This window comes from Streptomyces sp. NPDC037290, assembly GCF_055603245.1.
The window spans coordinates 50,819-108,489 of record NZ_JBVJVZ010000012.1 but is presented as its reverse complement, the minus strand read 5'-3'; the positions used below and the strand labels follow the sequence as shown (position 1 = coordinate 108,489).

Genomic DNA, 57,671 nt, shown 5'->3' with positions numbered 1-57,671 from the left:
CGTCTCGACGGCCGCGCTGCTCCTGCTGAGGGCGCGTGCGGCCCGGGAGCTGGCCCGGCACCGGGGCGGCGAACTGCTGCGCCGGCTGCTGGACGGCACGGCGGCGGACGCGGCGACGGCCGCCGAGCGCCTGGGCGTCACCGGCCCCGCCCGGGTGGCGGCCTTCGTGCTGGACTCCGCCGCGAGCGTCCCGGACGCCGAGCGGACGGCGTCACGTCTGCTGGACCTCGTACGGCTGCAGGGCGAGGCGCGCTACGGGCGGCACGCGGGCGTGCTGGTGGACGGGGTGGTGTACGCGGTGCTGCCGGGCCCCGGTGAGCGGCACAGGAGGCTCGCCGAGGACATCGTGGCGCGGGCCGGGCAGGCCCTGCGGGTGCCGGTGCGGGCGGCGCTGGGCGAGGTGGTGCCGGACGCGGAGGGCCTCGCCCACTCGCGGGCGGACGCGGACCTGGTGCTGCGGGTGCTGGACGCGGAGCTGCCGGTGGCCACGGTGGACGAGGTCCGGGCGCGCGTGACACTGCTGCGACTGGCCGAAGTGATGGGTGAGCGGCGGGAGTTGAACGCGGGCGCGTGGCGGCGGGTGCTGGCGTACGACGCCGCGCACGGCACCGAGTACGCGCGCACGCTGGTCTGCTGGTTCGACGCGGGCTGCGACATGGCGGGCGCGGCGAAGCTCCTCGCCGTGCACCCCAACACCTGCCGCTACCGCCTCAGACAGCTCCAGCAGCACGCCGGGGTCGACCTGGACGACCCCGACGAACGGCTGGTGCTGTGGCTCCAGTTGCGGACGCTGGCGGGGCTCAGACCAGCCAGGCCCTGAGCCGGTCCTCGCAGGAGTGCAGGTGGTCGACGGGGACGTACTCCCCCGCCGTGTGGGCGAGGGACGGGTCCCCGGGGCCGTAGTTGAGCGCGGGCACGCCCAGTGCGGCGAACCGGGCGACGTCCGTCCAGCCGAGCTTGGGTCTCGGCTCGGCACCGAGCGCGGCGACGAGGGCGCCGACCCGGTCCAGATGCGGCAGGGCACCCGCGACGACCTCGGTGACGCGCACCTCGTACTCCGGGAAGAGCCCGCGCACGTACGCCTCCGCCTCGCCCGCCGAACGGCTGGGTGCAAAGCGGCAGTTGACGGTGACGACACACTCGTCGGGTACGACGTTCCCGGCGACCCCGGCCCGTACGGCGACGGCGCCGAGCCCCTCCCGGTACTCCAGCCCGTCGATCACCACGCGCTCCGGCCGGTGCGCGTCGAGCCGCCGGAGGACCTCGCCGGCCTTGTGGGCGGCGTTGACGCCCTGCCAGGCGCGGGCGGTGTGGGCACGGACGCCCTCGACCACGATGTCGGCGGTGAGGATCCCCTGGCAGCCGGCCTCCACGCCGGCGTCGGAGGGTTCCATGAGAAGGGCGAGTGAGGCGTCGGCGAGCAGGCCGGGCCGCTCGGCACCGATGCGGGCGAGCCCGTTCCTGTCCCCTTCCACCTCCTCGCACTCGTAGAAGACGTAGGTGAGATCACGGGTGGGTGCGGGCACGGTGGCCGCGAGCCGCAGGGCGACGGCGACCCCGCCCTTCATGTCGCAGGCGCCGAGCCCGTACACCCGGCCGTCGGCGAGCCGGGAGGGCAGGTTCCCCGCGGCCGGGACGGTGTCCAGGTGACCGGCGATCAGGGCGCGTTCGGGGCGCCCGAGACCGGTGCGGGCGACGACGGAGTTGCCGACCCGGTCGACGGCGAGGTGGGGCAGCCCGCGCAGGGCGTTCTCGACGGCGTCCGCGATGACGTCCTCCCGCCCGCTCTCGGAGGGCAGGTCGACGAGGGCGCGGGTGAGGCTGACGACGTCGGCGGTGACGTCGAGTCCGGGGACGGTCATGCGAGGTCTTCCTGGGGCCGGCGGAGCTTGGAGTGCCGGATGCCGTAGAGGCCGTAGACGACGAGACCGACCGCCATCCAGGCACCGAACGCGATCCAGGTGCCGGCGCCCAGGCTGCCCAGCATGTAGACGCAGAAGCCGACCCCGAGGAGGGGCGTGACGGGCGAGAACGGCACCCGGAAGGAGCGCGGGACGTCGGGGCTGCGCCGGCGCAGCAGCACGACCGCCAGGTTGACCAGCATGAACGCGAAGAGGGTGCCGATGCTGGTGGCGTCGGCGAGGCTGCCGAGCGGGACGAGGGCGGCGAGGACGGCGATGAACGTCGACACGATCACGGTGTTGGCGCGGGGCACCCCGGTGCGGGGATGCACCTTGGCGAACAGGGGCGGCACGAGACCGTCCCGGGCCATGGCGAACAGGATGCGGATCTGCCCGTACTGCACGGTGAGCACCACGCTGGTGGTGGCGACGACCGCGCCGACGGACAGCAGGACCGGCCACAGGTTCCCGCCGCCGACGGACCGGACGAGCACCTCGCTGAGCGTCGCCTCCGTCCCCGCGAACTGCTTCCACGGCATCGCGCCGAGCGCGGCGACGGCGACGAGCACGTACAGGGCGGTGACCAGGACGAGGGACAGGATGATGGCGCGCGGCAGGTCCCGCTGGGGGTTGCGTGCCTCCTCACCCGCGGTGGAGGCGGCGTCGAACCCGATGTAGGAGAAGAAGAGCGAGGCCGCTCCGGCACTCATGCCGGCGGCGCCGAGCGGGAAGAGGGGGTGGAAGTTCCCGGCGCGGAAGGCGGTGAAGGCGACGGCGCAGAAGAGGACGAGGGCCGCGATCTTGACGCCGACCATGACGGTGTTGGCGACGGCGCTCTCCCTGGCGCCGCGCAGCAGGACGACCATGGCGAGTACGACGATGAGGGCGGCCGGGATGTTCAGGGTGCCCCCGGCCCCGGGCGGCGCGCTGAGCGAGTCGGGGAGGGTGACGCCGAAGGTCAGGTCGAGCAGTTCGTTGACGTACTGCCCCCAGCCCACCGCGACGGCGGCGACGGAGACCCCGTACTCCAGGATCAGACACCATCCGCACACCCAGGCGACGAGTTCGCCGAGGGTGGCGTAGGCGTAGCTGTAGGAGGATCCCGAGCCGGGGATCATGCCGGCCAGCTCGGCGTACGACAGTGCGGAGAACAGGGCGGTGACGCCGGCCAGCACGAAGGAGACGACGATGGCGGGGCCGGCCTCGGGCACGGCCTGGCCCAACACCACGAAGATGCCGGTGCCGAGGGTGGCACCCACGCTGAGCAGCGTGAGCTGGGCCACGCCCATGGTCCGCCTGAGCGGGCTGCCGGCGGCTTCGCCGACGAGGCGTTGCACCGGCTGGCGCCGGGTGAGTGGTGCGGTCCGCGATCTCTGCCGGCCGGCCTCCGGCCGGGTACCCACTGTGTCCACCGCGCTGTTCCCTCCGCCTCGGGGCTGTATGGCCCTTGATGATGCGGAGGGGGACGGGGTGGCGGGGTGGGCGGATCGGCCAAAGGTGCGGGTCGCTCATTGGCCGGATGGGCAAAGGGCCGGCGAGGGTGATCAGCCGGGTGCGGGTCCGCCGTGGCCGGTCGCGCGGTTCCCCGCACCCCTTCGGGTGCTCAGCGCAACGCCTCCGCGACCTCGCGCGCCGCTTCCACCACCCGCGGTCCCACCCGCTCCGGCACGGAGTCCGCCAGCATCACGACGCCCACGCTGCCCTCGACCCCCGTGACCCCGACCAGCGGCGCAGCGGCGCCGCTCGCCCCGGCCTCCAGCTCACCGTGCGTGAGGGTGTACCCGGGATCCACGGCCGGCGACTGCCGGGCCGCCAGGATCGCCCTGCCCGCGGCCCCCCGGTCCAGCGGGTGCCGGAACCCGGCCCGGTACGCCACGTGGTAGTCGGTCCACGTCGGCTCGACCACGGCGACGGCCAGCGCCTCCGTCCCGTCCACCAGCGTCAGGTGCGCCGTCGCGCCGATGTCCTCGGCCAGCGACCGCAGCGCGGGCAACGCGGCCTCCCGCACCAGCGGGTGCACCTGCCGCCCGAGCCGCAGCACCCCGAGCCCCACCCGGGCTCGCCCGCCCAAGTCACGTCGCACGAGGGCGTGTTGTTCCAGCGTGGCGAGCAACCGGTACACGACCGTACGGTTCACACCCAGTTTCGTGGACAGCTCGGTGACGGTCAGCCCGTGGTCCGTGTCGGCCAGCAGCTTGAGGACGCGCAGTCCCCGGTCGAGCGTCTGAGAGGTCTCCGCGGTCACGACGCCCACTCCTTTGGTGGTGAGGCCGGCGGCCCCCGGGCAGCGGATGCGTCGTCGAGTCCCGTCGGCGACGCGCTTCAGAGGCCGCCGATCGGCAGAACGGCCCGGCGGCTCCGGGCCATGTCGCTTCACGGCTGCGCTCCGCGGCGGCGCTGCCACGGGGCGTGTGCGTAGCGGGACAGTAGCGAAGCCGGTTCGCTGAGCGGAAGTCTCAGTCCAGAATCCGGGCAAGAGCAGTTCCGGCCTGCCTGGATTCGTCCGGATACGCACACCGGGCACATGTTCGGCCCTGGCCCTCACTTCATACGTGTGGCCCACTCCTGCACCTTGGCGATCCGCTGCCGCAGCTGCCCCGCCGTGGCCTCCGCGCTGGGCGGCCCCCCGCACACCCGGCGCAGCTCGGTGTGGATCACGCCGTGCGGCTTCCCGCTCTGGTGCACGTACGCGCTGACCATCGTGTTGAGCTGCTTGCGCAGCTCCATCATCTCCTTGTGCGTGACCACCGGTCGCCGCTCGGCGGGCAGCTCCAGCAGGTCGGCCTCGGTGTCCGGCTTCTTCCGGCTGTGCGCGATCTGCCGGGCCTGCCGCTTCTGCAGCAGCAACTGCACCTGCTCGGGTTCGAGAAGGCCCGGGATGCCGAGGTAGTCCTGCTCCTCCTCGCTCCCCGGGTGGGCCTGCATGCCGAACTCCGCGCCGTCGTACAGCACCCGGTCGAAGACGGCGTCGGACTCCAGCGCCTCGAACGGCAGCATGTCCTGCTCGCCGGTGTCCTCGTCCTGCTGCTTGTTCGCCTCCTCCATCTCCTTCTCGGATTCGGCGTACGGGTCCTCCTCGCCCTCCTTCTTCGGCTTGTCGAGGGCGTGGTCGCGCTCGACCTCCATCTCGTTGGCGAAGGTGAGCAGGTCGGGGACGGTCGGCAGGAACACGGAGGCGGTCTCGCCGCGCCGCCGGGACCGTACGAAACGCCCGACGGCCTGGGCGAAGAAGAGCGGGGTGGAGATCGTCGTCGCGTACACGCCGACCGCGAGCCGGGGCACGTCGACGCCCTCGGACACCATCCGCACGGCGACCATCCAGCGGTCGTTGCTCTCGCTGAACTCGTCGATCCTCTTCGAGGCGCCGGCGTCGTCGGAGAGCACGAGCGTCGCCTTCGTGCCCGTGATCTCGCGGATCAGTTTGGCGTACGCGCGCGCCGAGTCCTGGTCGGAGGCGATGACGAGGGCACCGGCGTCCGGGATGGCCTTGCGGACCTCGGTCAGCCGCTGGTCGGCGGCGCGCAGCACGCTCGGCATCCACTCGCCGCGCGGGTCCAGTGCCGTACGCCAGGCCTGGCTGACCGCGTCCTTGGTCATCGGCTCGCCGAGCCGGGCGGCGATCTCGTCACCGGCCTTCGTACGCCAGCGCATGTTGCCGCTGTAGGAGAGGAAGATGACCGGCCGGACGACCCCGTCCGACAGGGCGGACCCGTAGCCGTAGGTGTAGTCGGCGGCGGAGCGCCGGATGCCGGCGTTGTCCTCCTCGTACGTCACGAAGGGGATGGGGTTGGTGTCGGAGCGGAACGGCGTACCGGTCAGCGCGAGCCGGCGCGTGGCGGGCTCGAACGCCTCCAGGCAGGCCTCGCCCCAGGACTTGGAGTCACCGGCGTGGTGGATCTCGTCGAGGATGACGAGCGTCTTGCGCTGCTCGACCCGGTTGCGGTGCAGCATGGGCCGGACACCGACACCGGCGTACGTGACGGCGACGCCGTCGTACTCCCGGCCGAGCGGCCCGGCGCTGTACTCGGGATCGAGCTTGATCCCTATTCTTCCGGCCGCCTCGGCCCACTGCTTCTTCAGGTGCTCGGTCGGCGCGACCACGGTCACCTGCTGCACGACGTGGTGGTGCAGCAGCCAGGAGGCGAGCGTCAGCGCGAAGGTCGTCTTGCCGGCGCCGGGCGTGGCGACGGCGAGGAAGTCACGCGGCTGCTCCTGGACGTACTTCTCCATCGCCCCCTGCTGCCAGGCACGCAGCTTGCTGGCGGTACCCCAGGGCGCGCGGCCCGGGAAGGCGGGCGACAGGTGGTGGGAGTGGGCGGAGGAAGCGGCGGTGGTAGTCACGGTCTCCGTTGGATCGGGGCTCGGGCGGCTCGCTGTCGGGGCCTGGACGGCCCGGCTACGTATGACAACCGGGCCACCCTACCGGCGCCGCCCCACCACCGGCGCCCGTACAGGGCCGGGTCGCCGACGGATGGGATCCACGTCACATCACGGCGATTGCAGGAGCGCCACGGCCTCTTGCCGGCGCCCTCCCCGGTACCACTCAGGCGGGCGGAACGCGCACCCGCGTCGTCACCCAGGCCCCCGCCAACGCCACCACCGCCATCGGCAGGAACACGGCGGCGAAGGCCCCCGGATGGCCGCCGTCGGCCGCAACCGCCGTTCCGGCCAGGCTGCCGCCGCCCAGGGCCGCGAACGCGGCGCCGGTCGCGGCGAGGAGGATGACGTTGGAGAGGGCGTCGGAGATCTGCAGCGCGGCGGAGTTGGCGCCGGCCTCCTGCGGAGCGGACAGCTGGAGCAGGAGCACGCCGGTGGAGGAGATCACCAGGCCCATGCCGAAGCAGCCGAAGCCCCAGGCGACGGCGACGGTCCAGACGGGCACGGAGTGCACCAGCACACTCGGCGCGGTGACGATCGCGGCGGCGACCAGCACCATCCCGGTCAGCATCAGCCGCTGCCGGTACGGCTGCACGCGCGGCCGGGACTGCACCCACGAGCCCAGCGCCCAGGTGCTGCCGCTCGCGGCCAGCGAGAACCCGGCGAGCGTCGGTGACAGTCCGCGCTCGGTGACCAGCATGAGCGGGATGAAGGACTCGGCGGCGACGAAGGAACCGGCGGCCACCCCGCGCAGCAGCACGACGGAGGGCAGTCCGCGGGCCGCCCGGTAGGTGCCGGGCGGGAGCAGTCCGCGGACGGCGGGCACCAGCAGCGCGGCGCCGGCCAGCCCGGGCAGGAGGGAGAGGGGGCGCAGGTCCTGGGCGGCGTACTGCAGGAGCCCGGCGCCGAGCGAGATGCCGAGGGCGAGCCGGATCCGGCGCCGGTCGAAGCCGCCGGCGCCGGCCTCCCCGTCCACCGGGCCCGAGGCCCTGCGCCGTATCTGCGGGAGGGCGAGGGCGAGCGGGAGGACGACGAGGACCGGGATCCCGAGGAAGACCCAGCGCCAGCCGAGGTGCTCGGTCACGGCGCCGGCGGCCAGCGGACCGACGATGGTCGGCAGGATCCATCCCGCCGCGAAGGCAGCCAGGATCGCGGGCTGCAGCCGCTCGGGGTAGGCACGGCCGATGACGACGTACAGGGCGACGATGACGAGCCCGCCGCCCAGCCCCTGCACGGCCCGCCCGAGGATGAACACCCACATGACCTGCGCGGTACCGGCGACCACGAGTCCCGCGGCAAAGGCCCCGATTCCCGTGGTCAGCGCCCCCAGCGGCCCGCGCCGGTCGGACCACTGGCCCGCCAGCACCATGCCGAACAGGCTGGTCGTGAAGTAGCCGGAGAACGCGAACGCGTACAGGGCCACGCCGTGCAGGTCCCGCGCCGCGACCGGCATGGCGGTCCCAACAGCGGTCGCCTCGAAGGCGATCAGCAGCACGACGGAGACCATCCCGACGCTGAGCGCCCGGTAGGCCCGGCCCAGCACGCCTTCGCCCTGCCCCACGGGGTTCACGGCAGTGGCGTCACGGGATTCGAGGGCACTCATGGTCGTCAGAGTAAGGCGCACAGCCCCGTTTGACCCCTGTCGGAGGTCGTGCTGGCACTGCGACCTTGGTCGTACGCCTCCGAGCCGTTCATGAACGCCGTGTGGCAGTCGCATTGCGGCCCCACCGCTCCCCTTGAGCCCCGGCACACCCCCGCCGTAGCTTCGTTTCCACGAACACGGCCGTGTGCCCGAGTGGTTTAGGGGCTCGCCCGCGCTGCATCCATCAGCGAGCTCCGCTCGCGGGGAGTCACGTGGGTCCGATTCCCGCCACGGCTGTGGACGAGTGATTGAACACGGCCGTGTGCCCGAGTGGTTTAGGGGCTCGCCTGCAAAGCGAGTTACGTGGGTTCGATTCCCGCCACGGCCTCTGGCGCCTTGACCAGGCAAGACAGGTGGGCGGCACCTCCCGGGGTGCCGCCCACTCGTTCGTCCGTCTCAGTTGCGGTCTCCGTCGGTGTGCAGGGTGGACGCAGTCACAGCTGACCAGCATGCTGAGCAACTATGCCGAACAGCAGGCCCTTTGCGTCGTCGCCCATGCGGAAGCTTCTCCTGTACACCGCTTCCTCAGTTGCGCTTGGGGTGGTGTTGGGGGTGAGCGAGGTCGCGTTCACCGGGCCCTCCAGCCACTTTGGGAGCCTGCTCATCAAGTGGGGGGTACCACCGGCGTTGTTCCTGCTCGGTCTGGCACTCACCTTCTTGCTGAAGCCCAAAGAGAACCGAGCCCAGTCCGAGACTCGCGCACGAGTACGGGAAGCCGAACAAGTTCTGGAAGACGCCCTCCGTGGCACTGTCCCAACATCGCCGGCTGCTCTCACGACTGACGAAAAATCTTCCGGAGCGCAGGGAATAACAGCACCGGGCGACGCGCAGTCCCGTCTCACACTTTCGGAATTATGGGCAGTCACGCACCGGCGCCTCGACCACTATCACGGCATTGCCCTTGGCCAGGCCAAGCAGTCCTTCCGCAACGCTCAGCTCGCAATGGGACTCGGATTCACCCTGCTTGTCGTGTTCGTCGTCGTTGCTCTCGACGCCACTACAATGGCGGGCAGCATCGTCGCGGGCGCCCTTGGCGCCGTGTCTGCGACGCTGTCCGGTTATATCAGCCGGACGTTCATCCGGTCACAGGAGACTGCGGCGGGGCATCTCCGCGCATATTTTGACCAGCCCTTGGAGTTCTCCCGTTATCTGGCGGCTGAGAGACTGCTGGCCGATGCCGGACTCAGTGACGAGAAGCGGGCGGAGATCTTAGGCCTACTTGTAGAGAAAATGATCGCCGGACAGGCAGAAGTTACACGGTCCAGCGCTGCCGAGGAGCGGTCAGGCCAGTCGTCCTGACCGCGCACGCATTCGCATCACCACATGCGAGAGGGGGCGGCCGGTCCGTCACTTCGCCAAACGCGCCTACGTCGTCCACGGGCCTGCCCGGCGAGGGGATGCCCTCACGTCTCGGCGCGGCGGAACTTACGGTTTGTGGGTTACCCAGAGCAGTTCCGCCGGCCAGCGGTGCGCCCAGTCGGGTGGGTCGGTTTCGTTGTAGCCGTTGGGTGTTCCGAGTTCGGGCCGCGGCTCGATGAGGTCGTCGATGATGAGACCCGCGCCGCGCAGGACCTTGACCCAGTCGCCGTAGGTGAGCTGATAGCTGGTCGCGCCGCCGTCTTCGGCGATGGTGTTCAGCCCGAAGTAGTCCTGCTGCAGCGTCGTGGTCACGCGGCTGGCGGCTTCGTCGTAGCAAGCTTCGAACCATGGGCTGGCGACGTTGAACACCAGGCGCCCGCCTCGGCGCAAGACGCGTGCGGCCTGTGGGACGGCCAGGTGCGGGGGCGCCCAGCTGAGCCCGCCGAAGTCGCAGAACACCAGGTCGAAGCTGTCGGCGGCGAAGGGGAGTTGTTCGGCGGCGCCTTGCACCAGCGGGTAGCGGGCCGCTCCCATCACGCCGGCCGCCGCGGCGAGTTGGGCTTCGGACAGGTCGAGCCCGACCACGGCGGCTCCCTCGGCGGCGAGCGCCCTGGACCACTGGCCGGCGCCGCAGCCGAGTTCGAGGACACGCTTGCCGGTGACGTCGCCCAGGGCGTGCAGGTGCGCGTCGGGGATGGAGTACATGCCCCACAACCGGGGTGTGGCGCCGATTCGCGGGTCGTGCTCGTGCTGGTAGGCGCTGCTGATCCGGTTCCAGAATCGCCGGTTGGCGGGGATGCTGTCCACGTGCCGACTCAAGCGCTGCCTGCCGGGGGCGGTCAACACGATTAGGGCATGGGCCGGCCCTCGCCTCGGTCCGGCCCTGGCTCGGCCCGTGATCCGCCGGGCGCGCCCTGGCCGGGTAAGGAGCCTGGCGGACCCTATCAGTTAAGAGTGGCGAACCCAGGCGATCGATGGCTCTTGGCCTCGCTGCAGCGGGCGTGCAGGTAGGTTGCCAAAGTCCGACGCCGTCTCTCCTTGAACGCCTGCCTGTACCGGCAGGTCCCAACCCCGTTGGGAATGCAGAGAGATGGGAGGTCGGGCGACATGGAGCGATCGACTCGGCGAAGAAGGCACCGCAGACAACGCCAACGGCTGGACTGGGTGGAGTTAGCGGCTCTCTTCCTCACGGCGATCACTGCCATTGCGGGATGCGTTGAGCATTTCCTGTGACGCATGAGGGGTGTACCGGACGGCTGGTCAGGGTGAGTGAACCCGACCGACGCGTGCTCGGCCGGGCCCACCCTGCCCCGCGCACCGGCCTGGCTTTGGGCGGCATCCCGAAGCCAGGCCGTTCGTGTGCACAGGGACGTGTCAAGTGTTCACTGAACAGCACCCGACCTCCTGACTTGCACTGAAGGAGGTGACCCGCACGGTACCGCACGCATGATGGGCATGAGCACGCCAATCGCGGCCATGAGGAGACTTTGTCGACTTTTCTCGTGGCGAATAAGCCCTTGCGGAAGACTGGCGCAGGGGTGGCGAAAGCGAATAGCCAGCCAGCCTGCCTGCGGGGGGTGGCGAAACCTGGCGTATCTGTCCATCAGGCAGCGCATCCCAGAAGAGGTCCCGGCTCCCGAGCGCGGGGTGCCTGCCGGTCGTCGGGTGAAGGCACGTCCGCGGCGTGCGTGCTGTCGGTGAGCCGGGCCGGGTCAGCCTGTCAGGCGGGCGAGGGCCAGCGCGTGCGCCTTGTCGAGGGCGTCAGCAGCGGCGCAAGGGACGTCCGGCTGCACACCGGCGCCCTCCCAGTTCGTGCCGGAGACGGGGTTGATGGCCCGGCCGACGGGGACGGTGGCTTCCAGGTGGGGGTGCACGGTCCAGCCGTTGCACGGGTGTGCGCCGCCGCGGGTGCTCTCACCGACGACCACGGCGCGGCCGAGCTGCTGGAGGTCGTACGCCAGCTCCTCAGCGGCAGAGAAGGTGCTCTCGCTGGACAGCACGTACAACGGCTTGCTGCCACCGAAGCGCGCGCCGGGAACGTACGGCAGGCTCCAGGACTGCTCGCTGCGGTCGCCGCCGTTCCAGGACATGGTGTTGAGGTGGGTGCGCTCGTCGAGTAGGTAGCTGCAGGCGAAGGCGACCGTGTCCGGGTCGCCGCCCCGGTTGGAGCGGAGGTCCACGATGAGCGCCTGCGCGCGGGAGGCCAGGGTGAGCGCGGCGCTCAGCGGTTCGGCGGCCCACTCCAGCGGAAACAGCATCGGGGCCAGCTCCACCACGGCGACCCCGCCGCTGAGCAACTCCACCCGGGGCGCACCGCCCAGCGAGGTGTCGAAGTCCCGGCGCATGGCGTCCCGGGTGGCCGCCCCCTCCTTCGGGGACACCGGCTCGGCGTGGTGCTTGAGTCTCAGGTGCCGGTCGCCGTTGACGGACTGCAGGTCCGCGGTGACCAGACGGGCGAGCTCCTCGGCACCGTCGACGTCGTAGGCCCCCTCGGCGAGGCGCCGTTGCAGCAGGCCGGCGAGCTGCTCGGCCGTCTCGGGGAACACGTAGTGCTCGGTCAGCAGTCGGACCGTCTCGTCGATGACAGGGGCGGGCTGAAACTTCGTCAGAGTCGTCATGGAAGGGAGTAGAGCACTGCCCTTGCCAAAGCGTCAAAGGGTTTAGACACTTTAGGTATGCGAGATCAGTCTTCCCACCTGCCGCCCCCCGAGGACGTCCTGGAGATCGGCGCGCCTGAGCAGTTCGCGGCGCTCGCCCACCCGTTGCGCCAGCGGTTGCTCTTCGCCCTGGGGCAACGGCCCGCCACCCTCAGCCGGCTCGCGGCGCAGCTCGACGCGAAGAAGGGCAACGTGGCCCACCACCTCAAAGTGCTCCGCGAAGCCGGGCTGGTCCACATCGCCGAGACCCGCCAGGTCCGCGGCGGCACCGAGCAGTACTACCAGCGCACGGCCCGCCACATGGTCGTCGCCGAACCCCAGGCGGCAGGCACCGCCGCGATGCTCGCCGCGATCGCCCAGGAGCTGGACCGCTCACCCGCCGAGACCCACCTGACACTGCGCCACCTGCGTCTCAGCCCTGCGAAGGCGAGAGAACTCGGCGAGACTCTCACCAAACTGGTCGACGAGGCCGAGGAAGGCACAGAGGAGCAGCCCGTGCACGGCGCGCTGGTGGCGCTCTATCAGCAGGCCCCGCCGGCCGGCAGGACGACGGCGACATGAAGAAGGCGCGAACCTCCGAGGCCAGCACCACCGGCACCATTGCCCGGACGTCCTCTCATCCCGGCCGGCCGTGGGAGCCCGCCTCGAGGGTCGCGCGAAGGGTGGCCAGGGCCGAGGCGATGCGGGCCAGGTCGTCGGAGGGAACCGCCGCGGTCAGTGAGATGAGCTCGCTTTCGACAAGGGGGCGGGAAGCGGACAACCGCTCCTCACCCGCGGGTGTGAGGCGGAGGACGGACGAGCGGCGGTCCTGGGGGTGCGCGACCCGCAGGCACCAGCCCGCAGCCACCAGCCGGTCGACCGCCTTGCTGACGGCCCCCACGGTGATCGCCAGTTCGCCGACGATGTCGAGCACGCGGCACCCCGGCACGCGGTCGATGATCTCCAAGAGCTCGAACTGCCCCAGTCCCAGCCCTTGTTCGGCGCGCAGCCGGGCGCTCACCGCGTTGTAGAGGCGGGTCTCGACGCGGACCAGATCGGTGAAGATCGGGGTGATGTGGCTCACATTGGCTCCAGTAGATTCCTGGGAATCATCTTCCTCGGAATCCGGTTGGGGTCGGACAGGTGGATTCCCAGGAATCCATCCTCGCACCCGACCCCTGGAGGCCCGCATGTTCCGACAGCAGCGCGACGCCCTGGACGCCCTGCTCCGTTCCGCCCCTCGCAGCGAGGTGCGGCCCACTCCCGAGGAGCAGCGCAGCGGTTTCGCCGCGGCCATCACCCGCCCCGCGCCGGAGGGTGTGGTCACCCGCAGGACCGTCCTGGGCGGGCGGCCGGCCCTGGAGCTGGAGCCGGCCGAAGCCTCCGGCCGCGGCCGACTGCTCTACCTGCACGGCGGCGGCTACGTCATCGGCTCACCGGACACCCACGCGGGGCTGGTCGGTGAACTGTCCCGCCGCGCCGGGCTGCGCGCGACGTCCGTGGATTACCGGCTGGCCCCCGAGCACCCCTTCCCCGCGGCTGTCGACGACGGGCTCGCGGCCTACCGCGAACTGCTGGCGTCGGGCACCGACCCGCGGGACCTCGTCATGGCCGGTGACTCAGCCGGTGGCGGACTGAGCATCGCCACGCTGCTCGCCGCCCGGGAGGCCGGGCTGCCGCAGCCAGCAGCCGTGGTCGTCTTCTCCCCCTGGGCCGACCTCACCCTCGCCGGGGAAAGCATCCGCTCCAAGGAGAGCGCCGACCCCATCTTCACCGAGGCCGACCTGCGCGAATACGCCGATCTCTACGTCGGCGCGGGCGACAGGGCGCATCCCCTGGCCAGTCCGGTGTTCGCCGACCTCACCGGACTGCCCCCACTCCTCGTGCAGGCCGGGGCGAACGAGGTGCTCCTCGACGACGCGGTCCGGCTGGCCGGCCGCGCGGGCGCCGACGACGTCGAGGTCACGCTCGAAGTGGGCCCCGGCCTCCCCCACGTCTTCCAGCACCACTACGGCCGCCTCGACGAGGCGGACGCCGCACTCGACCGCGCCGCCCGCTTCCTCACCGCCCACCTGGGCGCCGGGCGCCCGGCCTCCGCCTGCTGAGGGGCGGGCCGGTCACAGGACCCCGCCCGCCTCGTCCTGGAACAGTTCCGTCCAGTAGTGCCAGTCGGTGCCGGGCGCCGTGCCCGTGGGGTCGACGGCCGACAGGGTGTGGATCATCGCCGCGGCCAGCTGGTCGTACGCCACCGTCGTCAGTTCGTTGCCGAGGTGTTCGTCGATGGTGCGCTCGTGGTGCAGGAGCCAGAGCGTGAAGGCGAGAGTGGAGACGTCGGTGTTGAGGGGGTGGAGCGTCGCCTCCGGGCCGCTGCAGGTCAGAACCCCGCCCGTTCTGCCGTCGACCACCAGGCTGTGGTCGCCGACCAGCCGGCCGAGTCGGATCAAGTGATCGGCGTGGGCCGGGAGTTCGTCCACGGCGCCGTCGCCCGGGTGCTCCTCGGTGGCGTACTCCCGCAGGGTCGGCAGGGGGACGTCCGTGTCGGCGTGGAAGAGGACCGCCTCCTCCGGCAGCCCGGTCTCGCGCAGGAAGCGCCGGGTCGGCTCGTGCGTGAGCGTCGGGGGGAAGTCGACCTCCTCGAAGCGGACCACCCGGCCGTGCCCGAACTGCTGGTCCAGCAGGCGGGCGGGGACGTCCAGGGTGAGTCCGGAGGTGGTGCCGGGGCCCGCGGCGAGGGCGAGGGGGCGGATCAGGGCCGCCGCCTTCCAGTACGGCGGGGCCTCGCCGCCCGCGCCCTCCTCGAAGAGGGCGAGCAGCCGGCGGGTCGCCTCGGCGGCCGTCCCGGGGCCGAACCGACCGGCCAGGGAGGCGAAACGGCCGCGCAGGCCCGCCAGTTCCTCCGTGACCGCGGCGAAGCGCAGCAAGGTGTCCAGGGAGGACGCGAAGGGGCGGGGGTCGGACGGGGCGAAGAGGTACGCCGTCGTCAGCTCGCCGGTGCCGCCGTCGAGCAGGATGGACTCGCGCTCCATGCCCGCCGGGTTGAGCAGTTCGCCGATCACCAGCCGGTCCCGCAGTTCGTCCGCCACGCGGAACGGGCCCTCCGCGGCGTCGGCAAGCGTGCGCAGGCCGTGCGTGCGCAGCGGGGAGAAGGTGAGCAGGTCGGTGGCCGCGGGCAGGCCGGCGCCGGTCAGCAGGCCGCGCGTCGGCGCGTGCGTGACATGGCGCTCCAGCTCCGCCTCGGTCAGCGTGATCGCCGTAAGACCGGCGTCGGTCGTGCTCATCGCTCCCCCGCGATCTTCCCCGTACAGTGCGCCGTCACAGTGCGCCGTCGCATGGGCGAGTGCCGCTGCCCCCACCACTCAGCACACTACGCCGCCCCACTGACAACGGCCCTCGCCGGCAAGGACGCCGGGCGACCCGAGCCCGTTGCGCGCCGGCGCGGATCGCCGCGCTTCGCCGTGCCCCGTCTTGGCGTGGCCGGCCCGGCGGCCCGCACCCGGCCCGAAGCGATCATGCGGCGGAACGCGTCACCCCGGTGACGAGGACGGCCCGCGCGTCAGGTGAAGTAGACGCCACCCACGACGACGGCCAAGGCCGCCACGATGAACAGCAGGATCCAGAAGAACAGCTTGCCGATGCTCGGCGGCGGTTCGTAGCGCGGCTCGTCCGGGGGCGTGGGGCTGCTCACCGGTCCGTCACCACCGCTGCCTGCGGGCGGATCGGGAGGCGGTTGACCGGGCGGCCGGTGGCCGCGCGGACGGCGGAGGCGATCGCCGCCGGTGCCGTCACGACCGGGACGGCGCTGACGGACTTGGCCCCGAAGGGGGCCACCACGTCCCGTTCCTCGACCAGTTTGACGATCCGGATGTCCGGCACGTCCAGCGCGGTCGGCAGGGCGTAGCCGGTCAGGTCGGGGTGGCGGATCAGACCGCGGGGCGTACGGAGGTTCTCCGTCAGGGCGATGCCCACGCCCTGCGTGACGCCCGCCTCGACACGGGCGGCCAGCTGGGTCGGGTTGAGGACCCGGCCCACGTCCTGGGCGACCGCCAGCTCCACCACCCGGACCGAGCCCAGCTCGATGTCGACGTCCACCACCGCGCGGATCGCGCAGAACGCGAGGCCCACGAAGGCGTCGCCCTGGCCGGATGCGTTCAGCGGCTCGGTGGGGTGCGGGCGGCACTGGGCGGTGGCCCACAGTTCCTTGCCGTCCAACGCCTCCGTGACGGTGGTCGACAGGACGCCGTCGTACGAGGTGATCTTGCCGTCGGTGATCTGGAGCAGTTCCGTCGACATGCCGAACTTGTGGGCGAGCGGCTGCAGGAGCTGTGTGCGGACCATCTTCGCCGCGCGCTCCACCGCGCCGCCCGACACCCAGGTGTGCCGGCCGCGGCAGCCGCCGCCCGCCGGGGGCTGGTCGGTGTCGACCGGCGCCACGTGGACTTCCTCGATGCCGAGGGTCTCCTGGACGATCTGCCGGGCGAGGGTGGTGAAGCCCTGGCCGGTCTCCACGGCCGCGCACAGCACCGTCGCGACGCCGTCGTGGACCTTGACCGTCGCCGTGGACACCTCGTCGGCGCCCTCCGCGCCGAGCATGTGGACCATGCCTAGGCCGTAGCCGACGCCCCGGCGCACCGCGCCCGGTTCGCCCGCGCCCTCCGGGCCGCCGGGCAGCAGCCACTCCTCCTCGGGCGTGTCCTTGGGCAGGGCGGGGAGCGGGAAGTCCCGTACCGCCTGCAGGAGTTCGGCCACCGGGGCGGGGCAGGTCACCGTCTGGCCGATCGGGAGGACGTCTCCCGTCGCCAGGACGTTGCGCAGGCGCACCTCGGCCGGGTCCAGGCCCAGCTTCTTGGCCAGCTTGTCCATCTGCGCCTCGTAGGCGGCGCACACCTGCATCGCGCCCTCGCCGCGCACATGGCCGGAGGGCGGGTTGTTGGTGCGTACGGCCCAGCCCTCGATGAAGGCGTTCGGGACGACGTACGGGCCGCAGGCGAAGGACACCGCGGCGGCCAGCGCGTCGGAGGAGGTGTCGGCGTAGGCGCCCGCGTCCAGCAGGATCTGCGCCTCGACCTTCACCAGCTTGCCCTCGGCGTCGGCATGGTGGCGGTAGCGGAGAAGCGTCGGGTGGCGGTGGGCGTGGCCGAGGAAGGACTCCTCGCGGGTCGCCGTGAGCTTCACCGGGCAGCCGGTCTTCAGGGCGAGCAGACCGAGTGGGAGCTGGAAGCCCTGGTCCTCGCGGTCGGCGGTGGCGCCCGGCACCCCGGTGACCACGATCTTCACCCGATCCGGGGACAGGCCGTAGCAGGCCGCCGCGGTGTTGCGGTCGGTGTGCGGGTCGGTGGAGGCCAGGTACAGTTCCACGCCGCCGTCGGGACGCGGCACGGCGAGGCCGGCCTCGGCGCCGATCGGGGCCGGGTCCTGGCGCCCGATGCGGTACTGGCCCTCCACGACGACCTCGCCGACCGCCGACGGGTCGCCGTGGTGCAGCGGGATGTGCCGGATCAGGTTGCCGTCCGGGTGCAGCGGCTCGGCCTCGAAGGCCTGCTCGGGGTCGGTGACCGGGTCGAGTACCTCGTACTCGACGATGACCGCCGCCGCGGCCATCCGCGCGGTGTCCGGATGGTCGGCGGCCACGGCCGCGATTGGCTCGCCGTGGTGGCGTACGACCTCGGAGGCGAACACCGGCCGGTCGGGCGTGCCCCGGCCGTGGCGGGGTGTGCCGGGTACGTCCTCGTGGGTGACGACGGCCCGGACACCGGGCATCTCGCGCGCGTGGCTGGTGTCGACGGACACGATGCGCGCGTGCGCGTGCGGCGAGCGCAGGACGGCCGCCCACAGCAGGCCCTCGGCCCACAGGTCGGCCGCGTACGGGAAGGTGCCCTCGGTCTTGGCGCGGGCGTCGGCGTGCGGCAGGGAGGCGCCCAGACCGTGCGGCAGCGCCTCGGCCTCGGGGGTCGCTTCCGCGGCGGTCGTCGCCGTGGCGGCTTCGTTGCTCACGCCTGGCCTCCGTCCTGGCCGTAGTGCTGGTCGTGCGCCCCCGGGGTGCCGTGCGGCGGGGTGCCGTACGGGTCGGGCGAGCCGTACGGGTCCGGCGCGTCGGCGTAGCCGGGAGCGGCCTGCGGCGTGTCGAACGCGCCCGGCGCCTCGAACGCCGACGGGTTGACGCCCCCGGCGCCGGGGCCCGCCTGATGGGGAATACGGGCCTCGCCCGCGTCCGTCTCGGTGTCACCGGCGTGCGACGCCTCGCGTTCGGCGACGACCTCCTCGACGGCCTGGAGGACGCCCCGGTAGCCGGAGCAGCGGCACAGGTTGCCGCACAGCGCCTGCCGGGTCTCCAGCTCGGTGGGCGCGGGGTTGCCCTCCAGCAGGTCGTGCAGGGTCATCGCCATGCCGGGTACGCAGAAGCCGCACTGCACGGCACCGCACCGGGCGAGCGCGCGCTGCACGTCGGAGGGGTGCCCGTCGACGGCCAGGCCCTCGACCGTACGCACCTCGCTGCCGGCCGCGGTGACCGCCGGGACCAGGCAGGAGGCCACCAGACGGCCGTCGACCTGCACGTTGCAGGCCCCGCACTCGCCCTGCGAGCAGCCGTCCTTGGCGCCCGCGAGACCGAGCCGTTCCCGCAGGACGTACAGCAGCGACTCGCCGATCCAGGCGTCGGTGACGGGCCGGTCGGCGCCGTTGACGCGCAGGACGTAGGACGCGAGCGGGTGGTCGTCGTTCGGCGGGAGGGGCGCGGTGTGCTCCTCGGCCGCGCCGGGGGCGGGGGCTTCCTCGCCGGCCCTGGTGGCGCCTTCGGGGGTGTCGTCCGCTTCCGGCACGGCCGCGTCGGCCGGTTCCGCCGTGGCGGCCGTGTCGACGGGGGCTTCCGGTGCCGACGGGTCGGCGGTCGCGGGGGTGGCCGGCGCGGGGGGCGTGGCGGCGGCTGTGGCGGCCTGCGGGGCGTCGACCGGGGTCTCGGCCGGGCCGTGGGCCGTTGGGCTGCCAGTGGGGCCCTCAGAGGCTTCCACGGGGGCGTCTTCGTGCGCCGCCGGCGTCGCCACCGGTTCGGTCCGCGGTCGCGGGGGCTCGAACGCGCCGGGGTGACCGGCCTGGACCTGCGGGGCGGAGTCACTCGGGCGGCCGGTCGCCGGCCGGCCGGCGCTCTCGTGGTCGGCCGGACCGTGCCCGTAGCGCTCGTCGGGCGCGTACCCCTGCTGGTCGTCGGGCTCGTACGCCTGGTGTTCGTCGGGCTCGTACGCCTGCTGCTCGTCCGGCGCGTACCCCCGCGCCGGGGCGCCGTCCGGTGCGGGGCCGGCCGGCCCGCCCGCCGGGTGCGCGTCGGTGTGGTCGGGCAGGGCGGTGTGGCCGGTGTCCGCGGGCCCGTCCCAGGGGCGGCCCGGGTCCTGCGTCGCCCACGGCGCGGGCGCGCCGCCGGGCAGGGTGGCCGGCGGGGTGCCGCCCCACTGCTCGACCAGGGAGGACGTGGTGAACTCGCCCGACTCGTCCGGCAGATCGCCGCCGGCGACCGGGATGGACCACTGTCCGGTGACGTCGTGCCCGGGCGCGGCCGGGGCCGAGGTCTCCTCGAAGGTCCAGTGCTGGGTAGCGCCCGGCTGGTAGGTGAACCGGTCGTCCGCGTGCGGCGTCTGGGGCGTGGCGTTCGGGTCCGGCCACTGGGCGCCGCCGGCGGGCGCGGTCCAGGTGCCGGTCACAGCGGGGTCCTCGGGGGCGGCCGTTATCCGCGGCGGCACATAGCCGTGACCCGGCGCGGCCAGCGGGCTGTCGCCGGACAGCAGGGCGTCGATACCGCCCTCGGGGAGCTTGACGAAGGCGGTGGCGCCGTCGTCGTAGTCGCCCTGGGGCAGCGGGTCCCAGCGTCCGCCGCCCTGGGGCGTGCCCTCTCCGTGCTGGTCGTCGGTCACGACAGCGCCCTCCCCAGTGCTCGTCGGGCCAGTGCGGCGACGGTGCGCCGCAGGTGCAGTACGGCGGGCGGAAGCGGGGCCACCGAGCCGTCGGGCTCGGGTGCCGGGTCCGGGATGCAGGCCGCGGCGACGTACTCGCCGAAGGCGTTCAGGGCCTCCGGGACGAGCGCGCGGTCGTTGTCCCAGTCGATCAGCTGGGCGACCCACTGCTCGGCTTCCAGAGGCCGCAGCGGCATCGGCGCTATGGCGCCGACGGCGCACCGCACTCCGCGCCGGGCGGGGTCGAGGACGAGGGCCACGGAGGCCAGCGCGCGACCCGGGCCGGTGCGTCCGGTGGCCTTCAGGAAGACCTGCGGGGCGTGCAGCAGCGGCACGCGCACGTAGCCGATGAGTTCACCGCCGCGCAGCATCTCCATGCCGGCCAGCAGGTGCGACACCGGGACCTCTCGGCGGGCTCCGCCCGGGCCCGCGATGATCAGTGTCGCCTCCAGGGCGGCCAGCACCGGCAGCGCGTCCCCGGTGGGGGCGGCCGAGGCGATGTTGCCGCCGAGAGTGCCCGCGTTGCGGATGTGCGGCGGGCCCGCGGCGCGCGCGGCGGCGGCGAGCGCCGGGATCAGGGCCGCGAAGTCGGGGCGGCCCATGCGCGCGTGCGTGAGGCCCGCGCCGAGCAGCGCGTGGCCGTCCTGGTACTGCCAGCCGCGGATCTCGCTGATCCGCCCGAGACCCACCAGGGCGGCGGGCCTGAGCTGGCCGGAGTTGACGGCCGTCATCAGATCGGTGCCGCCCGCGACGGGCACGGCGGTGGGCATGGCCCCGAGGGCCGCCACCGCCTCGTCCAGCGTCGTGGGCAGCGTGACGGCCTGCGCCGCCTGCGGTGCGTGCGTGGTCAAACCGGCTGCCCCTTCCCGCTGCCCCACCTGGTCCCACCTGTGTGGCCGTACGGTACGTGCTCACAGGGCGGACGTGGCAACTCTGGCACATCTTCGCAACGACTGAACGCGGGGGTCCGCTAGGAGGCATTCGCCCACCTCACCACGGAGATGGTCCGTTTTCGCACGGCATCACCCGTGCGCACCGATTGACACTCTTCGGTGACCCTTGACGTGGTTTTCCATTACTTGTTCGCAACGGTCACGTGTTCGGGGCGGTCACTTGTCCGGCGGCGGCCCCTCGACCGGGCGGCCGAGGACTCCGGGGCGCTTCTGCCACGGCCGGGGTCCGGTGGGCGGCCGGTAGGCGACCCCGAGGGCGTCGAGCCGCGCGTAGTGGGCGGCCATACGGCGTTCGAAACCGGCGAAGTCCCGCTCCGCCGGGGCGGGAAGACGGCTCCAGGCCACCTCCGCGAAGGCCGCGAGCCGGGGGAAGGTCTGGTAGTCCACGCGCGCGGCGTCCTCCATCACCTCGGTCCAGACGTTGGCCTGAGTGCCCAGCACATGCCGGGCCTCCTGCTCGGTGAGCCCGGGCGGAACGGGTTCGAACCGGTAGACGTCCTCCAGGGTGCGCACGAACCCGATCGGCACCGGCTCGTCCTCGCCCGGGGCCTGACGGTGGTCCAGATACACGTACTGCTCCGGGCACATGACGACGTCGTGACCGGCCCGGGCGGCCGCGATCCCGCCGCCGTAACCGCGCCAGGAGGACACCGCGGCCCCCTCGGCGAGCCCGCCCTCCAGGATCTCGTCCCAGCCGATGAGCCGCCGCCCGCGCGCGGACAGCCACGCCCCGAAGTGCCCGATGAACCACGACTGCAGCTCGTCCTCGTCGGCGAGGCCGAGGTCCGCGATCCGGCTCTTCGCGGTGACCGACTCGCTCCACTGCTCCTTGCGGCACTCGTCGCCGCCGATGTGGACGAACTGCGAGGGGAACAGTTCCAGGACCTCCTCGAACACTCCCTCGTAGAAGCGCAGGGTGTTGTCGGTGGGGGCCAGTACGTTGGAGGAGATCCCCCAGGTGTCCCACACGGAGAGGGCGGTGGTGTCGATGACGTCGGTGTTGCCGAGTTCCGGGTACGCGGCGACGGCGGCCTGCGAGTGGCCGGGTACGTCGATTTCCGGGACGACGGTGATATGCCGCTCGGCGGCGTAGGCGACGATCTCCCGGATGTCGTCCTGGGTGTAGTAACCCCCGTGCGGCTTCTCCTCCCACAGTGGCGAGGCCCGGTGTCCGAATTTCGTCCGCGGCCGCCAGGAGGCGATCTCTGTCAGCTTCGGATGGCGTTTGATCTCCAGCCGCCAGCCCTGGTCGTCCGTCAGATGGAAGTGGAAGACGTTGAGTTTGTGCGCGGCCATCAGGTCCAGGTAGCGCAGCACGCCATCCTTGGGCATGAAGTGCCGGGCCACGTCGAGCATGAGGCCGCGCCAGCGGAAGCGGGGGGAGTCCTCGATGACCTGCTGCGGGACGGCGAGGGGGCGGCCCGGGCGTACGGGGGCGCGGCGGAAGGCTTCGGGGCCGAGGAGCTGGCGCAGTGTCTGCGCACCCCAGAAGACGCCGGCCGGATCACCACCGCGGATCTCCACGCCCCGGTCGGCGACCACGCTCAGGCGGTACGCCTCCGCCCCTAGCGAGTCCTCCAGGAGCAGGCGTACGCAGCCGCGGGCGTCCTCGGGGCCGGGCCGCAGCGGCAGCCCCAGGGCCGCGCCGAGCGTGGCGCGCAGCCAGCGCTCGGTGGTCTCCGTGCCGGGGGCCGCCCACAGGCTGGTGTCGTGGTCCAGGAAGAAGCCGCGGCGCATCGGTCCCTCTACGGCGCGCGGCGCCGGAATCAGATCGGCCATGCCAGTCCTTTACCGCTCCGCCCGGCCCGGAGACCAGACGGCGCGAGTCGTTCGCGGGAGGAAGGAAAAACACGCTCGTCGCCACCGGAAACAGGATCGGAGGGTGGTCCGGAAGCGGTCGGAGGCGGCTCTGACGCGTCGGTCACGGGACCCGACACAGCGTTGCGGCATACGCAACAGCCGTTTCGATCTACACAACAGGCACGAGGCTAAGGCCCACAGGAAGGCGCTGACAACAGGTCTCCACCACTCTGTGGCCGGAAAACGCGAAGACCCCCGGGAACGCACGTCTCGCACGCGCGTTCCCGGGGGCCCTGCGAAAACTCGGGCCGACGGGCAGGCCGTCAGGTGTCTACTTCTTGTCGCCGCCCTTGTCCTCGCCGCCACTGCCCATGGACTCGTAGATCTCCTTGCACATGGGGCACACGGGGTACTTCTTCGGGTCGCGGCCCGGCACCCAGACCTTGCCGCACAGCGCCACGACGGGGGTGCCGTCGAGGGCGCTCGCCATGATCTTGTCCTTCTGGACGTAATGGGCGAAGCGCTCGTGATCGCCGTCGCCGTGGGACACCTGTGGCGTCGGCTCTACGAGGGTTCCCGTACCAGTCCCGCGCTCGGGCTCGAGAGTGCTCATAACAGACAGGGTACTGAAGCGCATGCGCATCAGTTGAGCGATGGGTCGTCGGGATACGTGGCCACCATCGCCAGCTCGTTGCGCTGGCGGCGCAGGACCTCGCGCCAGAGCCTCTCCGGAGCCGGCGAGGAGACGTCCCCGGGCTCCGACTCGACCACGTACCAGGCGCCCTCGACCAGCTCGTCCTCCAGCTGGCCGGGCCCCCAGCCGGAGTATCCGGCGAAGATCCTCAGGGAGCCGAGGGCCGAGGCGAGCAGTTCCGGCGGGGCCTCCAGGTCGACCAGACCGATCGCGCCGTGCACCCGGCGCCAGCCGAGCGGGGCGAGGTCGCCGTTCGCACCGCCCGGGATGACCGCGACGCCGAGCGCCGAGTCCAGCGAGACGGGGCCGCCCTGGAAGACCACTCCGGGCTCGCCGGCGAGGTCGGCCCAGCCCTCCAGGATGTCACCCACGTCCACCGGGGTGGGGCGATTCAGGACGACACCGAGGGAACCCTCCTCGTCGTGGTCGAGAAGGAGCACCACCGCGCGGTCGAAGTTCGGGTCCGCCAGGGCGGGAGTGGCCACGAGCAGCCGCCCTGTGAGCGAGGACACCTCGGTCATGCCAGACATGATCCCGCATCTTCCCCTTCGGTGGGGAGCCAATCGGCGTCCGGGAGTGAACGCAGCTCAGGGAGCACAGGAACGCCCCGGGCGCACGCCCGGGGCCAGTGACCCCATGTGCCCGAAAGGGAACGGTTCGTGTTGTGACACAGCTATGACGTGACTGGGCGGTCCATGGACTTACGGACGGGGGGTAATCGGCGATTACGCTGTCTCCCCGGCCCCTGCGCACAGTGATCGGCCGCAGCCACCCCCTGTCCAACTCATCGGAACGCGAGATACATGACCGTCAACGACGATGTCCTGCTTGTCCACGGCGGAACCCCGCTGGAGGGCGAGATCCGTGTCCGCGGTGCGAAGAACCTCGTACCGAAGGCCATGGTCGCCGCCCTGCTGGGCAGCGCGCCGAGCCGACTGCGCAACGTTCCCGACATCCGTGACGTGCGGGTCGTCCGCGGTCTGCTGCAGCTGCACGGGGTGACGGTCCGCCCGGGCGAGGAGCCCGGCGAGCTGGTGATGGACCCGACGCACGTCGAGAGCGCCAATGTGGCTGACATCGATGCCCATGCGGGCTCCAGCCGTATCCCGATCCTGTTCTGCGGCCCCCTCCTGCACCGTCTCGGGCACGCCTTCATCCCCGGCCTCGGCGGCTGTGACATCGGCGGCCGGCCCATCGACTTCCACTTCGACGTGCTGCGCCAGTTCGGCGCGACCATCGAGAAGCGTGCGGACGGCCAGTACCTGGAGGCCCCGAAGGGCCTGCGGGGCACGAAGATCAGGCTGCCGTACCCGTCGGTCGGCGCGACGGAGCAGGTGCTGCTGACGGCCGTACTGGCCGAGGGCGTGACCGAGTTGTCCAACGCGGCCGTCGAGCCGGAGATCGAGGACCTCATCTGCGTACTGCAGAAGATGGGCGCGATCATCGCGATGGACACCGACCGCACGATCCGCATCACCGGTGTGGACAAGCTCGGCGGCTACACCCACCGCGCCCTGTCGGACCGTCTGGAAGCGGCGTCCTGGGCGTCCGCGGCCCTCGCGACCAACGGCAACATCTACGTCCGCGGCGCCCAGCAGCGCTCGATGATGACGTTCCTGAACACCTACCGGAAGGTGGGCGGTGCCTTCGAGATCGACGACGAGGGCATCCGCTTCTGGCACCCCGGCGGCCAGTTGAAGTCCATCGCGCTGGAGACGGACGTGCACCCCGGCTTCCAGACCGACTGGCAGCAGCCGCTGGTCGTGGCCCTCACGCAGGCCACGGGCCTGTCCATCATCCACGAGACGGTCTACGAGTCCCGGCTCGGCTTCACCTCGGCCCTCAACCAGATGGGCGCCCACATCCAGCTCTACCGCGAGTGCCTGGGCAGCTCCGACTGCCGCTTCGGCCAGCGCAACTTCCTGCACTCCGCGGTCGTCTCGGGGCCCACCAAGCTGCAGGGCGCCGACCTGGTCATCCCCGACCTGCGCGGCGGCTTCTCGTACCTGATCGCGGCCCTGGCCGCCGAGGGCACCTCCCGCGTCCACGGCATCGACCTCATCAACCGCGGCTACGAGAACTTCATGGAGAAGCTCGTGGAGCTGGGCGCGAAGGTTGAACTGCCGGGCAAGGCGCTCGGCTGACCTCGGACAAGCAACCACGATGGGGCGGCACCCGGAAGTCCGGATGCCGCCCCATCGGCGTTACTCAAAGCGTCCCCACACCGTCCCGTTGGCACAGAGACGGCAAGGTCACTTGCCCTTGGCCGCTTCCTTGAGCTTGGAGCCCGCGGTGACCTTCACGCTGTAGCCGGCGGGGATGTTGATGGGCTCGCCGGTCTGCGGGTTGCGCGCGGTGCGAGCGGCACGGTGGGTGCGCTCGAAGGTCAGGAAGCCCGGGATGGTGACCTTCTCGTCGCCCTTGGCGACGATCTCGCCGACGGTCTCGGCGAACGCGGCCAGCACGGCGTCGGCGTCCTTGCGGGTCACCTCGGCGCGGTCGGCCAGCGCGGCCACCAGCTCACTGCGGTTCATGTTGTTACTCCCGTGTTTTTCTTGCCGTTGGGGTGTGCCACGCGGCGGATCCGCCCGAGGCACTGCGATGCCGATGCGCTCGCGCCCAGGGACGCATCCTGCCCCTACCTGCGGCGGTAAAGCCAATCCGGCACCCGTAGGAGTCGTGAGAACACCCTGGGGAGTCACACGAAAGGCGCCCGCTCGGCGTCACCCTAGAGCGCGCCCGGCATCGGCTGGTTCCCCGACGCGCCGGTGCGGGGGGCTGCCGTGGTGATCCTCACAGCCCTCACACACAGTACAGGGCGGGCAAATCAGCCCGTCCGCGGCAGCGGCTCGTGCCTGCTCGCTCGTGCCTACTCGGCCGACGCCGACGCGCCCACGGCCTTCGCGGCCTCGCGGACCGCTCCGGCGACCGCGCCCGCGACCTTGTCGTTGAAGACGCTCGGAATGATGTAGTTCGGGTTCAGCTCGTCCAGGCTGACCACGTCGGCGAGGGCCTGCGCGGCGGCGAGCATCATCTCTGTGTTGACCGTGCGGGACTGGGCGTCCAGCAGGCCGCGGAAGACGCCCGGGAAGACCAGCACGTTGTTGATCTGGTTCGGGAAGTCGGAGCGGCCGGTGGCCACAACGGCCGCCGTCTGACGGGCGATTGCCGGTTCCACCTCGGGGTCGGGGTTCGCGAGCGCGAAGACGATGGCGCCTTCGGCCATGGCGGCCACGTCGTCGCCGTCGAGGACGTTCGGGGCGGAGACGCCGATGAACACGTCGGCGCCGCGCACGGCCTCCTTCAGGGTGCCGGTGAGGCCCTCGGGGTTGGTGTTGTCGGCGATCCAGCGCAGCGGCGAGTCGGCCGGGGCGTTCACCAGGTCCTCGCGGCCGGAGTGGACGACACCGTGGATGTCGGCGACGACCGCGTTCTTCACGCCGGAGGCGAGCAGCAGCTTGAGGATGGCCGTACCGGCCGCGCCGGCGCCGGACATGACGACCCGGATGTTCTCGATCGCCTTGTCCGTGACGCGCAGGGCGTTGGTCAGGGCGGCGAGGACGACGATGGCGGTGCCGTGCTGGTCGTCGTGGAAGACGGGGATGTCGAGGGCCTCGCGCAGGCGGGCCTCGATCTCGAAGCAGCGGGGCGCGGAGATGTCCTCGAGGTTGATGCCGGCGAACCCGGGGGCGATCGCCTTGACGATCTCCACGATCGCGTCGCTGTCCTGGGTGTCCAGGCAGATCGGCCAGGCGTCGATGCCGGCGAAGCGCTTGAAGAGGGCCGCCTTGCCCTCCATGACGGGCAGGGCCGCCTTGGGGCCGATGTTGCCGAGGCCGAGCACGGCGGAGCCGTCCGTCACGACCGCAACGGAGTTGCGCTTGATGGTGAGGCGGCGGGCGTCCTCGGGGTTCTCGGCGATCGCCATGCAGACGCGGGCCACACCCGGCGTGTAGACCATGGAGAGGTCGTCACGGTTGCGGATGGGGTGCTTCGAGGCCATCTCGATCTTGCCGCCGAGGTGCATCAGGAACGTACGGTCGGAGACCTTGCCCAGCGTGACGCCCTCGATGCCGCGGAGCTTCTCGACGATCTCCTCGGCGTGGGCCGTGGAGGTGGCCGCGATGGTGACGTCGATACGGAGCTTCTCGTGCCCGGAGGCGGTGACGTCGAGGCCGGTCACCGAGCCTCCGGAGGATTCCACCGCGTTGGTGAGCTGCGAGACGGCGGTTCCGCTCGCGGGCACCTCCAGCCGGATGGTCATCGAGTAGGAGACGCTGGGCGCCGTTGCCATGGCCGACTTCCTCTGCTTTCACCGTGTCGCGAGTTGTGCCGTCCGATCGTCGCACCTACCCGTGAGTACGTGATAGTCGCCCGGCATTGCGGACGTTTTGTTCACAGTGGCGCACGATCAGGCGCGCAGTTTCGGAAAACCACTTCCACCATACGAGAAACGATCAGGTGGTGGAAGGGTCGCGCACGGCAAAGAAAGAGGCCCACGTCACATGCGTGACGTGGGCCTCCCACGTTTGTGACACCGACCCGCCATGCTCGCCTCGCGGCAAGTGGTCCCTCGCAGGGACGAAGGTTGGGCCCGGGGGCTTGGATCGAGCCGGTGCCGTACCCAGGCTAACAAACCGATGCCGAGGACCATTCCCCCCGCGGGGAGTTCACAGGAAACTCAGTCCCGCAGCAGATCCGGCACACCCGCCGCGTCCGGCTCGTCCCGCTCCGCCGACACCACCGTCAGCTGCTGGGTGGCCCGGGTCAGCGCCACGTACAGCACGCGCAGGCCCGCCGGGGACTCGTCGGCGATCTCGGCGGGTGAGACGACCACGGTCGCGTCGTACTCCAGGCCCTTGGCCTCCAGGCTGCCGAGCGCGACGACCCGGTCGCCCAGCCCGGCCAGCCAGCGCCGGGCCTCCGCACGCCGGTTCATGGCGACGACCACCCCGACCGTGCCGTCCACCAGGTCCAGCAGCCGTTCGGCCTCCGCGCGCACGGTCCGCTCCAGGCCCTGACGTACGACACGGAAGCGCGGCTCGACCCCGGTGGACCGCACGGCGCTGGGCGCCTCGGAGCCGGGCATGGCGAGCGCGAGCACCTTGGCGGCCAGCTCGGCGATCTCCGCCGGGTTGCGGTAGTTCACGGTGAGCTGGAAGCGGCGCCGCGGGCGGGTGCCCAGAGCCTCGTCGCGGGCCTCGGCCGCCTCGTCCGGGTCGGACCAGGAGGACTGGGCCGGGTCGCCGACGACCGTCCAGGTGGCGTGCCGGCCGCGGCGGCCGACCATGCGCCACTGCATCGGCGTGAGGTCCTGCGCCTCGTCGACGATCACGTGTGCGTACTCGGTGCGTTCCTGCGCGAGCCGCTCGGCCCGCTCCCACTGGGTCTCCTCGCGCACCGGCATCAGCTCCTCCAGGCCGGTGAGCTGCTCCAGCGGGTCCAGCTCGCGCCGCTTCTTCGGGCGGGCCGGGGCGCCGAGGATCGCCTGCAGTTCGTCCAGCATGGCGATGTCGTGCACGGAGTGGCCGTCCCGCTGGAGCGACCGGGCCACCTTGCGCACCTCGCCGGGATTGAGGATCCGGCGGGCCCAGCGGCCGAGCCGCCTCTCGTCGGCCATGGCGGCGAGCACCACCTTCGGCGTCAGCTCGGGCCACCACGCGTCCAGGAAGGCGATGAAGGAGTCCTCGCTCGTGACGTCCTCGTCGAAGGAGGAGCGCAGCTCGGCGGCCAGCTCGGGGTCGGTGTGCCGGCCGGCCGCGCCGGACCTGGCCCACAGGGCGTCCAGGAGCAGCTTGCGGGCGCGGGGGCGGAGCAGGTTGACGGGCGCCGTGCCACCGAGGGCGGTACGGCGGACACGCTCCAGCTCCTGCGCCTCCAGTTCCAGACGGCGCCCAAAGGCGACGACCCGGAGGCGGGACGGGGGGCCGGTGACCGGCTGCCGTTCGGTGTCCTCGTCCCGCGCCGGAGCGGCGGGCCCCAGTTCCAGCGCGCCCCGGGCGGCCTTCCGCAGCACCTTCAGCATGCGGTACGAACCCTTGGCGCGGGCCACGGACGGGGAGTCGTACAGGGTGGCCTCGGCGCCGTCGACGAGCGAGCCGATGGCGCGGATCGCGACCTGGCCCTCCTCGCCGAGCGAGGGCAGCACACCCTCGGTGTAGGCCACGAGCAGCGGGGTCGGGGAGACGATCAGGATGCCGCCCGCGTAGCGTCTGCGGTCCTGGTAGAGCAGGTAGGCGGCGCGGTGCAGGGCGACGGCGGTCTTGCCGGTGCCCGGGCCGCCCTCCACGTAGGTGATGGAGGCGGCGGGGGCGCGGATCACGAGGTCCTGCTCTGCCTGGATGGAGGAGACGATGTCCCGCATGGTGTGGCTGCGGGCCTGGCCGAGGGCGGCCATGAGGGCGCCGTCACCGATGACGGCCAGCTCGCGGCCGTCGAGGTGGGCGGTCAGCTCGGGCCGCATCAGGTCGTCCTCGACGCCGAGGACCCGGCGTCCCTTGGACCGGATGACCCGGCGCCGTACGACCCGGCCCGGGTCGACCGGCGTGGCCCGGTAGAAGGGCGCGGCGGCGGGCGCCCGCCAGTCGATGACCAGCGGCGCGTAGTCCGCGTCGAGGACACCGATGCGCCCGATGTGCAGGGTCTCGGCGACGTCGGCGGTGTTGTCGTCCCGCACGGCGCCTTCGGCCGGTTCGACGGCGGTGTAGGCCCCGTCGGGTCCCTTCTTCCCGTCCTTGCCGAGCAGCAGGTCGATCCGCCCGAAGAGGAAGTCCTCGAACTCGTTGTTGAGCCGGTTCAGGTGGATGCCGGCCCGGAAGACCTGGGCGTCCCGCTCGGCCAGCGCGCCCGGGGTGCCGACCTGGCCGCGCTTGGCCGCGTCGTTCATCAGGAACTCGGCCTCGTGGATCTTCTCTTCCAGCCGCCGGTACACCCGGTCCAGATGTTCCTGTTCGACGCTGATCTCCCGGTCACGGACGGAATCGTGTACGCCGTGTACCGAGCCGACCGCGGACTGCTGAACCTGAGCGGCCACCGGGCCCCCTTCTGACGTGCTGGGCAGCCGTCAACCGTACGCGAAGGGGGCCCGTCGAAGCTACGCCGACTACGCGTCCACCTGCACGAGCTTCTTGCCTTCGAAGGTCACCACCTCGAAGTGGTCGATCTCGTTCGGCTGGAAGGCGGCTGCGCCACCGATGTAGAGCGGCTTCTTGGACTCCGGCGTCTTGCCGTCCGGGATGCCGTAGCCCCACTTCGGCACGGACCAGGAGGACATGGTCACCCGCTGGCCGTTCTTCGCGACGAGCACCAGGGAGCACTTGAGCGGGCCCTTGGCGTTCTTCAGTTCCAGAACCGCTTGCGTGCCCCAGTCCTTCTGCGCCATGGCGACGGTGGCACTGATCTGCGACGACGGGTCCGTGGCCGACTTCTTGTCGGGCATGGCGTTGAACGTGGTCTGCGCGGCCGAGGCCGTCACCTGCCCGCCGTTCCCGCCGGACCCGCTGTTCACCGCGACCGCGGCCAGCGGCCCGGCGATGATCAGCGCGGCCGCCGCCGCGATCATGTAGAAGCTGCGCCGGCGCTTCTGGGCGCGCTTCTCCGCGACCTCGTCGACCAGCCTCTCCACGATCCGCGGACTGGGCTTGGCGGACAGCGACTCGCCGATCGCCGGGGTGCTGCCGGAGCCCGGCAGGTCCGCGAGCGCGGCCAGCATCGGCTCCATCCCGGCCAGCTCGTCGAGCTGCTGGGCGCACCACTCGCAGCCGGCGAGGTGTGCCTCGAAAGCGGTTGCCTCGGCGTCGTCGAGGATCCCGAGGGCGTAGGCGCCGACGGTCTCGTGCTCGCTCGGCACGGAAGATCCCGATGGGGGGCTCATAGGCCCAGACATACCCGGACCACCCGCACCGAATCCCTGCATTCCCCCGTAACCACTGCTCATCACGCCGTCACCCCCCGCTCCTCCAGTGCCAGCTTCATCGACCGCAGGGCGTAGAACACCCGGGAGCGCACCGTGCCGCTGGGGATACCCAGCGTCTCGGCCGCCTCATTGACCGTACGCCCCTTGAAGTACGTCTCGACGAGCACCTCCCGGTGGGCCGGGGTCAGGTCGTCGAGCGCGTCCGACAGCGTCATCAGCCACAGCGCCTTGTCGATCTCGTCCTCCGCGGGGATGACCTCCAGCGGCGACGGATCGACCTCCTGCGGCCGGGCCTGCCGGCTGCGGTGGCCGTCGATGACGATGCGGCGCGCGACCGTCACCAGCCAGGGGCGTACCGATCCGGTCGCCCGATTGAGCTGACCGGCGTTCTTCCAGGCACGGATGAGCGTTTCCTGTACGACGTCCTCGGCGCGCTGCCGGTCTCCGGCGACCAGCCGCAGGACATACGCGAGCAGAGGTCCGGCGTGCTCTCGATACAGCGCACGCATCAGCTCCTCATCTGGTTCCGAGGGCTGCGAGGACATGCGATGTCGGGCCCTCGATCCACGTTCATTGGCCACGGCCGCATCCTTGCGCACGCCCACCTCCGGTGTCCGGGGGTTCCCCCAGTCGGTCGCTCGCCCATCCGTACGGAAGGGGGCGGCGCGATGTTCAAACGGAGGTGACAGATTTCTTCCGGGTGACGTGACGAGCGGGACATGCGCGCACATTCCCACCGTGTGATCTTTACATTTCCGACACATCGCCGGACGTGCCGAGAGAGGCCCGTGTACGGGCCACCGAACATCCGCTGTAACGGAAATCACGCTCGCGCGAGCGCGGCGCGCCGCCGGTGCCGGGCCACTCGCTCCCGGTTCCCGCAGACCTCACTGGAACACCACCGCCGGCGCCGGCCCCGGGATGTGTCCAGGTACACGAGCGGGCAGTTGTCCCCCTCACACTCTCGCACGGCCGCCCGCGCGACGGGGTCGGTGAGCAGCTCCACGGTGTCCCGCGCGACGAGCGCGAGCAGCCCCGCGCACCCGGGTGGCTCCGCCAGTTCCCGGACCAGGCCGCCGCCTTCGCCGCGCACGGCACGCGGGGCGGGAGGCGCGACTCGGGCGGCCCCGTTGACCCGGCCGAGTGCCCGCGCGTACGAGGGGGTGTCCGGCACGCCCGCGTTGCGCACCAACTGCCCGATGTGCGCCCGCAGTTCCCGGAACTCCACGAGCCAGCGGGTGTCGGCGTGCCCGAGCGCCGTGCCCTTTGGCACCAGGCCCGCCCCGGCGATCCACGCGCACAACGCCTCGACGCCGTCCAGCCGTTCGGCCGGATGCGTGGTCGCGAGGAGGTCGAGGCAGATCCGTCCGGCGTCGAACCGCAGCTCGTACGGGGGCGTGGCCGTACCCAGTGCCATGTGCCTGTCACCGCCTAGGCAGGAAGCGGGGGTCTCCCCCTCACAGTGCCTGCCCGGGGCTCCGGCCGGAACCCCTCGTACCGGCGGGCCTGGACGCGTACGTATGCGGGCGCGCGTCTCGGCCATGTCCGCCGGCACGGGGGCCGGGTTGGCTGGAGCCATGACGAACACGGCACACACCAGGTACGGGGCCGCCGTTCTGATCGCGGCCACGGTCGCCATGGGGCTGAGCGCGGGGGTCTTCTACATCTTCGCCTGCGCGGTGATGCCGGCCCTGGCGCGCAGCGACGACCGGACGTACGTCGAGGTCATGCGGAACATCAACACCGTGATCCAGAACCCGGTGTTCTTCCTGAGCTTCATGGGCGCGCTGTTGCTGACGACCCTGTCGGCCTGGCACCTCCGCGGCACCCCCTGCGCCCGCTGGCTCCGGGCCGCCCTGCTGTCGTACGCCGTGGTCTTCCTGATCACGCTGACGTTCAACATCCCCCTGAACAAACGCCCTGGCGGCGAAGGGCGACCCGGCCGTCCTGCGCGCGCACTTCGAGGGTCCGTGGGTGGCGTGGAACGTGATGCGGGCGCTGGGCTCGACGCTGGCGCTGGGACTCCTGACCCGAGCGCTGATGCTGTACGGCCGCGCCCGCCGCCGCGCGTGAGTACAGTCGGGCGATGCCCGAGCTGCAACGGCTGCGCGCCGACCACGCCCCCGCGGTCCTGGCCTTCGAGCTGGCGAACCGCGCCTACTTCGCGGCCTCGGTCTCCGACCGGGGCGACGCCTACTTCGAGCAGTTCACCGCCCGGTACGACGGTCTGCTGGCCGAACAGGAAGCCGGCGTCTGCGCCTTCCACGTGCTCGTCGCCGAGGACGGCGTGGTGCTCGGCAGGTTCAACCTGGTCGACATCGCCGACGGCACCGCCGAACTCGGTTACCGGGTCGCCGAGCACGCCACTGGCCGCGGCGTGGCGACGGCGGCCGTCCGGGAGCTGTGCCGGCTGGCGGCACAGCGGTATCGACTGCACACGGTCACGGCGGCCGTGGCGCTGGACAACACCGCGTCCCGGAGGGTGCTGGCCAAGGCCGGCTTCACCCCGGCGGGTCCGGCCGACCCGTCCGCCGTCGGCGGCAGGCCGGGCACCTGGTACCGGCTCAGCATGCCGCTCCCACCGCCAACGCCAGGAACTCCGGCGTAGCCGCCGGCCCACCACCCCTACGCGTCCGCGTACTTCGCGTCCGTCGCCGGGTCCAACGCCAGCCGGTAGCCGCGCTTGACCACCGTCTGGATCAGCTTCGGCACCCCGAGCGCCGTACGCAGCCGGGCCATCGCCGTCTCCACGGCGTGTTCGTCACGGCCCGCGCCGGGCAGTGCGCGCAGGAGGTCCGCTCGGGGTACGACCCAGCCGGGGCGCCGGGACAGCGCTCGCAGCAACGACATGCCTGCCGGCGGGACCGGCTTGAGGGCGCCGTCCACCAGGACCGCGTGGCCGCGGATCTCCACCCGGTGGCCGGCGATCGGCAACGCGCGGGCGCGGCCCGGGAGTTCCTGGCAGAGGAGTTGGACGAGGGGGCCGAGGCGGAAGCGTTCCGGCTGGATCGTGTCCACGCCGTGCGCCTGGAGGGGAAGGGCGGTCACCGGGCCGACGCAGGCCGCCAGGACGTCGTGGACCAGCGCGGACAGCAGATCGGGCAGCAGACCGCGCTCCTCGGCGCGGTTCAGGAGGGACGCGGCCGCGGGGGCGCTGGTGAAGGTGAGGGCGTCCAGGGACCGGGAGACGGCCGCGTCCAGGAGGCGGTCCAGCGGGGTGATGTCCTCCGGGGGCATCCAGCGGTACACCGGGACCGGGACGACCTCCGCTCCCCCGGCCCGCAGGGACTCCACGAACCCCGGGAGCGGCTCCCCGTGCAGCTGTACGGCGACACGGCGGCCGTCGACGCCCTCCTCGAGGAGGCGGTCCAGCACCTCCGCCATGGACTCGGAGGACGGGGACCACTCCTCGGTCAGGCCGGCCGCCCGTATGGCGCCCTTGACCTTGGGACCGCGGGCGAGCAGCTCCACCCCGCGCAGCCGGCCGAGCAGTGCGTCGCCGAGGCCCCAGCCGTCCGCGGCCTCCACCCAGCCCCGGAAGCCGATCGCCGTGGTGGCCACGACCACGTCCGGCCTTTGGCCGATGATCTCCTTCGTGGCGGCGAGCAGCTCACCGTCGTCGGCGAGCGGCACGATGCGCAGGGCGGGGGCGTGCAGGACGGCGGCGCCGCGCCGCTGGAGCAGGGCGCCGAGCTCGTCGGCCCGGCGCGCGGCGGTGACGCCCACGGTGAATCCCGCGAGCGGACCGTGTTGGGGGGCTCCGGGCTGCTGCTCTTCGTCGTACATGGGCTCTCCTAGCTGACCGGCGCGCGAATCGAGCCTGTCAACGGCGCGTGACAGGCTCGGTTCGGGTTGATGTCACCGGTGTTACGTCACACTTTGGCATAGCTGAGCTGCGGCTTCGTCTCCGCCGCTGCCGCTTGCGCGGCCTGTGCCGCCGGGCGGCGAAGGTATACGGCCCACGTCACCGCGAAGCAGACGGCGTAGAAGGCGAGGAAGGCGACGAACGCGCCGGTGCCGGAGCCGTAGGAGAGGAAGGACTGGCGGAAGGCGAGGTTGATGCCGACGCCGCCCAGCGCGCCGACCGCGCCGATCAGGCCCATCGAGGCGCCGGAGAGACGGCGGCCGTGGGCCACGGCCTCCTCACCGGTCAGCCCCTTGGCCAGCGCCTTGTTCTGGAAGATGCCCGGGATCATCTTGTACGTCGAGCCGTTGCCGAGCCCGCTGAGCACGAACAGGACGACGAAGACGGACACGAACAGCGGCAGCGACTTCTGCTCGCTGGCGACGATCAGGACGGCGGTGGCCGCGGCCATGCCCACGTAGTTCCACAGGGTGATGCGGGCGCCGCCGTAGCGGTCGGCGAGCCAGCCGCCGAGGGGGCGGATCAGGGAGCCGAGCAGCGGGCCGATGAAGGTGAGGTAGGCCGCCTGGAGCGGGGTGCGGCCGAACTGGTTCGTCAGGACCTGGCCGAAGGCGAAGCTGTAGCCGATGAAGGAGCCGAAGGTGCCGACGTAGAGGAACGACATGATCCAGGTGTGGCCGTCCCTGGCGGCGTCCTTGGCCGCGCCGGTGTCGTTCCTGACCGTCGCCAGGTTGTCCATGAAGGACGCGGCGAGGATCGCGGCCACGACGATCAGCGGGATGTAGATGCCCAGCAGCACGCGCGGGCCGCCGCTCGCGCCGATGACGGCGAGGGCGGCGAGCTGGATGACGGGCACGCCGATGTTGCCGCCGCCCGCGTTCAGGCCGAGTGCCCAGCCCTTCTTCCTCAGCGGGAAGAAGGCGTTGATGTTGGTCATGGAGGAGGCGAAGTTGCCGCCGCCGATGCCGGCCAGCAGACCGACCAGGAGGAAGGTGGTGAAGGAGGTGCCCGGCGTCATCACCGTGAACGCGGCCACGGTCGGCACGAGCAGCAGGCTCGCCGAGATGATCGTCCAGTTCCGGCCGCCGAAGACGGCCACGGCGAAGGTGTAGGGGACGCGGACGACCGCGCCCACGAGCGTGACCATCGAGGTCAGCAGGAACTTGTCGGCGGGGGTGAGGCCGTACTCGGGGCCCATGAAGAGCACGAGGACGGACCACAGGGTCCAGACCGAGAAGCCGATGTGCTCGGACAGGACGGAGAACCAGAGGTTCCGGTTGGCGATCCGCTGCCCGGTCGCCTTCCAGAATCCCTCGTCCTCCGGATCCCAGTGATCGATCCAGCGGCCACTGCGACGGGTTGGGGCTGGGGCTGTCATCACGCCTCCACGGGGGCTCCGGCTGCTCGGTCTGCCATACGAGTGGCTCAGCCCGAAGGTAGGGAGGGCGCGTTTCCGGCCTGTGGCTGTGAGTGACCGGAAGGGAACGTTGCTCTCACGGGGCCGCGGACCGGTCGGTGAGGCCCGCGCTCACGGACGGGCGTCGTCGACGTCGACGGCCGGAATCCATGCCCCGGCAGGCCGCCGCAGCCACCCCTGCGCGCTCGCCAGCTCGGCCGCCGCCCGGCGCAGCGCGTCCAGGGCGGGATGGGCCGCCCCCTTCCGCCACACCAGGGAGACCGGCGACAGCGGGACGGGGTCGACGAGGGGCCGGCGCACCGCGCCGGGCATGTCCGGGAAGTCCACCACGGCCAGCACCGGATGGCGCGTCTTGGCCATGATCCGCTCGAACTCCTCCTCCCCGACGGCCGGCGGGAGGGGCTCCGCGACCCGGATGCCGCGGCCCTCGAACAGCCGGCACGCCAGGTCGGTCCACTCCCGGGTGCGCGGGTTGCCGGCACCGGCGTACACCGTCTCGCCGGCCAGCGCGGCCAGCGGCACCTCGGGGAGGGCGGCCAGCGGATGGTCCTCGGGCAGCACGACCGCCATCGGCTCGTAGCGCACCGGCTGCTGCTCCAGCGCGGACCGCAGCGCGGGGTCCAGGCCGGCGAAACGGCCGAAGGAGGCGTCCAGCCGGCCCGCCAGCAGATCGGCGGCGGCTCCGGTGAGACCGCTCTCGTAGCGGGCCATCAGCTCGCAGTCGGGGGCGAGTTCACGGGCCCGGTGCAGCACCCGGCGGCCGGTGACCAGGCCCGGCGAGTTGAGGTCCACCAGCAGCGGGCGGGACCGGCCGGGGGCGAAGGCGGCGAGCAGGTCGTCCTGGGCGGCAAGGACCCGCCGGGCGTGCGGCAGCAGACGGGTACCGTCCGCGGTCAGCGTCACCTGCCGGGTCGTCCGCACGAACAGCTCCGCGCCCAGCTCCCGCTCCAGTCGCCGCACATCCCGGCTGAGTGCCTGCTGGGCGACGTACAGGCGGGCCGCGGCGCGGGTGAAGTGCAGTTCCTCGGCCACGGCGACGAAGGCGCGCAGGAGACGGGGGTCCAGGTCGGCGGGCATGACGGCGAACTTACAACACAGGTGCGTCAATCGGCGTCGAGAAGGTGTTGGACCCCTTGATCCACCCCGGGCGAGAGTGGCTCACATGCCCTCCTTCATATCCGCCACCAGCGGCTACCGCCGCCTCTTCGCCCTCCCGGGCACCCGCGCCTTCACCACCGGCAACCTCCTCGCCCGGCTGCCCATGGGCATGTTCAGCGTGAGCGCCGTGGTGATGATCGCCGGTGCGCGGGGCTCGTACGCCCTGGCCGGTGCCGTCACCGCGACCGGACTCGTGGCGACCGCGCTGGCCGGGCCCTGGATCGCCCGGCTCGTCGACCGGCACGGGCAGGCCCGGGTCGCCGTGCCGGCCACGTTCGCGGCCGTGCTGGGCAGCCTCGCGTTGCTGCTGTGCGTGCGCTACGGCGCCCCCGACTGGACCCTCTTCGCCGCGTACGCCCTCACCGCGGCCACCCCGAACATCGGTGGCCTGTCCCGCGCCCGCTGGGCCCATCTGCTGTGCGACGACCCCGGCGCGCTGCACACCGCGAACTCCTTCGAGCAGGCCGCCGACGAGTTGTGCTTCATGCTCGGGCCGGTGCTGGCCTCCTTCCTCACCGGCACGTTCTTCCCGGAGGCGGGCACGCTCACGGGCTCGGGGCTGCTGCTCGCCGGCATGCTCCTCTTCACCGCCCAGCGGGCCACCGAGCCGCCGCCGCGGGCCCGTTCACAGGCGCCCTCGCCGCTGCGCAGCCCGGGCATACCGCCGCTGCTGGCCTGTTTCCTCGCGACCGGCGCGGTGTTCGGCTCGATGGAGGTCGTCACGATCGCCTGCGCCGACGCGCAGGGACACCGCGCGGCGGCCGGTGCCGTACTCGCGCTCCAGGCGGCGGGGTCGTGCGCGGCGGGCCTGGTGTACGGCGCCCGGAAGCCGGCGGGCGTTCGGCTGGGCCGCTGTCTGGCCGCGATGGCCGCGCTGATGACTCTGCCGTGGGCGGCGGCCGGCGTCACCGGTTCCCTGTGGGTGCTCGCGGGTGCGCTGCTGGTGGCGGGCATGGCGACGGCGCCGACGATGGTGACGGCCATGACCCTGGTGCAGCGACGCACCCCCGCCGACCGCCTGAACGAGGGAATGAGCCTGGTGGTGACCGCCCTGCTCACGGGGATCGCGTGCGGCTCGGCCACCGGAGGCTGGGCGGCCGATCATCTGTCCCCCACGCTCGGGTACGCCGTCCCGGCGGGCGCCGCGACACTCGCTCTGGCGTTGGCTTCGCTCACCCGCGCGAGCGGGGTGCGATGAGCCCCGGAAGGGGCGCGGGGAACGGCAAAGGCCCCGCCGCTCGAAAGCGACGGGGCCTTGCCCACATGGGGTGAACCCCCGGAGGGGTTTTGTGGAGATGGCGGGAATCGAACCCGCGTCCAACGGTGCGGAATCAGGGCTTCTCCGTGTGCAGTTCGCTGTGATTTTCTCAGCCCCGGCGATCACGCGAACAAGTCGCCGACGGGCTCAGTCACTGTTTGGTTTCCCTTTTCACCCCGTGACCGGGATCAAGGTTTAGTTCCCTAGCTGATGCCAGGATCCGGGTCGGGAACAGCCCCGGGCTGACACTTCGCAAGTCGCTACTTAGGCAGCGAGGGCGAAGGAATCGCGCTTGGTGTTGGCGATTATTTTTTGCGACATATGGTTTACGAGATCATTGCCGCTTCCTCGACACGCTTCCCCTGCTTCGACAGCCGCTGTCGAAACCGATCATCCCCATGTTGATTTTTCAATCCCCTCCGTGGAGGGGGCGCGCACCCGCTGTGGAGTGCGGTGCCATCGTACGTGACCAACGCACGACGATGCCAGCCTATTCCCGGCGGGCGGCCGGCTAGAGGCCGCGCTGCCTGCGCTTCGCCGCCGCGATCGCCCGGTCCGACTCCCGCCGGTCCTGCTTCTCCCGCAGCGTCTGCCGCTTGTCGTACTCCTTCTTGCCCCGCGCGAGAGCGATCTCGGCCTTCGCCCGGCCGTCCTTGAAGTAGATGGCGAGGGGCACGATCGTGTGACCCGTCTCCTGGGACTTCGACTCCAGCTTGTCGATCTCCTCGCGGTGCAGGAGCAGCTTGCGCTTGCGGCGCGCGGAGTGGTTGGTCCAGCTGCCCTGGTGATACTCGGGGATGTGGGCGTTGTGCAGCCAGGCCTCACCGCGGTCGATCTGGACGAAGCCGTCGGTCAGCGAGGTCCGTCCCTCGCGCAGCGACTTGACCTCGGTGCCCATGAGCACGAGCCCGGCCTCGTAGGTGTCGATGATCGCGTAGTCGTGCCGGGCCTTCTTGTTCTGGGCGACGATCTTGCGCTTGCCGCCCTTCTCGCCGTCCCTGGCCTTGGCGGCCCCGCCGCCCTGCTTGGGCTGGGACTCCTTCGGTACGTACATTCCCTTGCTCATAGTGCCGACCATTTTCGCACTACGGAGGGGCCGTGCGTACAGCCGTTTAACACGGGGCTACGACGGGTCGCCCAGGCCGGTGAGGACCGTTTCGGCCCGCGGCAGGGCCTCCCGCGGTGCCGCCTCCAGGTCGGGGGTGATGCCCCGGCCGTCCACGGCGTGGCCCGAGGGCGTGCGGTAGTGGCCGACGGTCAGCTCGGCCACCGAGCCGTCGGGGAGTTTCGTCGGCATCTGAATGGAGCCCTTGCCGAAGGTCCGCGAGCCGATCACCACCGCGCGGCCCCGGTCCTGCAGGGCGCCGGTGAGCATCTCGGCCGCGCTCATCGTGCCCCCGTCGACCAGGGCGACCAGGGGCCGGGTGGTGTCGCCGCCGGGGTCGGCGTGCAAGGAGCGCTGGGCGCCGTCGACGTCGTAGGTGGCGACCAGACCGCCGTCCAGGAAGGCAGAGGAGGTCTCCACCGCCTCCGTGACCAGGCCGCCGGAGTTGCCGCGCAGGTCGAGGACGATCCCGCCGTCGGCCGGGGCCTGCCGCACCGAGGTACGGACGGCGTCCCCCGAGCCCTTGGTGAACGCGGCGATCTTGATGACGGTGACCCCGCCGGGCAGTCTGCGCACGGTCACGGAGTCGGTGGACAGGCTGGCCCGCCGCAGTTTCTCGGTCCACGCGCGCGTGCCGCGCTCGAGGCCGAGGGTGACGGTCGTACCCGCTGCCGCGTCGTGCGTGTCGCCGCGCAGTAAAGAGACCACCTCGGTGACCGGCCGCCCGTCGACCTCGCTGCCGTCGACGCTGCGCAGCCGGTCGCCCGTGCGGACCCCGGCCTCGGCGGCGGGCGAGCCCGGCTGCACCCGGGTCACCTCGATCCGGCCGTCCGGTGCGCTGCGCGCCCACAGCCCGACGCCGGTGTACCGGCCGTCGAGGGCGTCCTGGAACTCCTGGTACTCGCCTTCGGAGTAGACGGCGCCCCAGCGGTCCCCGCTGCGGCTGACGGCCCGCTCGGCGGCCTCCATCGGGGACTTGCCGTCGGCCATCGCCTCGGCGGCGGCCTTCTGGACGTCCTCGTGCCGGGTGGGCGAAGGCACGGGCCCGGATGCGGCCCTGCGCGCGGGGGCACCGGTCTGAGGGAAGGAGCCGGTGGCGGCGCCGGTGACCAGGACGCCGGCGAAGACCAATGTCAGGGCGGCCCCGCGGCGGAAGCGACGGGGCTGACAGAACAGGTCTCGGCCTGACATGGCGGTGAGTCTAGGACAAGGCGAAGGGCCGTACGGCCGGATGTCCGTACGGCCCTCTTGGCATGCGTCACACCTTCAGGTACTTGCGCAGCGCGAAGAACGCCGCCAGGGACGGCATCACCACGCTCGTGGCGAGGATCAGCGGCAGCTTGGTCAACACCGCGTCCCAGCCGACGAAGTTGATGAGCGTGAGCTTGGCGGACAGGGCCATGCCGTGGTCGATCGTGAAGTACCGGCCGACCACCAGGGCCACGCAGGCGAGTCCGCCGCCGATGAGCCCGGCGACCGCGGCCTCGGCGATGAACGGCGCCTGGATGTAGAAGCCCGATGCACCGACCAGACGCATGATCCCGGTCTCACGCCGGCGGCTGAACGCCGACACGCGCACGGTGTTGACGATCAGCAGCAGCGCGACGACCAGCATCAGCGCCATCACGCCGAGCGCGCCCCGGTTCATCAGGTTCAGCAGCGTGAAGAGGTTGTCCAGGATGCCCTTCTGGTCCTGCACGGACTGCACACCGGCGCGCCCGTTGAAGGCCGACGCGATGACCTGGTACTTCTGCGGGTCCTTGAGCTTGATCCGGTACGACTCCTGCATCTGGTCCGGCGTCAGCGAACTGGCCAGCGGAGAGTTGCCGAACTGCTCCTTGTAGTGCTTGTAGGCCTCGTCCTGCGACTCGTACGCGACCTTCTCGACGATCGGCATGTTGTGCAGGTCGGAGAGGATCTGCTTCTTCTGGTCCTCGGTTACCGCGCCCTTGGCGCAGTTGACGTCCGAGTCCGCGTCGTGCTTGTTGCACAGGAAGATCGAGACGTTGACCTTGTCGTACCAGTAGCCCTTCATGGTGCTCACCTGGTCGCTCATCAGCAGCGAGCCGCCGAAGAGCGCCAGGGACAGGGCGACCGAGACGATGACGGCGAAGGTCATCGTCAGATTGCGGCGGAGACCGACACCGATCTCCGACAGGACGAACTGGGCGCGCATGGCGTCTGGTCGAGCCTTTCCGTCGTGAACTTGCTTAGTGCTGGTAGCCGTAGACGCCGCGGGCCTGGTCGCGGACGAGGCGGCCCTTCTCCAGCTCGATGACGCGCTTGCGCATCTGGTCCACGATGTTCTGATCGTGTGTCGCCATGATGACCGTGGTGCCCGTCCGGTTGATCCGGTCGAGCAGCTTCATGATGCCGACGGAGGTCTGCGGGTCGAGGTTGCCGGTGGGCTCGTCGGCGATGAGCAGCTTGGGCCGGTTGACGAAGGCCCGCGCGATGGCCACGCGCTGCTGCTCACCGCCGGACAGCTCGCCGGGCATCCGGTCCTCCTTGCCGCCGAGCCCGACGAGGTCGAGCACCTGCGGCACGGACTTGCGGATCTCGCCGCGGGACTTGCCGATGACCTCCTGGGCGAAGGCCACGTTCTCCGCGACGGTCTTGTTCGGCAGGAGCCGGAAGTCCTGGAACACGGTTCCCAGCTGGCGGCGCATCTGCGGCACCTTCCAGTTGGAGAGGCGGGCGAGGTCCTTGCCCAGGACGTGCACCTGGCCGTGGCTGCACCGCTCCTCGCGGAGGACGAGCCGCAGGAAGGTGGACTTTCCGGAGCCGGAGGACCCCACGAGGAACACGAACTCGCCCTTCTCCACCTCCAGGGAGACATCCCTGAGTGCGGGGCGGGTCTGCTTGGGGTAGACCTTGGAGACGTTGTCGAATCGGATCACGGATGCACCACGGGTCGCCGGGGGTAGATGAGCGTGACCATACGCGAAGCGGGTGTGCAAGTGCAGTCGCAGGTCGAGGTTGGGTAAGGCTTGTACGTTTTTGTCCTGGCCGCCGTTCTCTCCGCTCTCTTCAGGGGCCCGCGCACGCTCCCCGGGAACCTGGCACAGTGGAGGGGGAACGTTCTCGTTCCCCCAAGCGTTGATACATGTGACTGCCGGTGCAAGGAGGGCGAGCGCATGACGTACGACCGGTTGGTGTGCGCGAACTGCGCGGCGCCCGTGAGCGAGGGCCGGTGCCCGGTGTGCCGTGCCAATCGCGAGCGACTGCAGCAAGAGGGCTTTCTGGGCGGGGTGAACCCGATGGCGCTGATCGCCCTGCTGGCGGTGCTGATCGCCGCGGTGGCGCTGCTGGCGCACCAGACCGCGTGAGAAAAGTCTGAAAAAGCCTCAGGGCCCGGAGCCGAGCTCCGGGCCCTTCAGCATGCGCGTCGCGTGCGCAGCGTGACCGTGGGGTTACGCTCAGGCCGCAGCGCCGCCACGGCCGTTCACCAGACGCGGCAGGACACGGAAGCCGACGCCACCGGCGATCATGGTCGCGGCGCCGATGACCAGGAACGCGGTCTGGCCGGCACCGGTCTCGGCGAGCTGCTTGCCGTTGCCCTTGCCCTGGGCCTGGGTGTCGGAGCCGGTGTCGGTGAGCTGCGAGGAGCCCTCCTCCTGCGAGGCGTTGTTGTTGCCACCCTGCGGAGTGTCGTTGTTGCCGCCGGTGCTGGAGGAGCCATCGGTGCTGCTGCCGCCACCCGTGTTGCCGGAGCCACCGTTGGTGCCGCCACCATTGGTGCCGCCACCGTTGGTCGTGCCGCCGTTGGTCGTGCCACCGTTGGTCGTGCCACCGTTGGTGCCGCCGCCATTGGTGCCGCCACCGTTGGTCGTGCCGCCGTTGGTCGTGCCACCGTTCGTGGTGCCGCCGTTGGTCGTGCCACCGTCCGTGGTGCCACCGTCGGTCGTGCCACCGTCCGTGGTGCCACCGTCGGTCGTGCCGCCGTCGGTCGTGCCGCCGATGGTGACGGTGCCGCCGACGCCACCGTCGGTGGTGCCACCGTCCGTGGTGCCACCGTCGGTCGTGCCGCCGTCGGTCGTGCCACCGTCCGTGGTGCCGCCGTCGGTGGTGCCACCGTCCGTGGTGCCACCGTCGGTCGTGCCACCGTCCGTGGTGCAGACGGCGATCGGGCAGCCGCCGTCGGTGCCGCCGTCGTCACCCTCGCCGCCTGCGTGCGCACCCAGGCTGATCGGGCCCGCCTGGACGTTGAGGTCCAGGGCGGAGGCCGCGCCGGCGGCGGTCAGTGACGCACCGGCCGCGATCACGGCGCCGGCGGCTATCCGCGCGACCCGGATCCGCGTCTTCTTCGTCATGTGGTTGCTACCCCCAGTAGCTGTTCGTCAATGAGGCGGCGCGTGGGGCGTGCCGTGATCGACGGAGGCAGCCGGCGACGAAGTGCGCGTCTCGATCCCCCGGTTCACATGCGCCCCAGACGTACGCATGCCGAGCCTCACCCTTCCGATTTTTCAAAGCAACGTCAAGGGCGTTGCGGGCGCAATGTCCGCTGGAACGCTGTTTGAGGGGAGTTGGAGGCTGTGAGTGTGATGTAAAACCCAGACAAAAGACAACTGCCGCCTCTCGGGCGGCAGTTGTCATGTCGACAAAGTTACTTCTCCTGCTGCTTGCGCCAGCGAATACCGGCCTCCAGGAAGCCGTCGATCTCACCGTTGAACACGGCCTCCGGGTTGCCGACCTCGTGCTCGGTGCGCAGGTCCTTGACCATCTGGTACGGGTGCAGCACGTACGAACGCATCTGGTTGCCCCAGGAGTTGCCGCCGTCGCCCTTGAGGGCGTCCATCTTGGCCTGCTCCTCCTGGCGGCGCCGCTCCAGCAGCTTGGCCTGCAGGACGTTCATCGCCGTGGCCTTGTTCTGGATCTGCGAGCGCTCGTTCTGGCAGGAGACCACGATGCCGGTCGGGAGGTGCGTGATGCGGACCGCGGAGTCGGTCGTGTTGACGCCCTGGCCGCCGGGGCCGGAGGAGCGGTAGACGTCGATCCGCAGGTCGGACTCGTCGATCTCGACGTGGTCGGACTGCTCGACGACGGGGAGCACCTCGACACCCGCGAAGGAGGTCTGACGGCGGCCCTGGTTGTCGAAGGGCGAGATGCGCACGAGGCGGTGCGTGCCCTGCTCGACGGAGAGGGTGCCGTAGGCGTACGGCGCCTGGACGGAGAAGGTGGTCGACTTGATGCCGGCCTCTTCCGCGTACGAGGTCTCGATCAGCTCGGTCTTGTAGCCGCGCTGCTCGGCCCAGCGCAGGTACATGCGCTGGAGCTTCTCGGCGAAGTCGGCGGCGTCGACGCCACCGGCCTCGGCGCGGATGTTGACGAGCGCCTCACGGGAGTCGTACTCACCGGACAGGAGGGTGCGGACCTCCATCTCGTCCAGCGCCTTGCGCACCGAGGCCAGCTCGGACTCGGCCTCGGCGCGGGTGTCCGGGTCGTCCTCCTCCTCGGCCATCTCGAAGAGGACGGCGAGATCGTCGATCCGGCCGCGCAGCGCCTCCGCCTTCCTGACCTCGGCCTGGAGGTGGGAGAGCTTGCTGGTGATCTTCTGCGCCTCGTCCGGGTTGTCCCAGAGGGACGGCGCGGCCGCCTGCTCCTCGAGCACGGCGACGTCTGCCCTCATCTTGTCGAGGTCCAGGACGGCCTCGATCGACTCCATGGTCGAGGAGAGGGACTTCAGCTCTTCGGATACATCGACGACTGCCACGCATCCAGCGTAACGGCTGCCGCAAGCACTCTCTGCCGAGCTCTCCGGCCGACCGGGACAGGCGCGGGCAGGCGGGCAGGCGGGCAGGCGGGCAGGCGGGGGAAAGATCGGTGACCGCTGCGCCTACGGTGCCGACGTGCTGTGGGTGGCCGGGGCCGGCCGGTCGTCCCCGTCGGTGGACGCCAGCCACGCGCCGACGCCCACGACGGCCGCGAGGACCGCCCCGGCCACCCCCAGCGTCACCCTGCGCCGCCGCACCGCCGCGCGGTGGCGGGCCGAGCCGGGCCTGGGCGCGCCGGACGCGCGAGGAGCACGAGCCGTGCCGTGCGCGCCGCCCGCCAGCTCGTCCGGCGCCGGCACCCTCATCGAGGTGTGCGTGTCCCGGTTGGAGTCCGGCTTGGCGCCGGGGACGAGGGACACCGCCCCCCGCCGCCGTACCGGCTCACCGTGCGGGGCCGGCGGCGGGGGCTCCTCGGCCGCCTCCTCGGAGAGGTCCGGCTCGTCCACGTCCAGCGGGGACATGCCCGCCAGTGTCGGCAGCTGCTCGCGCAGCCGCGCCGCCAGCTCCGAGGCGCGCAGCCGGGACGCGGGCGCCTTGGCCAGGCACTGCACGATCAGCTGCCACAGCTCTTCGGGGATGCCGGGCAGCGGTACGACGGTCTCGGTGACGTGGCGTCGCAGCACCGCGCCGGGGTGCCCGCCGCCGAAGGGGGTGAAGCCGGCCAGCAGCTCGTACAGGACGGTCGCGAGGGCGTAGATGTCCACGGCCGCGCGCGGCGGCAGGCCCTCGACGATCTCCGGGGCCAGGTAGTCCGGCGTACCGATGATCTTCGTGGCCCGGGTGCGCCTGGGCGTGTCGATCAGCTTGGCGACGCCGAAGTCGGTGAGCAGTGCCGGGTGGGCACCGCCGGGGCCGAGCGGGCCCTGCATGTCGAGGAGCACGTTCTCCGGCTTGACGTCCCGGTGCACGACACCGGCCGCGTGGGCCGCGGCCAGCGCGTCGGCGACGTCGGCGACGATCGCCACGGCCGCCTCGGGGGCGAGCCGCCGCTCGCGCTCCAGGCGGGTGCGCAGGTCGGTGCCGCGTACGAGGTCCATGACCAGGGCCAGGTCGTTGCCGTCGACCACCAGGTCGCGCACGGTGACGATGTGCGGGTGCTCCAGGCCGAGCAGGGCGGTGCGCTCCTGGACGAAGCGTCCGACGAGCTCCTGGTCGGAGGCGAGGTCCTCGCGCAGCAGCTTGACGGCGACGGGACCCTCCGGCCCCTCGCCCAGCCACACCGTGCCGGCGCTGCCCCGCCCCAGGATCTGGTTCGCGGTGTACCGGCTGCCGATCTTCCGTGCCAAGACTGCTCCTACAGACGCGTGTTGTCGTTAAAACTACGCGTCGAACGAGCCAACCTTCACCGCGGAGACGGAAATCACCCGCCAGATGTCGACAAATCCGCAAACTCGCGGCCGGTTCTCACCGGTTCCGGCGGTCAGTTGCCCCCGCCGGAGGAGCCGCCCAGATCCTTGATCCACTTGCTCGCCTGGCCGGCCCAGTGACTCACCTCGTGCCAGTAGCTCCTGCCCTGGCCGATCCAGGTGTGCAGCGGGGTCAGCTCATAGATCAGCCAGCTCGCCACGACCAGGATGACGATCGTGAACAGGCAGCCCTTCAGGCAGCCGAGCCCCGGGATCTTCATCGGGTTGGCGCTGCGCTGCCTCGGCGGGCGGGGCTCCCGCGCGGGCCGCTGCGGTTCCGGCGCGGGCGGCGCGTAGCGCTGCGGCTGCTGCGGCGGGGCGTACTGCTGAGGCTGCTGCGCCTGCTGGGGCGCGTAGCCGTAGCCCTGCTGGTACCCCTGCTGCCGGCCGCGCGGCTGCGGCTGCTGGGGGCGGCCCTGCGGCGCCTGGCGCGGCTGCTGCTGCTGGGGCCGGGCGACCTGCCGCTGGGGCCGGTGGCGCAGCGGGTCGTCCTCCGGGGACAGGTACTGGATCTGCGTCTGCTCGTTGCGGTCGCGGGCCGCGCGCAGCTGGGTCTGCCAGGGGTGCGGCTGGTCGGGCTGCTGCCCCTGCGGGCCGGTGTTCGGCAGCACCGCCGTCGGGTCCGCCGCGCCCGTGTTCGGCAGTACGGCGGTGGGGTCGGCGGCGCCGAGCGGGCCGCCGGTGTGCGGCAGCACGCTGGTCGCGGCGTTCGGGTCGTACGCCCCCCGCGGGCCGGTGTTCGGCAGGACCTGGGTGGGGTCGGCGGCGCCGGGCACACCCGGGACGGCGGTCGGGGCCGGGTCCGGCGCGAGCAGCGCGCCGACACCCTCGGCGGCGGCGATCTGCGCGGCGTTCGCGTGCACACCGATGCCCTCGGCGACGACCCTGAGGCCGCGCGCGAGGTTCTCGGCGCTCGGCCGCTCCTCGGGGTTCTTGCGCAGGCACCGCTCTATGACCGTCCACAGCGGGTCCGGGACGGTGGAGGGGCGGCGCGGCTCGGCGCTCAGGTGCTGGTGCAGGACCTCGAGGGCGGTGCCGCCGGAGAACGGCGGACGGCCGGTGACCAGCTCGTACAGCAGGATGCCGGCGCCGTAGATGTCCACGGCGGAGGTCTGCGGGCGGCCCTCGGCGGACTCCGGCGCCACGTACGCGGGCGTGCCGACGAATTCCTGGGTGCGGGTCAGGCCCGGGGAGTCGGCCAGGCGGGCGATGCCGAAGTCGGTCAGCATCGGGTGCATCTGGCCGTCGTTCTGCGCGAGCAGCACGTTGGCGGGCTTCAGGTCGCGGTGGACGACGCCGTCGGCATGGCTCGCGGCCAGCGCGTCGGCGATCTGCGCGGTCATCAGCGCGGCGGCGACCGGGGTGAGGGGGCCGTTCTCGCGCAGGTAGCGGTGCAGGTCGGGGCCGTCGACGAGGTCCATGACCAGCGCCAGCAGATCGCCCTCGACGACCAGGTCGCGGACCCGGACGACGTTCGGGTGGGTGAGCCGGAGCAGCACGGAGCGCTCGCGCAGGAAGCGCATCACGATGTCCGGGTCGCTCGCCAGCTCCTCCTTGAGGACCTTGATCGCGACCGTCTCGCCGGGCTGCCCGGCCACGGCCGCCTCGGCGCCCGCGGTCTCGCGCTGGCGGGCACGCCAGACGGTGCCTGTGGCGCCGCGTCCGAGCGGCTCCTCAAGCAGGTACTTGCTGCCGACTGGCCGCACGTCACGCGCTCCCTGCTGCTTGCTGATGCTTGCTTGCCTGCATTCCGTGTTCCGCCCCACTGTAGTGCCGCCCTTCAGAGCACTACGCAAGCGTTCCCGACCGTGTTCGAGATGTTCGATCAGTTCGACACGCCGGGGGTGGAACGAGGAGTTCATCGGAAAGACGCTCGTCCCGGTCCACTGGTTGCCGAAGTCGGACGTGACCGATCTCAAGTGATCGCCGGTACGGCACTGGTCAGGCACTTTTGGGGGCACAGCCGACCAATCAAGATCACTTGTCACCGGGTCCCGGGCGCGCTGTCAGTGGCGGGTGCGAGGATGCCTTCAAGTACTGGCCGACGTGCTCGTGTGGGGTGGGGATGCAGATCCGGCTGACCGTCGTAGACCCGCTGGGCCCTGCCCCGCAGCGGGGCCGCGCCGCGAGCCGCGACGTGCTGGTCACGGCGCCCACGGGCACGGACCTGGCCGCGGTCGCCTCGGCGCTGGCCGCGGCGGTCACCGGGGAGGGCCGCGACACCTCCAACACCACCGTCGTGCTGTACGCCGGCACCGAACGGCTCGACCCGCGCCGCTGCGCCCTCGGCGAGCCTCCGCTGGTCGACGGCGCCGTGCTGTCCCTGGGCGCTCCGGCCGCCGCCGAGCCGCACCCCGAGCCGGGTGACGCGCCGACCCAGCTGCATGTCGTCGCCGGCCCGGACGCGGGCGGGGTCCATCTGCTGCACGGCGGCCGGATCACCGTGGGCCGCTCGGCCGACGCGGACGTACCGCTGGACGACCCCGACGTGTCCCGGCTGCACTGCGCGGTGACCGTGGACGCGGACGGGCGCGTCTCGGTCGCCGACCTCGGCTCCACGAACGGTACGACGCTGGACGGGACGCGGGTGGACGCGCGTCCGGTGCGGTTCCCTGCCGGGGGCCTGCTGCGGATCGGGGAGTCGGCGCTCCGGGTCACTCCTGTCGCTCCCGCCGGGGGGACGGGGGCGCGGACGGTCTCCGACGGCGAGGGGTGCCTCCGGGTCGTCCGGGAAGCGGGGGCGGGTGCGCCGGGGGACCTCCGGCCCTCGGCCGGGTCCGGTTTCCCACCCGCGGCACCCGTGCGGGCGGCGTCGCCGGGTGCGGGTGGGACCGGCGGGCGTGCCGTGGGGGCGGTTCAGCACGGCTATGGCTCTGCCGGCTGGGGGACGTCCGGCAGTGGGGGCCAGGAACACCGGCGGGGGGACGCCACGGTGGTGCCGGGGCAGGCCGGGGCACCGTGGGTCGAACAGCGGGGCGCGCGGACCACGCCGGCCGGCGCGGCTCCCGGTGTCCCTTCCGGCGGGGACACGCACGCGGGGCGCTTCGGCGTCGGCGCGGCGGGCGAGGCGCCGCTGGGCAGTGGCCGCAAGGGCACTCCCGTCCGGGGCATCGACACCCCCCAGGCCGTGCGACGGCGCGGGCTCGGCGCCTGGGCGCGCAAGCTTGCCGGTGGACGCGGGGAACACTCCGCCGGCCTCGAGGAGTACGACGGCGCCACGGCCCCCGCTCCGACCGCCCCGGCGGCCGGAGCCCCCCGGCAGCAGCCCGAGACCTGGCCCGATCCCGCCGCTCTGCTGCTGACGGCGCTCGGTCCCGGCCCCCGGCTGTGGGAGCGCGGCCCCGACCACGCGGAGGCGCTGACCGTGCGGCTCGGTACGGCCGACCGGAGCACGCCGGACGGCTCCGGTGTGCTGCCCGCGGTGCCCGTGACGGCGGCACTGCGCGAGGCGGGCGCCCTCGGCCTGGCCGGTCCGCGTCCCCGGCTGTCCGGGCTGGCCCGCGCGGTGCTGGCGCAGCTGGCCGCGCTGCACTCCCCCGACCTGCTGGAGATCGTGCTGATCAGCGCCGACCGGGCGCGTCCCGTGGAGGAGCGCACGGCGGAGTGGTCCTGGCTGGGCTGGCTCCCGCACGTCCGGCCGGGCCACGGCCAGGACTGCCGGCTGCTGCTCGCCTACGACCGCGAACAGGCGGCGGCCCGCACGGACGAACTGCTGCGCCGGATGGAGGACCACGCGGCGACCGGCAGAAGCGCGGCCCACCCCGGCGCCGCGCGGGTCCCCGGTACGACGCCGGTCGCCGCCGCACCCGTCGAGCCCTCCGGCACGACCCCGGCCGACGGCGCCCCCGGCACTTTCGGACACGGCGATCCGTCCGGCACGGCCGCGTCCGGACCGGGCGCCGGTCTCCCCGGGGCCACACCCGCTCCGGCCGGCCGGCCGGAGACCGCCACCGAGCGTTTCAGCACGGCCGGCATCCCGGCCGAAGGGCCCGTTTCCGGCGGCCCCGCCCCCGCGGCCCACACCCCCGGCACCCCCGCCCACGAGTCCCTTTCCGGCCACCCCGGCTCCCCCACCCGTCGGCCCTCCTGGGCCAAGGAGGACAGGGACGTCGGGGGAGGCGGTGGGTTCCCCGGGCCCTACACCGTTGTCATCGTGGACGGGGATCCCGGAGGGACCGCGCTGCGGGACGCCGTCGCGCGGCTGGCCGTGGCCGGGCCGCGGGCCGGGATCCATGTCGTGTGTCTCGCCGAGACCGAGCCCACCTCGCCGGCCTCCCCCGTGGCCGTGACGTACGAGGCCGCGTGCGCGGTGACGCCGACGTTCCGGCACTGCGGTGCCGTGGCGCTGCTCAGCGGGGACGTCGCGGCGGCGCTGCATCTGATGCGGGTGGCGCCGAGCGGGCCCGTCGGCGCGGGCGCCCTTGCGGCCGTGGACGCCGTCTCCCCCGCCTGGGCGGAGCGGTTCGCGCGGGCGCTGGCCCCGCTGCGTCCGGACGGCCCGGCCGGCGAGCGGGACACCCGGGTGGCCACCCCGTTGCCCCAGTCGGCGCGGCTGCTGGACGAGTTGGGGCTGGCCCGGGCCACCCCGGCGTCGCTGATGGCGCGCTGGGCGGACGCGGCGGACGACACCCAGGCCCTCGGCGGCCGGGCGCGAGCCGTGCTCGGTGCCGGGCCGCGCGGGCCGGTCGGTGTCGACCTCGTCGCCGACGGGCCGCAGCTGCTGGTCGAGGGGCCGGCCGGCAGCGGTCGGACGGAGTTGCTGCGGGCCGTGGTGGCCTCGCTGGCCGCGGCCGAGCGGCCGGACCGGCTGGGCGTGGTGCTGATCGACGGACGGGACGGGGTCGGGGCGGGCGCGGCGCGCGGTGAAGGGCTGCGGGTGTGCACCGACATACCGCACGTCACCACCCATCTCATCGCCAACGACCCCGTGCGCATGCGGGAGTTCGCCCAGTCGCTGACCGCCGAGCTGAAGCGGCGGGCGGAGTTGCTGGGCCGGACGGACTTCGCGCAGTGGCACACGGGGCGTGAGGTGTCGGGCCGGATCGTGGCGCAGCGCACGCCGTCGAGCGGTGACATAGAGACGCCGCCCAGTTCCACCCTGCGGCTGCGGCCGGGAGCGGCGGCGCGGCGGCAGGCCGAGGCCGCACCGCCGTTGCCGCGGCTCGTGGTCGTCGTCGACGACCTGGACGCCCTGATCGCGCCCCCGCTCGGCTCGCCGGGCCGGCCCGCCGCCGGGTCGGTGATACGCGCGCTGGAGGCAGTGGCCCGGGAGGGCGAGCGGCTGGGTGTGCATCTGGTGGCGACGGCCGGGCCGGGTGGCCGTACGGCGGAGACGGACCCGGCGCGCCGGGCCACGCTGCGGGTCGTCCTGGACGCCCCGGGCCAGGGGCCGGACGAACCGGCGCCGGGGCGTGGGCGGTTGACGTACCCGGACGGGCGGGTCGTCGGTTTCCAGGGCGGCCGGGTGACGGGCCGTATCCCGCGGACCGCGACCCAGCGGCCCACGGTCGTGCCGCTGGACTGGCAGCGCATGGGCGACCCCCCGGCCCGCCGGCCCGTGCGGGAGCTGGGCAACGGCCCCACCGACCTGGCCCTGCTGGCGAGTGCGGTGCAGCGCGCGGCGCGGGAGGTGTCCGCAGCGGAGGTGCCCTCGCTGCTCTGACCGGAAACAGCCGGAACCGACACGCATACCTCCCTGATCACGAGCCGGTCACGATGAGCCGCCGGACGGCGCAGGCGCTCTTGCCGCCCTTGTGCGGCGCGGCGTACACCGGAGCGCACGGACAGAGTTCTGACGTTCAACGAAGAACGACGAACGGGGAAGTGATGCGCAGCATGAGCAGCACCATCCGGACACGCAGGACCGTCACCACACTCGCCGCACTGCTCACGGGAGCCCTCGCGCTCAGCGCCTGCTCCAGCAGTGACAGCGGCAAGAAGGGCAGCGGGGACGGGACGGAGCCCGCCCCGGCCGGCTCCACCGTCACCCTGCCGAAACTGAACGGCGCGAACCTGGAGATCGCCGCCGTCTGGACCGGCCAGGAACAGAAGAACTTCAAGCAGGTGCTGGCCGAGTTCGAGAAGCGCACCGGCGCGAAGGTCACCTTCGTGCCCGCCCAGGACCCGATCATCAACTTCCTCGGCTCGAAGATCGCGGGCGGCCAGCCGCCGGACGTGGCGTTGCTGCCGCAGCCCGGCGCCATCAAGCAGGCCGTACAGCGCGGGTGGGCCAAGCCGCTCGGGTCCGAGGCCCTGCAGGAGCTCCAGAAGAACTACTCGCAGGGCTGGCAGGACATCGGCAAGGTCGGCGGCAAGCAGTACGGCGTCTACTACAAGGCCGCCAACAAGTCGCTGATCTGGTACAACGCCAAGGTCTTCGAGAACGCGAACGCCAAGGAGCCGAAGACCTGGAAGGACCTGCTGACCGCGGCGGGCGCGGTGTACGACTCCGGGGTCACGCCGTTCTCGGTGGCCGGCGCGGACGGCTGGCCGCTGACCGACTGGTTCGAGAACGTGTACCTGTCCCAGGCGGGCCCGCAGAAGTACGACCAGCTCGCCCAGCACAAGATCAAATGGACGGATCCCTCGGTCAGGCAGGCGCTGACGACGCTGGCGCAGATCTGGGGCCGGAAGGACTATCTCGCGGGCGGCCAGGACGGCGCGCTGCAGACCGAGTTCCCGGCCTCGGTCACCCAGACCTTCACCGGCGGCGACCAGCCGAAGGCCGCGATGGTCTACGAGGGCGACTTCGTCCAGGTCAACATCGGGGAGACCAAGGCGAAGGTGGGCACGGACGCGAAGGTGTTCCCGTTCCCTGCGGTCGGCTCCACCGCACCCGTGGTGTCCGGCGGTGACGCGGCGGTGATCCTGAAGGACTCCAAGGCGGCGCAGGCTCTGGTCACCTTCCTCGCCTCCCCGGACGCGGCGACGATCCAGGCGAAGCTCGGCGGCTATCTCTCGCCGAACAAGAACGTGCCGGTCTCGGCGTACCCGAACGCGGTGCAGCAGAAGATCGCCAAGGCGCTGATCGCGTCCGGTGACGACTTCCGCTTCGACATGTCCGATCAGGCCCCGCAGGCCTTCGGCGGCACCCCGGGCAAGGGTGAGTGGAAGGACCTGCAGGACTTCCTGAAGAACCCGGCGGACGTGGCGGGCGCCCAGGCGAAGCTGGAGAAGGACGCGGCGGCCGCGTACGGAAGCGGGAGCTGATCCGGCGATGGCGTCGGCAGCAGCGGCGGCCGGGGCCCCACCGGGCCCCGCCGCGCCCCGCGGTCGCAAGAGCGTGACCGGCACCCGCAAGACCGTGGCAGCGCTGTTCCTGCTGCCCGCCCTGGTGCTGCTCGGCGCGCTCGTGGTCTACCCGATCGGGTATTCGGTCATCCGCAGCTTCTACAACGCGAACGGCGACGGTTTCGCCGGCGCCGGCAACTACCGGACCCTCTTCACCGACGACGGCATCCGCACCGCCCTGAAGAACAACGTGATCTGGGTGGTGTTCGCGCCCACGGTGTCCACCGCGCTCGGTCTGGTCTTCGCGGTGCTGACCGAACGGGTGCGCTGGGGCACGGCGTTCAAGCTGGTCGTCTTCATGCCGATGGCGATCTCGATGCTGGCGGCCGGGATCATCTTCCGGCTGGTGTACGACCAGGATCCGAACAAGGGCGTCGCGAACGCGGTGTGGGTGGGCGTGCATGACACCTTCGCCCAGTCGTCGGCGTTCCCGAAGGCCCATCCGGGCCGCGAGTCGCCGCTCGTGGCCGAGGGTGGCGGCTTCCTCACGAAGGCCACGGTGCACGCCGGGCGGCCGGTCGCCCTGCCCCTCGTCGGCGTCGCCCCGGACCAGATGCCGGACGGTGCGAAGAAGGCCGTGGCCGCCAGGCCGGAGCCGGCGAAGATCACCGGCACCACCTGGCAGGACTTCACCCGCGGCAAGGGCGTCGGACGGCTCGGCGCGCCCGACCCGTCCGAGCTGGGCTACGCCGGGATGCGGATCGAGGCGGTGAAGGACGGCAAGGTGGTCGCCTCCACCGAGGCGGCCGGCGACGGCACCTTCACCCTGCCCGCGTCCGCCGACGGGGCCCGGCTCCGGCTTCCGGCAGCCAACTTCAGGGAGCCGTACAACGGCGTCGAGTGGCTCGGCCCGGCGCTGGTCACCCCCGCGGTCATCGGGGCGTACGTGTGGATGTGGGCGGGCTTCGCGATGGTGCTGATCGCGGCCGGCCTCGCGGGCGTGCCCCGGGAGCTGCTGGAGGCGGCGCGGGTGGACGGCGCCACCGAGTGGCAGGTGTTCCGCAAGGTCACCGTGCCCCTGCTCGCGCCGGTCCTCGCGGTGGTCACCGTCACGCTGATGATCAACGTGCTGAAGGTGTTCGACCTCGTCTACATCATCGCGCCGGGTTCCTCCCAGGACGACGCCGACGTGCTCGCCCTGGAGCTGTACCGCAAGGGCTTCGCGGAGAACCAGCCGGGCGTCGCGAGCGCGATCGCGGTGCTGCTGCTGGTGCTGGTGATCCCGGTGATGGCGTTCAACATTCGCCGGCTGCGGCGGGAGGTGCGGCGATGACCTGGCTGCTGGAGAAGATCAACGGTGGTCTGGTCCGTGTGTTCCTGATCGTCGTGGGCCTGTTCTGGCTGGTGCCGACGGTCGGGCTGCTCATCTCCTCGCTGCGGGCCCCCGAGGACATGAGCGCGAGCGGCTGGTGGAAGGTGTTCGCCAAGCCGTCCCAGCTGACGTTCGACAGCTACCGCAAGCTCCTGGAGAACGGCGACATCACCCGTTCCCTCTGGAACACCGTGCTGATCACGGTCCCGGCGACGGTCCTGGTGGTCGTGGTCGGCTCCCTCGCGGGCTACGCGTTCGCGTGGATGGAGTTCCCGGGCCGGGACTGGTGGTTCCTGGGCGTGGTGAGCCTGCTGGTGGTGCCGGTGCAGGTGGCGCTGATCCCGATCGCCGAACTGTTCGGCCGGATCGGCCTGTTCGGGACGATCCTCGGGGTGATCCTGTTCCACACCGGCTTCGGTCTGCCGTTCGCGGTGTTCCTGCTGCGGAACTTCTTCGCGGAGATCCCGCGCGAGCTGCTGGAGGCGGCCCGGCTCGACGGCGCCGGTGAACTGCGGCTGTTCGCACGGGTGGTGATGCCGCTCGGCGGGCCGGCGATCGCGAGTCTCGGCATCTTCCAGTTCCTGTGGGTGTGGAACGACATGCTGGTCGCGCTGGTGTTCACCAAGTCGGGCACCCAGCCGATCACGGTCGCGCTGCAGACGCAGGTGCGGCAGTTCGGGAACAACATCGACGTGCTGGCGCCGGGCGCGTTCATCTCCATGGTGATTCCGCTGGCGGTGTTCTTCGCGTTCCAGCGGCAGTTCGTGTCCGGGGTGATGGCGGGCGCGGTCAAGTAGTTACAAAGGGGACACTTTTCAAGGGGCGGGCCTTAAGCGGCCCGCCCCTTCGCGTTCACCCCATGTCCCCCATATGCCGTACGAACCGTAACCAATTCACTCCATCGGCCGTTCCCGGTCAGAAACCCCGCGCCGACCGACGACCCTTGGATGTCCCGTGCCCAGGTTCAGTGTCATTGTCCCCGCGTACAAGGTCCAGGCGTATCTCTCCGAGTGCCTGGACTCGGTGCTCTCGCAGTCGTATCCCGATCTGGAACTGATCGCCGTGGACGACTGCTCACCGGATGCCTGCGGCGCCCTCATCGACGAGTACGCGGCTCGTGACGCGCGCGTACGGCCCGTGCACCTGGCCGAGAACCAGGGCCTCGGGCGGGCCCGTAACGCGGGCGTGGCCGAGGCGCGGGGCGACTACCTGGTCTTCCTGGACAGCGACGACACGCTCACCCCGGACGCGCTGCGCTCGATCGCCGACCGGATCAAGGAGACCGGCGAGCCGGACGTCCTGGTGTACGACTACGCGCGCACGTACTGGGACGGCCGGGCGGTCCGCAACCAGGCCGCCGACCAGCTCACCGAGCAGGGCCCCGCGCCGTTCCGCCTGGAGGACCGGCCGGGGCTGCTCAGGGTGCTGATGGTGGCCTGGAACAAGGCCTACCGGCGGGAGTTCGTCGAGGAGCACGGCTTCACGTTCCCGCCGGGCTACTACGAGGACACCCCCTGGACGTTCCCGGTGCTGATGACGGCCGAGTCGATCGCCACGCTCGACCGGGTGTGCGTGCACTACCGGCAGCGCCGGCAGGGCAACATCCTCGGCACCACCAGCCGCAGGCACTTCGATCTGTTCGAGCAGTACGAGAGGGTGTTCACGTACGTCGAGGAGCGGCCCGAACTGGCGCGGTGGCGCCCGGAGTTGTTCCGCCGCATGATCGACCACTACGCGACGGTGTTCACCAAGCGGGGCCGGGGGGGGGGGGGGGGGGGGGGGGTGTACCTCGACCTGGCGCGCGCCCACTCCAAACACTACCACGTCCCCCGAAACCCTATGCGTCGGTGGAATATCCCCGTTTGATTCGTC

46 protein-coding genes, 2 tRNA genes, 1 other RNA gene and 1 pseudogene (1 of these 50 cut by a window edge) are annotated in these 57,671 nt (G+C 71.8%); 15 read left to right on the top strand and 35 right to left on the bottom strand.

Annotated features, from left to right (window positions below; genetic code table 11):
- Nucleotides 1-820 carry the 3' portion of a PucR family transcriptional regulator gene (locus ACZ7HQ_RS32645; protein WP_470997801.1) on the top strand. Its footprint begins 737 nt before the window's first position, so the window shows 820 of its 1,557 coding nt (coding positions 738-1,557); its start codon lies beyond the left edge, outside the window; the stop codon is at nt 818-820.
- Here ACZ7HQ_RS32645 and dapE read toward each other — a convergent pair.
- From dapE to ACZ7HQ_RS32620, 5 genes are all read right to left on the bottom strand, one after another.
- Complete coding sequence (gene dapE / locus ACZ7HQ_RS32640; protein ID WP_470997798.1) at nt 801-1,862, bottom strand: succinyl-diaminopimelate desuccinylase; 1,062 nt, start codon at nt 1,860-1,862, stop codon at nt 801-803. The two genes, ACZ7HQ_RS32645 and dapE, sit on opposite strands and share 20 nt — an antisense overlap.
- Nucleotides 1,859-3,313 carry an amino acid permease gene (locus ACZ7HQ_RS32635; RefSeq protein ID WP_470997795.1) on the bottom strand — a complete coding sequence of 485 codons (1,455 nt, stop codon included), beginning with the start codon at nt 3,311-3,313 and terminating at the stop codon, nt 1,859-1,861. The genes dapE and ACZ7HQ_RS32635 overlap by 4 nt, the downstream gene beginning before the upstream one ends.
- A 191-nt stretch (nt 3,314-3,504) precedes the next feature.
- Nucleotides 3,505-4,146, bottom strand: coding sequence for an IclR family transcriptional regulator (locus ACZ7HQ_RS32630; RefSeq protein ID WP_470997792.1), 642 nt, complete (start codon nt 4,144-4,146; stop codon nt 3,505-3,507).
- Between the two features lie 296 nt (nt 4,147-4,442).
- A complete protein-coding gene (locus ACZ7HQ_RS32625; RefSeq protein ID WP_470997789.1) occupies nt 4,443-6,242 on the bottom strand; it encodes a DEAD/DEAH box helicase in 1,800 nt (599 codons plus the stop codon).
- Between the two features lie 202 nt (nt 6,243-6,444).
- Nucleotides 6,445-7,881 (bottom strand): MFS transporter, encoded by a 1,437-nt coding sequence (locus ACZ7HQ_RS32620; RefSeq protein ID WP_470997786.1) that lies wholly within the window; start codon nt 7,879-7,881, stop codon nt 6,445-6,447.
- 178 nt (nt 7,882-8,059) lie between these two features.
- Between ACZ7HQ_RS32620 and ACZ7HQ_RS32615 the strand changes: the two genes are divergently transcribed.
- The 3 genes from ACZ7HQ_RS32615 (at nt 8,060) to ACZ7HQ_RS32605 (ending at nt 9,219) form a co-directional block, all read left to right on the top strand.
- Nucleotides 8,060-8,157, top strand: a tRNA-OTHER gene (locus ACZ7HQ_RS32615).
- A gap of 19 nt (nt 8,158-8,176) precedes the next feature.
- Nucleotides 8,177-8,248: transfer RNA gene (locus tag ACZ7HQ_RS32610), tRNA-Cys, on the top strand.
- A gap of 224 nt (nt 8,249-8,472) precedes the next feature.
- Complete coding sequence (locus ACZ7HQ_RS32605; RefSeq protein WP_470997783.1) at nt 8,473-9,219, top strand: TRADD-N-associated membrane domain-containing protein; 747 nt, start codon at nt 8,473-8,475, stop codon at nt 9,217-9,219.
- Between the two features lie 126 nt (nt 9,220-9,345).
- Here the strand turns inward: ACZ7HQ_RS32605 and ACZ7HQ_RS32600 are convergent, their stop codons facing one another.
- Both ACZ7HQ_RS32600 and ACZ7HQ_RS32595 read right to left on the bottom strand, forming a co-directional pair.
- Nucleotides 9,346-10,086, bottom strand: a complete 741-nt coding sequence (locus ACZ7HQ_RS32600) for a class I SAM-dependent methyltransferase (protein ID WP_470997780.1) — start codon at nt 10,084-10,086, stop codon at nt 9,346-9,348.
- Between the two features lie 905 nt (nt 10,087-10,991).
- Nucleotides 10,992-11,897 (bottom strand): S41 family peptidase, encoded by a 906-nt coding sequence (locus ACZ7HQ_RS32595; protein WP_470997777.1) that lies wholly within the window; start codon nt 11,895-11,897, stop codon nt 10,992-10,994.
- 57 nt (nt 11,898-11,954) lie between these two features.
- Here ACZ7HQ_RS32595 and ACZ7HQ_RS32590 point away from each other — a divergent pair, with 57 nt between their 5' ends.
- Nucleotides 11,955-12,497, top strand: coding sequence for an ArsR/SmtB family transcription factor (locus ACZ7HQ_RS32590; protein ID WP_470997774.1), 543 nt, complete (start codon nt 11,955-11,957; stop codon nt 12,495-12,497).
- 55 nt (nt 12,498-12,552) lie between these two features.
- Here the strand turns inward: ACZ7HQ_RS32590 and ACZ7HQ_RS32585 are convergent, their stop codons facing one another.
- Nucleotides 12,553-12,999 carry a MarR family winged helix-turn-helix transcriptional regulator gene (locus ACZ7HQ_RS32585; protein WP_470997771.1) on the bottom strand — a complete coding sequence of 149 codons (447 nt, stop codon included), beginning with the start codon at nt 12,997-12,999 and terminating at the stop codon, nt 12,553-12,555.
- 106 nt (nt 13,000-13,105) lie between these two features.
- Here ACZ7HQ_RS32585 and ACZ7HQ_RS32580 point away from each other — a divergent pair, with 106 nt between their 5' ends.
- Complete coding sequence (locus ACZ7HQ_RS32580) at nt 13,106-14,020, top strand: alpha/beta hydrolase (RefSeq protein ID WP_470997769.1); 915 nt, start codon at nt 13,106-13,108, stop codon at nt 14,018-14,020.
- Between the two features lie 12 nt (nt 14,021-14,032).
- Here the strand turns inward: ACZ7HQ_RS32580 and ACZ7HQ_RS32575 are convergent, their stop codons facing one another.
- From ACZ7HQ_RS32575 to ACZ7HQ_RS32540, 8 genes are all read right to left on the bottom strand, one after another.
- Nucleotides 14,033-15,193, bottom strand: coding sequence for an SUKH-4 family immunity protein (locus ACZ7HQ_RS32575; protein WP_470997766.1), 1,161 nt, complete (start codon nt 15,191-15,193; stop codon nt 14,033-14,035).
- Nucleotides 15,194-15,468: 275 nt separating this feature from the next.
- On the bottom strand, nt 15,469-15,600 hold the full coding sequence (locus ACZ7HQ_RS32570) for a hypothetical protein (RefSeq protein ID WP_470997764.1): 132 nt from the start codon (nt 15,598-15,600) through the stop codon (nt 15,469-15,471).
- Nucleotides 15,597-17,906: a xanthine dehydrogenase family protein molybdopterin-binding subunit gene (locus ACZ7HQ_RS32565; protein WP_470997761.1), complete on the bottom strand. Its 2,310-nt coding sequence runs from the start codon at nt 17,904-17,906 to the stop codon at nt 15,597-15,599. The genes ACZ7HQ_RS32570 and ACZ7HQ_RS32565 overlap by 4 nt, the downstream gene beginning before the upstream one ends.
- Nucleotides 17,903-19,813, bottom strand: a complete 1,911-nt coding sequence (locus ACZ7HQ_RS32560; protein WP_470997758.1) for a (2Fe-2S)-binding protein — start codon at nt 19,811-19,813, stop codon at nt 17,903-17,905. The genes ACZ7HQ_RS32565 and ACZ7HQ_RS32560 overlap by 4 nt, the downstream gene beginning before the upstream one ends.
- The gene (locus tag ACZ7HQ_RS32555; protein WP_470997755.1) at nt 19,810-20,703 is read right to left on the bottom strand and encodes an FAD binding domain-containing protein; all 894 of its coding nucleotides are present in this window, start codon (nt 20,701-20,703) and stop codon (nt 19,810-19,812) included. Before ACZ7HQ_RS32555 ends, ACZ7HQ_RS32560 begins: the two co-directional genes overlap by 4 nt.
- A 258-nt stretch (nt 20,704-20,961) precedes the next feature.
- Nucleotides 20,962-22,584, bottom strand: a complete 1,623-nt coding sequence (locus ACZ7HQ_RS32550; RefSeq protein ID WP_470997751.1) for a beta-N-acetylhexosaminidase — start codon at nt 22,582-22,584, stop codon at nt 20,962-20,964.
- Between the two features lie 352 nt (nt 22,585-22,936).
- Nucleotides 22,937-23,218 (bottom strand): DUF3039 domain-containing protein, encoded by a 282-nt coding sequence (locus ACZ7HQ_RS32545; RefSeq protein ID WP_191870597.1) that lies wholly within the window; start codon nt 23,216-23,218, stop codon nt 22,937-22,939.
- Nucleotides 23,219-23,247: 29 nt separating this feature from the next.
- Nucleotides 23,248-23,820, bottom strand: coding sequence for a YqgE/AlgH family protein (locus ACZ7HQ_RS32540; RefSeq protein ID WP_363213888.1), 573 nt, complete (start codon nt 23,818-23,820; stop codon nt 23,248-23,250).
- A 282-nt stretch (nt 23,821-24,102) separates the two neighbouring features.
- Between ACZ7HQ_RS32540 and murA the strand changes: the two genes are divergently transcribed.
- Nucleotides 24,103-25,443, top strand: coding sequence for a UDP-N-acetylglucosamine 1-carboxyvinyltransferase (gene murA, locus ACZ7HQ_RS32535; protein ID WP_470997746.1), 1,341 nt, complete (start codon nt 24,103-24,105; stop codon nt 25,441-25,443).
- A 108-nt stretch (nt 25,444-25,551) separates the two neighbouring features.
- Here murA and ACZ7HQ_RS32530 read toward each other — a convergent pair whose 3' ends face one another.
- From ACZ7HQ_RS32530 to ACZ7HQ_RS32500, 7 genes are all read right to left on the bottom strand, one after another.
- Complete coding sequence (locus tag ACZ7HQ_RS32530; protein ID WP_023550134.1) at nt 25,552-25,833, bottom strand: HU family DNA-binding protein; 282 nt, start codon at nt 25,831-25,833, stop codon at nt 25,552-25,554.
- A gap of 335 nt (nt 25,834-26,168) precedes the next feature.
- Nucleotides 26,169-27,593, bottom strand: a complete 1,425-nt coding sequence (locus tag ACZ7HQ_RS32525) for an NAD-dependent malic enzyme (RefSeq protein WP_470997743.1) — start codon at nt 27,591-27,593, stop codon at nt 26,169-26,171.
- Between the two features lie 387 nt (nt 27,594-27,980).
- Entirely contained in the window at nt 27,981-30,332 is a 2,352-nt protein-coding gene (locus tag ACZ7HQ_RS32520) for a HelD family protein (protein ID WP_470997740.1), read from the bottom strand.
- A 69-nt stretch (nt 30,333-30,401) separates the two neighbouring features.
- A complete protein-coding gene (locus ACZ7HQ_RS32515; RefSeq protein WP_470997736.1) occupies nt 30,402-31,148 on the bottom strand; it encodes an anti-sigma factor family protein in 747 nt (248 codons plus the stop codon).
- An 86-nt stretch (nt 31,149-31,234) separates the two neighbouring features.
- Entirely contained in the window at nt 31,235-31,819 is a 585-nt protein-coding gene (locus tag ACZ7HQ_RS32510; RefSeq protein WP_030167252.1) for a sigma-70 family RNA polymerase sigma factor, read from the bottom strand.
- A gap of 218 nt (nt 31,820-32,037) precedes the next feature.
- Nucleotides 32,038-32,631 (bottom strand): CGNR zinc finger domain-containing protein, encoded by a 594-nt coding sequence (locus ACZ7HQ_RS32505; RefSeq protein ID WP_470997731.1) that lies wholly within the window; start codon nt 32,629-32,631, stop codon nt 32,038-32,040.
- 243 nt (nt 32,632-32,874) lie between these two features.
- Entirely contained in the window at nt 32,875-33,117 is a 243-nt protein-coding gene (locus ACZ7HQ_RS32500; RefSeq protein WP_470997728.1) for a hypothetical protein, read from the bottom strand.
- A gap of 183 nt (nt 33,118-33,300) precedes the next feature.
- Between ACZ7HQ_RS32500 and ACZ7HQ_RS32495 the strand changes: the two genes are divergently transcribed.
- Entirely contained in the window at nt 33,301-33,822 is a 522-nt protein-coding gene (locus ACZ7HQ_RS32495; protein ID WP_470997725.1) for a GNAT family N-acetyltransferase, read from the top strand.
- A 17-nt stretch (nt 33,823-33,839) separates the two neighbouring features.
- Here ACZ7HQ_RS32495 and ACZ7HQ_RS32490 read toward each other — a convergent pair whose 3' ends face one another.
- From ACZ7HQ_RS32490 to ACZ7HQ_RS32480, 3 genes are all read right to left on the bottom strand, one after another.
- Nucleotides 33,840-35,000 carry a uroporphyrinogen-III synthase gene (locus ACZ7HQ_RS32490; protein WP_470997722.1) on the bottom strand — a complete coding sequence of 387 codons (1,161 nt, stop codon included), beginning with the start codon at nt 34,998-35,000 and terminating at the stop codon, nt 33,840-33,842.
- Between the two features lie 86 nt (nt 35,001-35,086).
- On the bottom strand, nt 35,087-36,457 hold the full coding sequence (locus ACZ7HQ_RS32485) for a nitrate/nitrite transporter (RefSeq protein ID WP_470997718.1): 1,371 nt from the start codon (nt 36,455-36,457) through the stop codon (nt 35,087-35,089).
- 150 nt (nt 36,458-36,607) lie between these two features.
- Nucleotides 36,608-37,573, bottom strand: coding sequence for a LysR family transcriptional regulator (locus tag ACZ7HQ_RS32480; RefSeq protein ID WP_470997715.1), 966 nt, complete (start codon nt 37,571-37,573; stop codon nt 36,608-36,610).
- Between the two features lie 85 nt (nt 37,574-37,658).
- On the opposite strand from ACZ7HQ_RS32480, the gene ACZ7HQ_RS32475 reads away from it, so the two are divergent.
- On the top strand, nt 37,659-38,852 hold the full coding sequence (locus ACZ7HQ_RS32475; protein WP_470997712.1) for an MFS transporter: 1,194 nt from the start codon (nt 37,659-37,661) through the stop codon (nt 38,850-38,852).
- Between the two features lie 89 nt (nt 38,853-38,941).
- Here the strand turns inward: ACZ7HQ_RS32475 and ssrA are convergent.
- The 5 genes from ssrA to ftsE all read right to left on the bottom strand — a co-directional run bounded on the left by ssrA (nt 38,942) and on the right by ftsE (nt 42,917).
- Nucleotides 38,942-39,310: a transfer-messenger RNA gene (ssrA, locus tag ACZ7HQ_RS32470) on the bottom strand.
- 113 nt (nt 39,311-39,423) lie between these two features.
- Nucleotides 39,424-39,966 (bottom strand): SsrA-binding protein SmpB, encoded by a 543-nt coding sequence (gene smpB, locus ACZ7HQ_RS32465; protein WP_351249980.1) that lies wholly within the window; start codon nt 39,964-39,966, stop codon nt 39,424-39,426.
- 69 nt (nt 39,967-40,035) lie between these two features.
- Nucleotides 40,036-41,208, bottom strand: a complete 1,173-nt coding sequence (locus tag ACZ7HQ_RS32460) for a S41 family peptidase (RefSeq protein WP_470997709.1) — start codon at nt 41,206-41,208, stop codon at nt 40,036-40,038.
- Between the two features lie 67 nt (nt 41,209-41,275).
- The gene (gene ftsX / locus ACZ7HQ_RS32455) at nt 41,276-42,193 is read right to left on the bottom strand and encodes a permease-like cell division protein FtsX (RefSeq protein ID WP_470997706.1); all 918 of its coding nucleotides are present in this window, start codon (nt 42,191-42,193) and stop codon (nt 41,276-41,278) included.
- 34 nt (nt 42,194-42,227) lie between these two features.
- Nucleotides 42,228-42,917, bottom strand: a complete 690-nt coding sequence (ftsE, locus tag ACZ7HQ_RS32450; RefSeq protein WP_031159396.1) for a cell division ATP-binding protein FtsE — start codon at nt 42,915-42,917, stop codon at nt 42,228-42,230.
- A gap of 237 nt (nt 42,918-43,154) precedes the next feature.
- On the opposite strand from ftsE, the gene ACZ7HQ_RS32445 reads away from it, so the two are divergent.
- Nucleotides 43,155-43,346 carry a hypothetical protein gene (locus tag ACZ7HQ_RS32445; RefSeq protein WP_023550109.1) on the top strand — a complete coding sequence of 64 codons (192 nt, stop codon included), beginning with the start codon at nt 43,155-43,157 and terminating at the stop codon, nt 43,344-43,346.
- Between the two features lie 90 nt (nt 43,347-43,436).
- On the opposite strand, the gene ACZ7HQ_RS32440 is transcribed toward ACZ7HQ_RS32445, so the two are convergent.
- The 4 genes from ACZ7HQ_RS32440 to ACZ7HQ_RS32425 form a co-directional block, all read right to left on the bottom strand.
- Complete coding sequence (locus ACZ7HQ_RS32440) at nt 43,437-44,330, bottom strand: hypothetical protein (RefSeq protein ID WP_470997703.1); 894 nt, start codon at nt 44,328-44,330, stop codon at nt 43,437-43,439.
- A 293-nt stretch (nt 44,331-44,623) separates the two neighbouring features.
- Complete coding sequence (gene prfB / locus ACZ7HQ_RS32435; RefSeq protein WP_470997700.1) at nt 44,624-45,730, bottom strand: peptide chain release factor 2; 1,107 nt, start codon at nt 45,728-45,730, stop codon at nt 44,624-44,626.
- Nucleotides 45,731-45,853: 123 nt separating this feature from the next.
- Complete coding sequence (locus ACZ7HQ_RS32430) at nt 45,854-47,077, bottom strand: serine/threonine-protein kinase (RefSeq protein ID WP_470997697.1); 1,224 nt, start codon at nt 47,075-47,077, stop codon at nt 45,854-45,856.
- Nucleotides 47,078-47,211: 134 nt separating this feature from the next.
- Complete coding sequence (locus ACZ7HQ_RS32425) at nt 47,212-48,903, bottom strand: serine/threonine-protein kinase (protein ID WP_470997694.1); 1,692 nt, start codon at nt 48,901-48,903, stop codon at nt 47,212-47,214.
- A 359-nt stretch (nt 48,904-49,262) separates the two neighbouring features.
- Between ACZ7HQ_RS32425 and ACZ7HQ_RS32420 the strand changes: the two genes are divergently transcribed.
- From ACZ7HQ_RS32420 to ACZ7HQ_RS32400, 5 genes and pseudogenes are all read left to right on the top strand, one after another.
- Nucleotides 49,263-52,859: an FHA domain-containing protein gene (locus ACZ7HQ_RS32420; protein WP_470997691.1), complete on the top strand. Its 3,597-nt coding sequence runs from the start codon at nt 49,263-49,265 to the stop codon at nt 52,857-52,859.
- A 164-nt stretch (nt 52,860-53,023) separates the two neighbouring features.
- Nucleotides 53,024-54,406 (top strand): ABC transporter substrate-binding protein, encoded by a 1,383-nt coding sequence (locus ACZ7HQ_RS32415; protein WP_470997688.1) that lies wholly within the window; start codon nt 53,024-53,026, stop codon nt 54,404-54,406.
- 73 nt (nt 54,407-54,479) lie between these two features.
- Nucleotides 54,480-55,760 carry a carbohydrate ABC transporter permease gene (locus ACZ7HQ_RS32410; protein ID WP_470997962.1) on the top strand — a complete coding sequence of 427 codons (1,281 nt, stop codon included), beginning with the start codon at nt 54,480-54,482 and terminating at the stop codon, nt 55,758-55,760.
- Nucleotides 55,757-56,596 (top strand): carbohydrate ABC transporter permease, encoded by an 840-nt coding sequence (locus ACZ7HQ_RS32405; RefSeq protein ID WP_470997686.1) that lies wholly within the window; start codon nt 55,757-55,759, stop codon nt 56,594-56,596. Before ACZ7HQ_RS32410 ends, ACZ7HQ_RS32405 begins: the two co-directional genes overlap by 4 nt.
- 157 nt (nt 56,597-56,753) lie before the next feature.
- Nucleotides 56,754-57,671, top strand: a pseudogene (locus tag ACZ7HQ_RS32400) (glycosyltransferase family 2 protein); the annotation flags it as partial.

Coding starts and splice junctions, on each gene's coding strand:
- dapE (WP_470997798.1), bottom strand. CDS start 1,862: ATGACCGTCCCCGGACTCGACGTCACCGCCGACGTCGTCAGCCTCACC.
- ACZ7HQ_RS32620 (WP_470997786.1), bottom strand. CDS start 7,881: ATGAGTGCCCTCGAATCCCGTGACGCCACTGCCGTGAACCCCGTGGGG.
- ACZ7HQ_RS32595 (WP_470997777.1), bottom strand. CDS start 11,897: ATGACGACTCTGACGAAGTTTCAGCCCGCCCCTGTCATCGACGAGACG.
- ACZ7HQ_RS32590 (WP_470997774.1), top strand. CDS start 11,955: ATGCGAGATCAGTCTTCCCACCTGCCGCCCCCCGAGGACGTCCTGGAG.
- ACZ7HQ_RS32580 (WP_470997769.1), top strand. CDS start 13,106: ATGTTCCGACAGCAGCGCGACGCCCTGGACGCCCTGCTCCGTTCCGCC.
- ACZ7HQ_RS32575 (WP_470997766.1), bottom strand. CDS start 15,193: ATGAGCACGACCGACGCCGGTCTTACGGCGATCACGCTGACCGAGGCG.
- ACZ7HQ_RS32550 (WP_470997751.1), bottom strand. CDS start 22,584: ATGGCCGATCTGATTCCGGCGCCGCGCGCCGTAGAGGGACCGATGCGC.
- ACZ7HQ_RS32545 (WP_191870597.1), bottom strand. CDS start 23,218: ATGAGCACTCTCGAGCCCGAGCGCGGGACTGGTACGGGAACCCTCGTA.
- ACZ7HQ_RS32540 (WP_363213888.1), bottom strand. CDS start 23,820: ATGACCGAGGTGTCCTCGCTCACAGGGCGGCTGCTCGTGGCCACTCCC.
- murA (WP_470997746.1), top strand. CDS start 24,103: ATGACCGTCAACGACGATGTCCTGCTTGTCCACGGCGGAACCCCGCTG.
- ACZ7HQ_RS32530 (WP_023550134.1), bottom strand. CDS start 25,833: ATGAACCGCAGTGAGCTGGTGGCCGCGCTGGCCGACCGCGCCGAGGTG.
- ACZ7HQ_RS32525 (WP_470997743.1), bottom strand. CDS start 27,593: ATGGCAACGGCGCCCAGCGTCTCCTACTCGATGACCATCCGGCTGGAG.
- ACZ7HQ_RS32505 (WP_470997731.1), bottom strand. CDS start 32,631: ATGGCACTGGGTACGGCCACGCCCCCGTACGAGCTGCGGTTCGACGCC.
- ACZ7HQ_RS32500 (WP_470997728.1), bottom strand. CDS start 33,117: ATGTTGAACGTCAGCGTGATCAGGAAGACCACGGCGTACGACAGCAGG.
- ACZ7HQ_RS32495 (WP_470997725.1), top strand. CDS start 33,301: ATGCCCGAGCTGCAACGGCTGCGCGCCGACCACGCCCCCGCGGTCCTG.
- ACZ7HQ_RS32490 (WP_470997722.1), bottom strand. CDS start 35,000: ATGTACGACGAAGAGCAGCAGCCCGGAGCCCCCCAACACGGTCCGCTC.
- ACZ7HQ_RS32485 (WP_470997718.1), bottom strand. CDS start 36,457: ATGACAGCCCCAGCCCCAACCCGTCGCAGTGGCCGCTGGATCGATCAC.
- ACZ7HQ_RS32480 (WP_470997715.1), bottom strand. CDS start 37,573: ATGCCCGCCGACCTGGACCCCCGTCTCCTGCGCGCCTTCGTCGCCGTG.
- ACZ7HQ_RS32475 (WP_470997712.1), top strand. CDS start 37,659: ATGCCCTCCTTCATATCCGCCACCAGCGGCTACCGCCGCCTCTTCGCC.
- smpB (WP_351249980.1), bottom strand. CDS start 39,966: ATGTACGTACCGAAGGAGTCCCAGCCCAAGCAGGGCGGCGGGGCCGCC.
- ACZ7HQ_RS32460 (WP_470997709.1), bottom strand. CDS start 41,208: ATGTCAGGCCGAGACCTGTTCTGTCAGCCCCGTCGCTTCCGCCGCGGG.
- ftsX (WP_470997706.1), bottom strand. CDS start 42,193: ATGCGCGCCCAGTTCGTCCTGTCGGAGATCGGTGTCGGTCTCCGCCGC.
- ACZ7HQ_RS32445 (WP_023550109.1), top strand. CDS start 43,155: ATGACGTACGACCGGTTGGTGTGCGCGAACTGCGCGGCGCCCGTGAGC.
- ACZ7HQ_RS32440 (WP_470997703.1), bottom strand. CDS start 44,330: ATGACGAAGAAGACGCGGATCCGGGTCGCGCGGATAGCCGCCGGCGCC.
- ACZ7HQ_RS32420 (WP_470997691.1), top strand. CDS start 49,263: ATGCAGATCCGGCTGACCGTCGTAGACCCGCTGGGCCCTGCCCCGCAG.
- ACZ7HQ_RS32415 (WP_470997688.1), top strand. CDS start 53,024: ATGCGCAGCATGAGCAGCACCATCCGGACACGCAGGACCGTCACCACA.
- ACZ7HQ_RS32405 (WP_470997686.1), top strand. CDS start 55,757: ATGACCTGGCTGCTGGAGAAGATCAACGGTGGTCTGGTCCGTGTGTTC.